Source organism: Streptosporangium nondiastaticum (genome assembly GCF_003011965.1).
Lineage (GTDB): Bacteria > Actinomycetota > Actinomycetes > Streptomycetales > Streptomycetaceae > Streptomyces > Streptomyces nondiastaticus.
In genome coordinates this window covers 1-56,308 of sequence record NZ_PXWG01000004.1, presented here as the reverse complement: position 1 = coordinate 56,308, position 56,308 = coordinate 1, and the positions used below count along the sequence as shown (strand labels likewise).

56 protein-coding genes are annotated in these 56,308 nt (G+C 73.1%); 30 read left to right on the top strand and 26 right to left on the bottom strand.

Annotated elements, in window-relative coordinates; all coding sequences use genetic code 11:
• Positions 1-62: 62 nt before the first annotated feature.
• Positions 63-782: a GNAT family N-acetyltransferase gene (locus B7P34_RS03630; protein WP_106674302.1), complete on the bottom strand. Its 720-nt coding sequence runs from the start codon at positions 780-782 to the stop codon at positions 63-65.
• A complete protein-coding gene (locus B7P34_RS03625; protein ID WP_106674301.1) occupies positions 779-1,528 on the bottom strand; it encodes a gamma-glutamyl-gamma-aminobutyrate hydrolase family protein in 750 nt (249 codons plus the stop codon). The genes B7P34_RS03630 and B7P34_RS03625 overlap by 4 nt, the downstream gene beginning before the upstream one ends.
• 477 nt (positions 1,529-2,005) lie before the next feature.
• On the opposite strand from B7P34_RS03625, the gene B7P34_RS03620 reads away from it, so the two are divergent.
• The 6 genes from B7P34_RS03620 (at position 2,006) to B7P34_RS03600 (ending at position 10,396) form a co-directional block, all read left to right on the top strand.
• A complete protein-coding gene (locus B7P34_RS03620) occupies positions 2,006-3,088 on the top strand; it encodes a lysine-2,3-aminomutase-like protein (protein ID WP_106674300.1) in 1,083 nt (360 codons plus the stop codon).
• A complete protein-coding gene (locus B7P34_RS37195) occupies positions 3,085-4,335 on the top strand; it encodes a peptide ligase PGM1-related protein (RefSeq protein WP_189382414.1) in 1,251 nt (416 codons plus the stop codon). Before B7P34_RS03620 ends, B7P34_RS37195 begins: the two co-directional genes overlap by 4 nt.
• Before the next feature lie 163 nt (positions 4,336-4,498).
• Entirely contained in the window at positions 4,499-5,392 is an 894-nt protein-coding gene (locus tag B7P34_RS03615; protein ID WP_189382412.1) for a DMT family transporter, read from the top strand.
• A 162-nt stretch (positions 5,393-5,554) separates the two neighbouring features.
• Positions 5,555-6,685: an ABC transporter substrate-binding protein gene (locus B7P34_RS03610; protein ID WP_106674298.1), complete on the top strand. Its 1,131-nt coding sequence runs from the start codon at positions 5,555-5,557 to the stop codon at positions 6,683-6,685.
• 197 nt (positions 6,686-6,882) lie between these two features.
• Positions 6,883-7,812 (top strand): hypothetical protein, encoded by a 930-nt coding sequence (locus B7P34_RS03605; protein WP_106674297.1) that lies wholly within the window; start codon positions 6,883-6,885, stop codon positions 7,810-7,812.
• A 187-nt stretch (positions 7,813-7,999) separates the two neighbouring features.
• The gene (locus tag B7P34_RS03600) at positions 8,000-10,396 is read left to right on the top strand and encodes an excinuclease ABC subunit UvrA (protein WP_106674296.1); all 2,397 of its coding nucleotides are present in this window, start codon (positions 8,000-8,002) and stop codon (positions 10,394-10,396) included.
• Positions 10,397-10,457: 61 nt separating this feature from the next.
• On the opposite strand, the gene B7P34_RS03595 is transcribed toward B7P34_RS03600, so the two are convergent.
• On the bottom strand, positions 10,458-11,036 hold the full coding sequence (locus tag B7P34_RS03595; RefSeq protein ID WP_106674295.1) for a TetR/AcrR family transcriptional regulator: 579 nt from the start codon (positions 11,034-11,036) through the stop codon (positions 10,458-10,460).
• Positions 11,037-11,360: 324 nt separating this feature from the next.
• Here B7P34_RS03595 and B7P34_RS03590 point away from each other — a divergent pair, with 324 nt between their 5' ends.
• The 4 genes from B7P34_RS03590 to B7P34_RS03575 are packed head-to-tail and all read left to right on the top strand — an operon-like array spanning position 11,361 to position 16,267.
• Positions 11,361-11,951 (top strand): 2Fe-2S iron-sulfur cluster-binding protein, encoded by a 591-nt coding sequence (locus B7P34_RS03590; protein WP_106674294.1) that lies wholly within the window; start codon positions 11,361-11,363, stop codon positions 11,949-11,951.
• Positions 11,948-12,940, top strand: a complete 993-nt coding sequence (locus tag B7P34_RS03585) for an FAD binding domain-containing protein (protein WP_106674293.1) — start codon at positions 11,948-11,950, stop codon at positions 12,938-12,940. Before B7P34_RS03590 ends, B7P34_RS03585 begins: the two co-directional genes overlap by 4 nt.
• Positions 12,937-15,114, top strand: a complete 2,178-nt coding sequence (locus B7P34_RS03580) for a xanthine dehydrogenase family protein molybdopterin-binding subunit (RefSeq protein ID WP_106674292.1) — start codon at positions 12,937-12,939, stop codon at positions 15,112-15,114. Before B7P34_RS03585 ends, B7P34_RS03580 begins: the two co-directional genes overlap by 4 nt.
• On the top strand, positions 15,065-16,267 hold the full coding sequence (locus tag B7P34_RS03575) for an XdhC family protein (protein WP_223267473.1): 1,203 nt from the start codon (positions 15,065-15,067) through the stop codon (positions 16,265-16,267). The genes B7P34_RS03580 and B7P34_RS03575 overlap by 50 nt, the downstream gene beginning before the upstream one ends.
• 716 nt (positions 16,268-16,983) lie before the next feature.
• On the opposite strand, the gene B7P34_RS37190 is transcribed toward B7P34_RS03575, so the two are convergent.
• On the bottom strand, positions 16,984-17,127 hold the full coding sequence (locus B7P34_RS37190; protein ID WP_189382410.1) for a hypothetical protein: 144 nt from the start codon (positions 17,125-17,127) through the stop codon (positions 16,984-16,986).
• A 113-nt stretch (positions 17,128-17,240) separates the two neighbouring features.
• On the opposite strand from B7P34_RS37190, the gene B7P34_RS03565 reads away from it, so the two are divergent.
• From B7P34_RS03565 to B7P34_RS03535, 7 genes are all read left to right on the top strand, one after another.
• Positions 17,241-17,504: a lasso peptide biosynthesis PqqD family chaperone gene (locus B7P34_RS03565; protein ID WP_106674291.1), complete on the top strand. Its 264-nt coding sequence runs from the start codon at positions 17,241-17,243 to the stop codon at positions 17,502-17,504.
• Entirely contained in the window at positions 17,501-17,932 is a 432-nt protein-coding gene (locus B7P34_RS03560; protein WP_106674290.1) for a lasso peptide biosynthesis B2 protein, read from the top strand. Before B7P34_RS03565 ends, B7P34_RS03560 begins: the two co-directional genes overlap by 4 nt.
• A gap of 11 nt (positions 17,933-17,943) precedes the next feature.
• Positions 17,944-18,078: a lasso RiPP family leader peptide-containing protein gene (locus tag B7P34_RS03555; RefSeq protein WP_106674289.1), complete on the top strand. Its 135-nt coding sequence runs from the start codon at positions 17,944-17,946 to the stop codon at positions 18,076-18,078.
• A gap of 176 nt (positions 18,079-18,254) precedes the next feature.
• Positions 18,255-18,521, top strand: coding sequence for a hypothetical protein (locus B7P34_RS03550; RefSeq protein ID WP_106674288.1), 267 nt, complete (start codon positions 18,255-18,257; stop codon positions 18,519-18,521).
• 56 nt (positions 18,522-18,577) lie between these two features.
• Positions 18,578-19,045 carry a hypothetical protein gene (locus B7P34_RS03545; protein WP_286157443.1) on the top strand — a complete coding sequence of 156 codons (468 nt, stop codon included), beginning with the start codon at positions 18,578-18,580 and terminating at the stop codon, positions 19,043-19,045.
• A 239-nt stretch (positions 19,046-19,284) separates the two neighbouring features.
• Positions 19,285-19,758, top strand: coding sequence for an NUDIX hydrolase (locus tag B7P34_RS03540; protein ID WP_106674286.1), 474 nt, complete (start codon positions 19,285-19,287; stop codon positions 19,756-19,758).
• A 229-nt stretch (positions 19,759-19,987) separates the two neighbouring features.
• Positions 19,988-21,649 (top strand): FAD-dependent monooxygenase, encoded by a 1,662-nt coding sequence (locus B7P34_RS03535; protein WP_106674285.1) that lies wholly within the window; start codon positions 19,988-19,990, stop codon positions 21,647-21,649.
• Positions 21,650-21,681: 32 nt separating this feature from the next.
• Here the strand turns inward: B7P34_RS03535 and B7P34_RS03530 are convergent, their stop codons facing one another.
• The 8 genes from B7P34_RS03530 to gvpO are packed head-to-tail and all read right to left on the bottom strand — an operon-like array spanning position 21,682 to position 25,184.
• Entirely contained in the window at positions 21,682-21,948 is a 267-nt protein-coding gene (locus B7P34_RS03530; RefSeq protein WP_223267461.1) for a gas vesicle protein K, read from the bottom strand.
• On the bottom strand, positions 21,945-22,145 hold the full coding sequence (locus B7P34_RS03525) for a gas vesicle protein (protein WP_106674284.1): 201 nt from the start codon (positions 22,143-22,145) through the stop codon (positions 21,945-21,947). The genes B7P34_RS03530 and B7P34_RS03525 overlap by 4 nt, the downstream gene beginning before the upstream one ends.
• Positions 22,142-23,071, bottom strand: a complete 930-nt coding sequence (locus tag B7P34_RS03520; protein WP_106674283.1) for a GvpL/GvpF family gas vesicle protein — start codon at positions 23,069-23,071, stop codon at positions 22,142-22,144. The genes B7P34_RS03525 and B7P34_RS03520 overlap by 4 nt, the downstream gene beginning before the upstream one ends.
• Complete coding sequence (locus tag B7P34_RS03515) at positions 23,068-23,412, bottom strand: gas vesicle protein (RefSeq protein WP_223267460.1); 345 nt, start codon at positions 23,410-23,412, stop codon at positions 23,068-23,070. The genes B7P34_RS03520 and B7P34_RS03515 overlap by 4 nt, the downstream gene beginning before the upstream one ends.
• Positions 23,409-23,627: a gas vesicle protein GvpG gene (locus B7P34_RS03510; RefSeq protein ID WP_106674281.1), complete on the bottom strand. Its 219-nt coding sequence runs from the start codon at positions 23,625-23,627 to the stop codon at positions 23,409-23,411. Before B7P34_RS03510 ends, B7P34_RS03515 begins: the two co-directional genes overlap by 4 nt.
• The gene (locus B7P34_RS03505; protein WP_106674280.1) at positions 23,624-24,346 is read right to left on the bottom strand and encodes a GvpL/GvpF family gas vesicle protein; all 723 of its coding nucleotides are present in this window, start codon (positions 24,344-24,346) and stop codon (positions 23,624-23,626) included. Before B7P34_RS03505 ends, B7P34_RS03510 begins: the two co-directional genes overlap by 4 nt.
• A complete protein-coding gene (locus B7P34_RS03500) occupies positions 24,343-24,756 on the bottom strand; it encodes a gas vesicle structural protein GvpA (protein WP_106674279.1) in 414 nt (137 codons plus the stop codon). The genes B7P34_RS03505 and B7P34_RS03500 overlap by 4 nt, the downstream gene beginning before the upstream one ends.
• A gap of 41 nt (positions 24,757-24,797) precedes the next feature.
• Complete coding sequence (gene gvpO, locus B7P34_RS03495; RefSeq protein ID WP_106674278.1) at positions 24,798-25,184, bottom strand: gas vesicle protein GvpO; 387 nt, start codon at positions 25,182-25,184, stop codon at positions 24,798-24,800.
• Positions 25,185-25,319: 135 nt separating this feature from the next.
• Here gvpO and B7P34_RS03490 point away from each other — a divergent pair, with 135 nt between their 5' ends.
• Positions 25,320-25,889: a hypothetical protein gene (locus B7P34_RS03490; RefSeq protein ID WP_223267459.1), complete on the top strand. Its 570-nt coding sequence runs from the start codon at positions 25,320-25,322 to the stop codon at positions 25,887-25,889.
• Positions 25,890-26,016: 127 nt separating this feature from the next.
• Complete coding sequence (locus B7P34_RS03485; RefSeq protein WP_106674277.1) at positions 26,017-26,880, top strand: alpha/beta fold hydrolase; 864 nt, start codon at positions 26,017-26,019, stop codon at positions 26,878-26,880.
• Between the two features lie 129 nt (positions 26,881-27,009).
• Here B7P34_RS03485 and B7P34_RS03480 read toward each other — a convergent pair whose 3' ends face one another.
• Positions 27,010-28,218, bottom strand: a complete 1,209-nt coding sequence (locus B7P34_RS03480; RefSeq protein WP_106674276.1) for a cytochrome P450 family protein — start codon at positions 28,216-28,218, stop codon at positions 27,010-27,012.
• 175 nt (positions 28,219-28,393) lie between these two features.
• Here B7P34_RS03480 and B7P34_RS03475 point away from each other — a divergent pair, with 175 nt between their 5' ends.
• Positions 28,394-29,059, top strand: a complete 666-nt coding sequence (locus tag B7P34_RS03475; protein WP_189382408.1) for a TetR/AcrR family transcriptional regulator — start codon at positions 28,394-28,396, stop codon at positions 29,057-29,059.
• A gap of 102 nt (positions 29,060-29,161) precedes the next feature.
• Positions 29,162-29,974, top strand: a complete 813-nt coding sequence (locus B7P34_RS03470; RefSeq protein ID WP_106674275.1) for an alpha/beta fold hydrolase — start codon at positions 29,162-29,164, stop codon at positions 29,972-29,974.
• 46 nt (positions 29,975-30,020) lie between these two features.
• Here B7P34_RS03470 and B7P34_RS03465 read toward each other — a convergent pair whose 3' ends face one another.
• On the bottom strand, positions 30,021-31,052 hold the full coding sequence (locus B7P34_RS03465; protein WP_223267458.1) for an alpha/beta hydrolase: 1,032 nt from the start codon (positions 31,050-31,052) through the stop codon (positions 30,021-30,023).
• Between the two features lie 438 nt (positions 31,053-31,490).
• Between B7P34_RS03465 and B7P34_RS03460 the strand changes: the two genes are divergently transcribed.
• Positions 31,491-31,838, top strand: a complete 348-nt coding sequence (locus B7P34_RS03460) for an SH3 domain-containing protein (protein WP_106674273.1) — start codon at positions 31,491-31,493, stop codon at positions 31,836-31,838.
• Positions 31,839-32,080: 242 nt separating this feature from the next.
• On the opposite strand, the gene B7P34_RS03455 is transcribed toward B7P34_RS03460, so the two are convergent.
• A complete protein-coding gene (locus B7P34_RS03455; RefSeq protein WP_106674272.1) occupies positions 32,081-32,449 on the bottom strand; it encodes an RDD family protein in 369 nt (122 codons plus the stop codon).
• A 431-nt stretch (positions 32,450-32,880) separates the two neighbouring features.
• Between B7P34_RS03455 and B7P34_RS03445 the strand changes: the two genes are divergently transcribed.
• From B7P34_RS03445 to B7P34_RS03435, 3 genes are all read left to right on the top strand, one after another.
• Positions 32,881-34,896, top strand: coding sequence for a tetratricopeptide repeat protein (locus tag B7P34_RS03445; RefSeq protein WP_146166720.1), 2,016 nt, complete (start codon positions 32,881-32,883; stop codon positions 34,894-34,896).
• A gap of 129 nt (positions 34,897-35,025) precedes the next feature.
• Positions 35,026-35,364 carry a nuclear transport factor 2 family protein gene (locus B7P34_RS03440; RefSeq protein WP_106674270.1) on the top strand — a complete coding sequence of 113 codons (339 nt, stop codon included), beginning with the start codon at positions 35,026-35,028 and terminating at the stop codon, positions 35,362-35,364.
• 638 nt (positions 35,365-36,002) lie between these two features.
• Positions 36,003-37,355 (top strand): hypothetical protein, encoded by a 1,353-nt coding sequence (locus B7P34_RS03435; RefSeq protein ID WP_223267457.1) that lies wholly within the window; start codon positions 36,003-36,005, stop codon positions 37,353-37,355.
• A 36-nt stretch (positions 37,356-37,391) separates the two neighbouring features.
• On the opposite strand, the gene B7P34_RS03430 is transcribed toward B7P34_RS03435, so the two are convergent.
• Genes B7P34_RS03430 through B7P34_RS03420 form a run of 3 tightly spaced genes read right to left on the bottom strand, consistent with a single transcriptional unit; the run spans position 37,392 to position 40,227 of the window.
• Entirely contained in the window at positions 37,392-37,703 is a 312-nt protein-coding gene (locus B7P34_RS03430) for a hypothetical protein (RefSeq protein WP_106674268.1), read from the bottom strand.
• Positions 37,700-38,173, bottom strand: a complete 474-nt coding sequence (locus B7P34_RS03425) for a hypothetical protein (protein WP_106674267.1) — start codon at positions 38,171-38,173, stop codon at positions 37,700-37,702. The genes B7P34_RS03430 and B7P34_RS03425 overlap by 4 nt, the downstream gene beginning before the upstream one ends.
• Positions 38,170-40,227: a hypothetical protein gene (locus B7P34_RS03420; protein ID WP_106674266.1), complete on the bottom strand. Its 2,058-nt coding sequence runs from the start codon at positions 40,225-40,227 to the stop codon at positions 38,170-38,172. The genes B7P34_RS03425 and B7P34_RS03420 overlap by 4 nt, the downstream gene beginning before the upstream one ends.
• A 191-nt stretch (positions 40,228-40,418) precedes the next feature.
• On the opposite strand from B7P34_RS03420, the gene B7P34_RS03415 reads away from it, so the two are divergent.
• Positions 40,419-41,195 (top strand): isocitrate lyase/PEP mutase family protein, encoded by a 777-nt coding sequence (locus tag B7P34_RS03415; protein WP_106674265.1) that lies wholly within the window; start codon positions 40,419-40,421, stop codon positions 41,193-41,195.
• 52 nt (positions 41,196-41,247) lie between these two features.
• On the opposite strand, the gene B7P34_RS03410 is transcribed toward B7P34_RS03415, so the two are convergent.
• Positions 41,248-42,786 (bottom strand): FAD-dependent monooxygenase, encoded by a 1,539-nt coding sequence (locus tag B7P34_RS03410; protein WP_223267456.1) that lies wholly within the window; start codon positions 42,784-42,786, stop codon positions 41,248-41,250.
• 178 nt (positions 42,787-42,964) lie between these two features.
• On the opposite strand from B7P34_RS03410, the gene B7P34_RS03405 reads away from it, so the two are divergent.
• A complete protein-coding gene (locus B7P34_RS03405) occupies positions 42,965-43,600 on the top strand; it encodes a hypothetical protein (RefSeq protein ID WP_106674263.1) in 636 nt (211 codons plus the stop codon).
• On the opposite strand, the gene B7P34_RS03400 is transcribed toward B7P34_RS03405, so the two are convergent.
• A complete protein-coding gene (locus B7P34_RS03400) occupies positions 43,581-44,924 on the bottom strand; it encodes a hypothetical protein (RefSeq protein ID WP_146166719.1) in 1,344 nt (447 codons plus the stop codon). The genes B7P34_RS03405 and B7P34_RS03400 overlap by 20 nt on opposite strands.
• 73 nt (positions 44,925-44,997) lie before the next feature.
• Positions 44,998-45,444 (bottom strand): nitroreductase family deazaflavin-dependent oxidoreductase, encoded by a 447-nt coding sequence (locus B7P34_RS03395; protein ID WP_106674261.1) that lies wholly within the window; start codon positions 45,442-45,444, stop codon positions 44,998-45,000.
• A gap of 135 nt (positions 45,445-45,579) precedes the next feature.
• Between B7P34_RS03395 and B7P34_RS03390 the strand changes: the two genes are divergently transcribed.
• Both B7P34_RS03390 and B7P34_RS03385 read left to right on the top strand, forming a co-directional pair.
• Positions 45,580-47,412: a hypothetical protein gene (locus tag B7P34_RS03390; RefSeq protein ID WP_106674260.1), complete on the top strand. Its 1,833-nt coding sequence runs from the start codon at positions 45,580-45,582 to the stop codon at positions 47,410-47,412.
• 83 nt (positions 47,413-47,495) lie between these two features.
• Positions 47,496-47,870 (top strand): hypothetical protein, encoded by a 375-nt coding sequence (locus B7P34_RS03385; RefSeq protein WP_106674259.1) that lies wholly within the window; start codon positions 47,496-47,498, stop codon positions 47,868-47,870.
• Here the strand turns inward: B7P34_RS03385 and B7P34_RS03380 are convergent.
• Positions 47,848-48,906 carry a magnesium and cobalt transport protein CorA gene (locus B7P34_RS03380; protein WP_106674354.1) on the bottom strand — a complete coding sequence of 353 codons (1,059 nt, stop codon included), beginning with the start codon at positions 48,904-48,906 and terminating at the stop codon, positions 47,848-47,850. The genes B7P34_RS03385 and B7P34_RS03380 overlap by 23 nt on opposite strands.
• A gap of 124 nt (positions 48,907-49,030) precedes the next feature.
• On the opposite strand from B7P34_RS03380, the gene B7P34_RS03375 reads away from it, so the two are divergent.
• Positions 49,031-49,663, top strand: a complete 633-nt coding sequence (locus B7P34_RS03375) for an ATP-binding protein (RefSeq protein ID WP_106674258.1) — start codon at positions 49,031-49,033, stop codon at positions 49,661-49,663.
• A gap of 22 nt (positions 49,664-49,685) precedes the next feature.
• Here B7P34_RS03375 and B7P34_RS03370 read toward each other — a convergent pair whose 3' ends face one another.
• The 4 genes from B7P34_RS03370 to B7P34_RS03355 form a co-directional block, all read right to left on the bottom strand.
• Entirely contained in the window at positions 49,686-50,453 is a 768-nt protein-coding gene (locus tag B7P34_RS03370) for a thioesterase II family protein (RefSeq protein WP_106674257.1), read from the bottom strand.
• A 112-nt stretch (positions 50,454-50,565) separates the two neighbouring features.
• The gene (locus B7P34_RS03365) at positions 50,566-52,209 is read right to left on the bottom strand and encodes a GMC oxidoreductase (protein ID WP_223267455.1); all 1,644 of its coding nucleotides are present in this window, start codon (positions 52,207-52,209) and stop codon (positions 50,566-50,568) included.
• A gap of 238 nt (positions 52,210-52,447) precedes the next feature.
• Positions 52,448-55,201 (bottom strand): AAA family ATPase, encoded by a 2,754-nt coding sequence (locus B7P34_RS03360; RefSeq protein ID WP_106674256.1) that lies wholly within the window; start codon positions 55,199-55,201, stop codon positions 52,448-52,450.
• A partial coding sequence (locus tag B7P34_RS03355; protein ID WP_146166718.1) for a helix-turn-helix transcriptional regulator occupies positions 55,198-56,308 on the bottom strand: 1,111 nt, incomplete at its 5' end. The genes B7P34_RS03355 and B7P34_RS03360, both read right to left, overlap by 4 nt.

Below are 56,308 nucleotides of genomic sequence, written 5' to 3'. Positions count from 1 at the left end.
CGATGCGGGGCGCGGCCGCCCGGCCGCGTCGTACGGCCGGTCGGGTGATCAGAGCAGGCCGGTCAGCCCTGGCCGGTGCTGAACGGCAGCGGCCGGCGCCGCATCCGCAGCCGGGCACGGCCCGCTCCGTCGATGTCGATGCCGGTTCCGGTCCAGCCGTCGTGGAAGGCGCGCTCCAGTGCGTCGGTGGCCGAGCACGCGACGGTCAGTTCCGGCGTCTCCCCGGTCGTGGCGGGCCATCCCGCGGGGCTGGGCCGGTACAGCAGGAACCGCAGCCGCCCCCCGAACTTCCGTACGAGGTCGACCGGTCGGAAGCCGGCGTCCAGCAAGGTGCGGACGGCGTACGGGTTGCTGGGCGCGCTGGTGGCGAACAGGTGGCGGATGTCCGTGCCGGCCATGTCGGCGAGGGCGCGGGCGTTCATCAGCCGGGCCAGCCCGTGGCCGCGCCAGCCGGGCAGGACGGCGACAGTGTCCCAGTGGCCCACCCGGTGGTACTCGGAGGGGGGCAGGGCCGTGTCCTTGGCCAGGTTGAACGCGCGGTCGCGGGGAAAGTAGACCATCCGGTAGGCGACGGTCTCACCGTCGTGCGCCACGCCGTAGCACCGTCCGCCGTCGGCGAGGCAGTACGCGATGAACTCGGGCGTGCTGGTCTGGAAGACGGACGGGTCCGCGAGGGCCGAGTGCACCCGTTCCTGGAGGGTGAGCAGGAGCCCGAGGTCCCCGGGGCCGAGCCGGCGGACCTCGAACTCCGGATCGGCCGGCCTGCCGGGCGCCGTCGTCATGACGCTCCTGCCGCGGCGACGAACGCGGCGATCAGCGGGTCCGTGCGCTCGCCCGTGCCGTCGGCGGGCCCGTCGTCCGCGGGCAGTTCGGGGTGCCACAGGACGCCGACCGCCCATGCGTCCCCCTCGCGCTCGATCGCCTCGGCGAGGGAGTCGTCGGCGCGGGCGGTGACCCGCCACCGGATGCCGCCCGGAGTCTGCTCGTCCAGTCCCTGGTGGTGGTACGAGACCACCTTCAGCGTCCGCTCCCCGTACGCCCGGGCGGCCTTGCTGCCTTCGGCGAGGGTGACGGAGTGCCGGGAGGTCTCCGTGAGGGAGGTCCGGTGCGCGACGCGACCGCCGTTGACGTCGGGGATGTGGCCGATCAGCGGATTTCCGGTGACGGTGTGGAGCACCTGTGCGCCGCGGCAGATGCCGAGCGTGGGCATTCCCGCTTCGAGCGCCGCTCCGGCCAGCCGCGTCTCGAACGCGTCCCGCCGGGGGTGGTAGGTGTATCCGGGCTGCCGGACCGTCCCGCGGCAATGCGCGGGATCCATGTCCTCGCCGCCGGTGAGCAGCAGGCCGTCGAGCACGGAGAGGTACGACGCGCACACGTCCTCGTCCGCGCCGGTGCAGGGGATGACGAGGGGCAGGCCGCCGGCGCGCAGCACCTGCTCGGTGTATCCCTCATGAATGCTGTGACTTCGGATTGCCTGACGAAAACGTGAGGTGACCCCGATGCGGGGCCTCACGGACGACGTCCTCATCACCCAACTCCCCCTGAAAAACCAAGCACACGCACATGACGGCTTAAGACGGCATACGACGAGCGATGTTTCAGTGGCCGGCAGGAGCGCGCGGCTCGCGGCTCGCGACTTGCTGTGCGGAAATAACCTGCCTGGTAAAGGACTTGCAGTGCGGCGACTACACGTTCGAACGGTCGGCACCGTAACCGAACACCGAGGGAACATGCAAGTTTCCGAGATCATTGACAAGCCGTCAAATCCGTCTGCATCATGGTCCGCGTTCAGCGATCAGGGGACTCTTAGCGATCGCACAAGCCGGCCCGGGACCACCGGATATGGCCGGCGGCTCCTCACTCACCGGTCCACCGGTTTTTCTCCGTACTCCATGGCGTGCACGCGCCCGTGCACCCGTCGTCCGGAGCAGCGATTCCCGTCCCCCGCCCACACAGGCCGAAGCATTGCACCGGCGCAATGTCCTCACGGGAGAGGCACTGAAACGTGGCCAGTCGCTCCGTCCGCACACCGAAAGACCTCGTGGCCAGCAAACTGGTCGACGAGGCCGACCTTCCGACGATCGCCGATGTCGCCCAGCGGTACGCCGTGAGCATCACGCCGGCGATGCAGGACCGCATCTTCACCGTGGACGACCCGGTGGGGCGGCAGTTCGTGCCCACCGGCCAGGAACTGCTGACCACCCCCGAGGAGAGCGACGACCCGATCGGTGACGACCCCTTCACCCCCGTGAAGGGCATCACCCACCGCTATCCCGACCGGGTGCTCCTCAAGCCCGTGCACGTGTGCCCGGTCTACTGCCGCTTCTGCTTCCGCCGCGAGGTCGTCGGGCCCGGCGACCACATGCTCCGGGGCGAGCAGCTGGAGGCCGCCCTGGACTACATCCGTGCGCACCCCGAGATCTGGGAGGTCATCTTCACCGGGGGCGACCCGCTCATCATCGCGCCGTCCAAACTGCGCCCCATGCTGGAGGCGCTGGACGCCATCGAGCACGTGAAGGTGATCCGTTTCCACACCCGGATCCCCGTGGTGGACCCCGGCCGGGTGACGCAGGACCTGGTCGAGGCGCTCCGCCTCGGCACTCCGGTGTGGGTCGTCGTCCACACCAACCACAGCCAGGAGATAGGCGACGACGCCCGCGGGGCGCTCCGCCGCCTCGTGGACGCCGGCGTTCCGCTGGTCAGCCAGACGGTGCTGCTCAGGGGGGTGAACGACACGCCCGAGGCGCTGGAGGACCTCTTCCGCACCCTCGTCGTGAACCGCGTCAAGCCCTACTACCTGCACCAGGGCGACCTCGCGAAGGGCACCGCGCACTTCCGGACCACGATCGGCGAGGGCCAGGAGCTCATGCGCGACCTGCGCGGCCGGGTCTCCGGAATGTGCCAGCCCACGTACGTCCTCGACATCCCCGGCGGGCACGGCAAGGTGCCGATAGGCCCGGTCTACCTGACGGACGGTGCCGCGCGCGTCACCGACCCGTGGGGCGAGGAGCACGCCTATCCTCCGCCTCCCCCGGCGGCTGCGACCGGCACGGAGGAGCCGGGCGAGAAGGGCCGGGCGGGCGGATGAGCCACGGGCGGCCGAGCCGGACCATCCTGTCGAACCTCAACAGCGACACCATGGCCGACGACCCCACGGACCGCTATCTGCGGGCCATGGCCGTGCCCACCGCGCGCATGCTGTGGGAGGCGGAACCGGGCGACTGCGTCGTCATGCTGGCCCCCTGCCCGCCGCGGTTCCGCGACTACGTGGCCCGCACCGTCGGCCTCGACGTCGGCGCGGTGGACATCGTGGCGCCGGCCGGCACGGCCACCGCCCACCCGCTCGACGTCGCCGCCGGGCTGGGCGCGATGAAGCTGCTGGCCGAGCGGCCCGTCCTCGATCCGTTCGCCCTGGACCGCCCCGTCCTCGACTTCGCCCGCAGCACCGGCATGCGGCTGCACCCGTACTCCGCGCACCCGGAGGACGCGGTCCTGGACGTCGTCCGGCGCGCCAACACCAAGAGCGGCATCCGCGAGACGGCGGCCGCCCTGGGGCTGCCGGTCGCCGACGGAGGGTTCGCCGCGACCCGCGGCGAGCTGGTCCGGCGGCTCGTCGCGTTCCTCGCCGACCACCCCGCCGCCATCGTCAAACCCGACCGGTCCTCCACGGGCTTCGGGAACACGGTGGTCGAGGCCGGGGCCCGGGAGTCGCGGGAGCGCCGGGTCCGCGAGGCCGTCGCCGGCGGGGCCGGGCGGGGCCGCGGCTGGGTGTACGAGGAGTTCCTGCCGCTCACGGCCTCCCCGAGCATGGAGATGATCGCCGACGACGCCGGCGTCACCCCGTACTACAGCTGCGACCAGCGGACGGTGAACAACGCCTGGACCGGCATGGTCACCCCGGCCGCCGAGGGCCCGCACTCCGCGGCGCTGCACGAGGCCGCCGCGGTCCTCGGCGGATGGCTGCACGGGCAGGGCTACCGCGGGATCTTCGACGTCGACTGCGGCACGCACGACGGCGGCTACGTGATCACCGAGGCCAATGTGCGGACCACGGGCGGCACTTACCTGGAGAAGCTGGCCCGGCGGCTGCGGCCCGGGGACGCCCCGGTGCACTGGCGCGCCGACGGCCGGTTCAGCGATGATCACCTCGACTTCCGCGAGGCCGTGCGCCGCATCGAGGCCGCGGGGCTCGCCGGCGCGTCCGCCGACGTGCGGGCCGTCCTCACGACGGACACCCACGACGTGGACGGCAAGTGGCGCTACCTCGTGGCCGGGCGGGACGCCGGAGCCGTCGCGGAGGCGGAGCGGGTGGTGGAGGAGGCGCTGGGCATCTGAGCCCGCTGCGGCCCGGGCCGTCCCGGCGGTCCCGGGCCGTCGCGCGCCTCACCGCACCCGGCAAGCCGGCCGGTCAGTCGGCCGGCCGGTCAGTCGTCATGACAGAGCGAAGGGATCACGTGCTTCACATGCTCCACGAGTTACAGAACGGTCCGGCGGCCGGATGAGCGGCGTCATCACGCGCCGGCAACGCGGGCTGCTGCCCCTGCTGATCGCCTCGATCCTCTGGGGCGTCTGGACCACCGGCGAGAAGTACTCACTGGCGGGGCTCTCCGTCGTCACCCTGCTCACCATCACCCTCGCGGCGTCCGCCGCGCTCCTGTGGGTCATCCTGCTCTGGAAGGGCCACCAGCGGCCGACCCGGAAGCAGCTGGGCCTGCTCGCCCTCCTCGGCCTGTTCGAGCCCATGCTGGGGTACGGGGCCATCGGTCTGGGACTGGCCTACATCGACGCCGCCGAGGCCGCCCTGCTCGACGGCACGGAGGCGGTCTTCATCGTCGCGCTGGCGGCGTTCGTCAACCGGCGCCTCCCGACCGGCCGGGCCGTCGCGGGCGTGGTGCTGGCGGCCGCGGGAGTCGCCCTGCTGGGCGGCCCGAGGGCCGACCTGGGGCTCTCCCTCGGCTCCCTCCTGGTGCTCGCCGGCTCGCTGGCGGCGGCCGTCGCCACCATGATCGCGGGCCGTGTCGTCCTGGACATGGACCCGCTCGTCGTGACCGCGTACCAGTTCGGCTTCGGCCTGCTGTTCATGCTGCCCCTGCTGGCCTGGCAGTGGGGCACGGACGCCGCCGCGCTCACCGCCGGCGTGCACGCCGGCCACTGGGCGGTGGCGGCGATCGTGTGCGGCGGCGGGCTCGGCGTGGCGTACCTCCTGTACAACCACTCGATCACCCGGCTGTCCGTGAGCGCGGCGGGCGTCATCCTCAACATCATCCCGGTGTTCGGCGTGGCGGCCGCGATCATCTTCCTCGGCGAGAGCGTCAACCTCTGGCAGTTCGTCGGGGCCGCCCTGATCGTGAGCGGGATCTTCCTGTTTTCGGAGGCTGACCTGGACGAATGACCGGCGGGGGGCCTGCCCGGGCCGCCGGGGGCCCGGCGGGCCCGCCGGGCCCGGGCTGACTTTATTGAAAGTTTAAGGACATTCGCTCTAGAGTGACGACGAGGAGATCCTTGAATATTCAAGAACACTCCTCTCCCCCCATGTCCCCTGTAAGGAGCCTTCGTGAAGTCCACCCGGAAGGCCTGGGCCGCAGCCGTCGCCCTGGGCGTCCTCGCCGCGAGCGGAGCCACCGTCGCCGCCGCCACCCCCTCCGCCTCCCGCGCGTCGCAGGGCGCGAGCGAGGACGAGCAGCTGCAGAAGCTGTACAAGGACGCCCTGGCCGAGGGCGGCCGCCTGGTCGTCTACGCGGGCGGCGACAAGCCCGGCCAGGCCGACTACCTCAAGAACGCGTTCCTCAAGCGGTTCCCCGAGATGAAGGTCGACACCGTCGTCGACTTCAGCAAGAACCACGACGCGCGCCTCGACAACCAGATAGCCGAGCACAAGGTCGTGGCCGACGTCGTCCACCTCCAGACCCTCGACGACTTCCCGCGCTGGAAGAAGGAAGGCGCGCTGGAGAAGTACAAGCCCGTCGGCTGGAACAAGGTCTACGACCAGATCAAGGACAAGGACGGCTACTACACCGGCCTGTTCTTCATCGCCTTCGCCAACGTCACCGCCACCACGCTCGGCGACAACGCACCCGTCGAGGCGCAGGACTTCCTCAAGCCCGAGTTCAAGAACGAGCTCGTCTTCACCTACCCGAACGACGACGACGCCGTCCTCTACTACTTCAAGCAGCTCACCGACAAGTACGGATTCGACTACCTGAAGAAGCTGCTCGCCCAGAACCCCAAGTTCGTCCGCGGCACCGCCGACGCCTCCGCCACGGTCGGCAAGGACGGCTACGTGGCGAACTTCGGCAGCTCGGGCAGCTCCAGCGGCCTGTCGAAGACGAGCACCCCGCAGAAGTCGCCCTGGGTCGCATGGCCGCAGACCGGCGCCATCCTCAAGGACGCCCCGCACAAGGCCGCCGCCAAGTTGTACCTGAGCTGGCTCCTTTCGCAGCAGGGGCAGGAAGGCCGGTGGAGCGCCCGTACCGACGTCGCCACCCCGGCCGGGCGCAAGAACGTTTTCGACTACGACAACATGAACCCGCTCGGTCTCGGAAAGTTCATGAGCGACCGCGCCGCCCTCGACCGCTTCAAGGCGCGCATCAACCTCTACGTCGGCGACGTGAAGGGCGCGAACCCCGCCGATCCCGAGGGCAAGCTGGGCCTGTACCCCGTCGACCAGAACGGCACGCAGGGCTGAAGCGCAGCACCGGGAAACGGAACTGATCGGTAAACCTGACCTGACTGCCGGCGGACCCCGCCGGCAGTCAGCTGTTGTCTCCACCCCCTCATCACCCGTTCGGACCATTGCGCCACATGAAATGACATGGCCAGTATGTGGAGTCCACATCGGTCCGAGTCGCTCTTCGCGCTCGACGGATCCGAAGGAGCAGTGTGATGCTGCGAGTGGAAGTCGAGATCTTCTCCGGGCGCCCCAATCCCGCCTGGATCATCACTGACGAAAGCGCGGTCCGTGCGCTCCTCTCGGAAGTGGCCGATACCGCCGAGGAGGTTGCGGGACTGCCCCGCGAAGGATTCGACGGCCTCGGCTATCGCGAGGTCGTGGTGTCCGCCGCGAGTGACGATCAGGCCTGGCCCGGCTCCGTGCCCCGCGAATTCGCCATCGGGACGACCGCCGCCCGCAATGTCGCCCGTTCCGTGGACCTGGCCCGTCGCGTGGTCTCCGACATGCCCCGTCACGCCGGCCGGGCGCTGCACGAGCACCTGATCACGCCCGTCGACGAGCCCATGCGGGACCTCGTCCTGCACGAGCTCGACCGCTTCGCCGAGGCCCCTCCGCCATTCTTCCGGAATCCGCGTCTCCCGTCGTACCCCGCGGTCGGCACAACCGCTCCGGAAGAATCCGGCCCCGCCGCCTCCTGCCTCGTCGAACTGGGCAATTACAACCCCGCCTTCTGGAACCGCCCGGAGGTGCAGCCCTACAACAACTGCTACAACTACGCGGCCGACAAGCACACCGACAGCATCGCCCAGCCGGGCCGCGCTCACGGCACCGACATCCGGGCCTACGCCTGCTCCGACGTCATCAGCGCCATGTTCGTCGACGGCGTGGTGGGAAGCGCCCAGTGCCTCCCCGACAGCGAGAGACCGCGGTGGTACATCGCCCTCGTCATCTGGCCGGGCACGGACTTCCACTTCTACCGCAAGCACCAGGAGCTGTTCTGGGGCCACAAGCCGGGGCGTGACACCGCCCGCAACTACGACAACAGCGGTGTCCCCATCAACAATCCGGAAACCGCCAACCGCGGGAACTACCGAGATTTCTGCGGGTACTTCTACCTGGGCCGCTCCGTCGTCATCCGGTAGTCCCGTCCCGGACTTCCCTCCGCTCGCCCGCCCGCCCGGACCGGCCCGGCAGGAGCGGGCGCGCCACGCGGACGCGCCCCGGCGTCTTCCCTGGCCGGGCCGCGCGGGAGCCGGACGTACGCTCGAAGCCGGTGGGACCGGGCCGGACGGCCGCGAGGGCGGGCCCGGCGCAACGGATGGAGCGACGATGAGCAAGGTCACGGGGACGGAGGCGCGGCAGCCCGCGCCGCACGCCGCCGACAGCCACGATCTGATCCGCGTGCACGGCGCGCGCGAGAACAATCTCAAGGACGTCAGCATCGAGATCCCGAAGCGCCGTCTGACGGTGTTCACCGGCGTGTCCGGCTCGGGCAAGAGCTCCCTGGTGTTCGACACGATCGCCGCGGAGTCGCAGCGGCTGATCAACGAGACCTACAGCGCCTTCGTGCAGGGCTTCATGCCGGCCCTGGCGCGGCCCGAGGTCGACGTGCTCGACGGGCTGACGACCGTGATCAGCGTGGACCAGCAGCGGATGGGCGCCGACCCCCGCTCCACGGTCGGCACCGCCACCGACGCCCACGCGATGCTGCGCATCCTCTTCAGCCGGCTCGGGAAGCCGCACGCCGGCCCGCCCAGCGCGTACTCCTTCAACACCGCCTCGGTCCGGGCGAGCGGTGCGATCACGGTCGAGCGCGGCGCGCGGAAGGCGGTGAAGGCGACCTATTCGCGCACCGGCGGCATGTGCCCGCGCTGCGAGGGCCGGGGCACGGTCTCCGACATCGACCTCACCCAGCTCTACGACGAGTCCAAGTCGCTGAACGAGGGCGCGCTCACGATCCCCGGCTACAGCATGGACGGCTGGTACGGCCGCATCTTCACCGGCTGCGGCCTCTTCGACCCCGACAAGCCGATCCGGAAGTACACCAAGAGGGAGCTGCACGACCTCCTCCACAAGGAGCCGACCAAGATCAAGGTCGAGGGCATCAACCTGACGTACGAGGGCCTGATCCCCAGGATCCGGAAGTCGATGCTGTCCAAGGACATCGACGCGCTGCAGCCGCACGTCCGCGCGTTCGTGGAGCGGACGACGACGTTCGCCACCTGCCCGGAGTGCGACGGCACGCGGCTCAGCGAGGGCGCCCGGTCGTCGAAGATCAGGAAGATCAGCATCGCCGACGCCTGCGCGATGGAGATCAGGGACCTGGCCGAGTGGGTCCGCCGTCTCAAGGAGCCCTCGGTGGCGCCGCTGCTCACGGCGCTGCAGCACACCCTCGACTCGTTCGTGGAGATCGGCCTCGGCTACCTCGCGCTCGACCGGCCGGCGGGCACGCTGTCGGGCGGCGAGGCGCAGCGCGTCAAGATGGTCCGGCACCTGGGCTCGTCGCTCACCGACGTCACGTACGTCTTCGACGAGCCGACCACGGGCCTGCACCCGCATGACATCAGCCGGATGAACGACCTGCTGCTACGGCTGCGGGACAAGGGCAACACGGTGCTCGTCGTGGAGCACAAGCCGCAGACGATCGCGATCGCCGACCACGTCGTGGACCTCGGCCCCGGCGCCGGGACGACGGGCGGCGAGGTCTGCTTCGAGGGCACCGTCGAGGGCCTGCGGGCCGCCGGCACCGTCACCGGCCGGCACCTCGACGACCGGCCCGCCCTCAAGGAGGCGGTGCGGAAGCCGGCCGGCGCGCTCGCGGTCCGCGGTGCGACGACGCACAACCTGCAGGGCGTGGACGTCGACATCCCGCTCGGGGTGCTGTGCGTGGTCACGGGCGTGGCGGGGTCCGGCAAGAGCTCGCTCGTCCACGGGTCGATCCCCTCCGGGGAAGGCGTGGTGGCGGTGGGCCAGGGCCCGATCAAGGGCTCGCGGCGGAGCAACCCGGCGACGTACACCGGCCTCCTCGACCCGATCCGCAAGGCGTTCGCCAAGGCCAACGGCGTGAAGCCGGCCCTGTTCAGCGCCAACTCCGAGGGCGCCTGCCCCACCTGCAACGGCGCGGGCGTGGTCTACACCGACCTGGCGATGATGGCGGGCGTCGCCGTCACCTGCGAGGAGTGCGAGGGCAGGCGGTTCCAGGCGGCGGTGCTGGAGCACCGCCTCGGGGGCCGCGACATCAGCGAGGTGCTCGCGATGCCGGTGTCCGAGGCCGAGGAGTTCTTCGGCGCCGGCGAGGCGCGCACTCCGGCCGCGCACCGCATCCTCGGCCGGCTGGCGGACGTCGGGCTCGGCTACCTCACCCTCGGGCAGCCGCTCACCACGCTGTCCGGAGGCGAGCGGCAGCGGCTCAAGCTGGCCACGCACATGGCGGAGAAGGGCGGCGGCCGGTCCGTCTTCGTACTCGACGAGCCGACCGCCGGCCTGCACCTCGCGGACGTCGAGCAGCTGCTCGCCCTGCTCGACCGGCTCGTGGACTCCGGCAAGTCGGTCATCGTCGTCGAACACCACCCGGCGGTCATGGCGCACGCCGACTGGATCATCGACCTCGGCCCCGGGGCCGGCCACGACGGCGGCCGGATCGTCTTCGAGGGCACGCCCGCCGACCTCGTCGCCGACCGCTCCACCCCGACCGGCGAGCACCTCGCGGCGTACGCCGGCGGCTGAGCGGAGCCTGCGCGGACGCCGGCGGGGGGCCGGGCGGTCTGCCGCCGTGGCCGGCCCGGGCTCAGCGCCCGGGCGCTCCCGCGCGCAGTCCGTCCATGACGAGGTCCATCAGCCGGGTGACGCGCGGCTGCCAGTCCGAGCGGGGGTCGATGTGCCAGAGGCCGGCGATGGCGAGGAGGAAGTCGTCCGCGGAGACGCCCGGGCGGATGGTGCCGGCCTCCTCGTTGGCGCGCAGCAGGAGTTCGGCCGCCGAGGTCACCGGGGCGTGGCCCGGCTTCTGCGGTCCCCCGGGCCCGGCGGTGGCCATGCGGATGGCGTCCGCCAGGCCGGCCTTGGTCATGGCGAACCGGGCGAGGCGGTCCATCCACTCGCGCAGGGCCCGGGACGGTTCCCGCGTGCCGAGCAACTGGGCCGCGGCCTCGGCCACCTGCTGCATTTCGTAGCGGTATATCTCCAGGACGAGCGACTCGCGGTTGGGGAAGTTGCGGTAGAACGTGCCCTGTCCGACGCCCGCCTTCCTGGCGATCGCGCTGAGCGGGGCGTCCGGGCAGCGCGTCAGTTCTGCCACGGCGGCGTCCAGGATGCGCTCGCGGTTGCGCCTCGCGTCCGACCGCTGAGCGGTGTCCTTCTTCTCCTGCACTCGTCCTCCCGGTGACGCGTGCCCGAATCCCGCCCTTGTTAACCGGACAGTTGTCCACTAAGCTCCATAGGAGCGGACAGTTGTCCGCTTGTGCTCACCATAGCGGCACGCGCGACCGACCGTTGCCCGTCCCGGCACCGGCGTCGTGATCTTCGCCGCCCGCAGTGTTCCCGACACCCGAACCGCCACGCACAGCACCGCCTCGCGGTCTCCCCGGCACGCCCCCGGAGACCTTCCTGATCCATCGTTCGTTCCGCCTGCCGGTTCGTCTCCCCGCGACGCGCTCCGGGCACGAGGCTCCGGATACGCGAAAGAAGGCTGATCATGGCCCCACCCCCCTCGTCCGCGCACGACAGCTCCATCACCCTGGACGTCAACGGCGACAAGCACACGCTGACCGTGGACCACCGCACCACCCTGCTCGACGCGCTGCGCGAGCGGCTCGACCTGACCGGCACCAAAAAGGGCTGCGACCAGGGGCAGTGCGGGGCCTGCACGGTCCTGCTCGACGGGCGCAGAACCGTGGCCTGCCTGCAGCTCGCGGTGGCCGCCGAGGGGCGTGCGGTCACGACCGTCGAAGGCCTCGCCGAGGGCGGTCAACTGCACCCGGTCCAGCAGGCGTTCCTCGATCTGGACGGCTATCAGTGCGGCTACTGCACGCCGGGGCAGATCTGCTCGGCGGTCGCGGTGATCGAGGAGCACGCGGCGGGCTGGCCGAGCGCCGTCACCGACGACGTACGGCCCGAAGCCGGCCCGCCCCCGCTGACCGACGACGAGATACGGGAGCGGATGAGCGGCAACCTGTGCCGCTGCAGCGCCTACGTGTCGATCGTGCAGGCGGTCTCCCGTGCGGCCGCCGCGGCCCGGGCGGAGTCCGCGGGGACGACGGCGGCCGGCGCCGGGGAGGCGGCGTGAAGGAGTTCGGCTACCAGCGCGCGTCCGACGTCTCCGGCGCGCTCGCGCTGCTCGGCGCCGATGCCGGCGCCCGCTTCCTCGGCGGCGGCACCAACCTCGTCGACCTGATGAAGGCCGGCGTCGAGCGCCCCTCCCGGCTCGTCGACGTGCGCGGACTTCCCCTGGACCGCATCGAGCCGACAGCGGACGGAGGGCTGCGCATCGGCGCCACCGTCACCAACAGCGACCTCGCCGCGCACCCCGGCGTCCGCAGCCGCTACCCGGCACTGGCCCAGGCCGTGCTGGCCGGCGCCTCCGGGCAGCTGCGCAACATGGCCACGGTCGGCGGCAACCTGCTCCAGCGCACCCGCTGCGGCTACTTCACCGACGTGAGCAGGCCCTGCAACAAGCGCGTCCCCGGCAGCGGCTGCCCGGCCGTCGAGGGCGAACACCGCAACCACGCGATCCTGGGCGCCTCCGCCCACTGCGTGGCGGTCCACCCCTCGGACATGGCCGTCGCACTGACCGCCTTCGACGCCGTCGTCTCGTACCGCACGGGCGACGGGCCGGGCGAACTGCCGCTCGCAGACCTCTACCTGCCCGTGGACGGCACACCGCACCGGGAAACCGCCCTGCCGCAGGGCGCGCTGATCACCGCTGTCACCCTGCCGCCCGCCCCCGTCGCCGCGCTCTCCCGCTACCGGAAGGTCCGCGAACGCGCCTCGTACGCCTTCGCGATCGGCTCGGTCGCCGCGGCCCTCGACGTCCGCGACGGCGTGATCCGCGAAGCGCGCCTGGCCTTCGGAGCGGTGGCGTCCCGCCCGTGGCGGGCCCGCGCCGCCGAACGGACGCTGACCGGAGCACCCGCCGGCGGCGAGACGTTCGCCGCCGCCGCGGACGCCGAACTGGCGGCCGCCCGACCGCTGCCGCACAACGCGTACAAGGTCACCTTGATGCGCAATCTCGTCGTGGCGGTCCTGACCGGACTCACCGAGGAGGCCGCCCGATGACCACCGCCCCCGCGGCGCGCGAGAGCGCCGTCGGCACCGCCCGCACCCGGGTGGAAGGCCGCGACAAGGTCACCGGCGCCGCCCGCTACGCCGCCGAGATCCCCTTCGCCGGACTCGCCCACGGCTGGCTGGTGCTGTCCACCGTCGCGCGCGGCCGCATCACCTCCCTGGAGACCGCCGGGGTGCTCGCGATGCCGGGAGTGCTCACCGTCCTCCACCACGGGAACGCCCCGCGGCTCAACGCCGACTACATCGGCCTCCTGGGGGTTCCGCCGGACCCGACCTGTGTCGTCTTCCAGCACGACCGGGTGCCGTTCATGGGATGGCCGGTGGCCCTGGTCGTCGCCGAGACCCCCGAACAGGCCAGGGAGGCCGCCGAAGCGCTCGTCGTGCGCTACGAGGAGGAACCGCACGACACGGCCTTCACCCGCGACCGCCCGGACGCGTACCCCGTCGGCGGCCGCATGCCGGCCGAGACCCGCAAGGGCGACATGGAGGCCGCGCTCGCCGCGTCCGCGGTCGTCGTGGACGCGGAGTACACCACCCCGGAGGAGTACCACCACCCGATGGAGCCCCACGCGGCGACGGCCCGCTGGGACGGCGGCCGGCTCGACGTCGTGGACTCCAACCAGGGCGCCACCTGGATCGTGGGCGAGCTCGCGAACCTGTTCTCGCTCGACCCCGCCTCGGTGCGGGTGCGGTCCGAACACGTCGGCGGCGGCTTCGGCAGCAAGGGGATCCGGGCCCACCAGGTGGCCGCCGTGATGGCCGCGACGCACCTCCGGCGGCCGGTGCGCGTCGTGCTGACGCGTCGCCAGATGTTCCCCCTCGCCGGCCACCGCAGCGCCACGATCCAGCGGATCAGGCTCGGCGCCGACACCGGCGGACGGCTGCGCGCGCTGGAGCACCGCTCCCTGAGCCACACCTCCACCGTGCACGAGTTCGTCGAGCCGAGCACCGGCGCGACGCGGGTGATGTACGACGCCGACGCCCACCACACGGCCAACCTGGTGGTGCGCCTCGACCTGCCGACCCCGACGTGGATGCGCGCACCCGGCGAGGCACCGGGGTCGTTCGCGCTGGAGACGGCGCTGGACGAGCTCGCCGAGAAGTGCGGGATCGACCCGATCGAGCTGCGCGTGCGCAACGAGCCCGAGCGGGGGCCCGTGTCCGGCCTGCCCTTCAGCAGCCGCAACCTGATCGCCTGCTTCCAAGAGGGCGCCCGCAGGTTCGGCTGGGCGGACCGGGACCCCCGTCCCGGACTGCGCCGCGAAGGCCGCTGGCTGCTCGGCACCGGCACGGCCGCGGCAAGCTTCCCGGTGATGGCCCTGCCGTCCACGGCGGCCGTCACGGCGGAGGCCGACGGCACCTTCACCGTACGGATCGCCGCGGCGGACATCGGCACCGGGGCGCGGACCGCGCTCACCCAGGTGGCCGCCGACGCGCTGGAGGTCGCGCCGGACCGCGTCCGGATGCGGATCGGGGACAGCGACTTCGGACCGGCGATGATCGCCGGAGGCTCGATGGGCACGCGCTCCTGGTCATGGGCGATCACCACGGCGGCCGGCGAGCTGCGCGAGCGGCTCGTCCCGGGCGCCGGCATCCCGCCCGAGGGCATCACAGTGCGCTCGGACACCACCGAGGCCGTCGGCGCCCTCGCACAGATGGAACGGCACTCCTTCGGAGCGCAGTTCGCCGAGGTCGCCGTGGACGTCACCACCGGCGAGGTGCGCGTACGGCGCATGCTCGGCGTCTTCGCGGCGGGCCGGATCATCAACCCCCTCACCGCCCGCGGCCAGTTCACCGGCGGAATGATCTGGGGCATCTCCATGGCCCTGCACGAAGAAGCGGTACGGGACAGCGTCTCCGGCGGCCACTACGGCGCCGACCTCGCGGGCTACCACGTCGCCACGCACGCCGACGTCCCGCACGTCGAGGCGCACTGGATCGACGATCCGGATCCGCACGACCCGGTCGGGATCAAGGGCATCGGCGAGATCGGCATCGTGGGTGCCGCGGCGGCCGTCGCCAACGCGGTCCGGCACGCGACGGGCGTACGGCACCGGAGCCTGCCCATCCGGCCGGACCGCGTCATCCTGGCCGGTACAGCCGGTGCCGGTGCTGATGCTGGTGCTGGTGCTGGTGCTCGTGCTGCGGGGGAAGCACATGCTTGAGATCGCCGGGGAACTGCACCGCTGGGCCGAGCAGGGCCGGGACTTCGCCGTCGCCACCGTGGTGGCCGTCGGCGGCAGCGCCCCGCGCGGCCCCGGCGCCGCCCTCGCCGTCGACCGCGAGGGCACCGTCATCGGCTCGGTGTCCGGCGGCTGCGTCGAAGGGGCGGTGTACGAGCTGTGCCGGCAGGCGCTGGCGGACGGCGAGACCGTGGTCGAGCGGTTCGGCTACAGCGACGACGACGCCTTCGCGGTCGGGCTCACCTGCGGCGGGGTCATCGACATCATGGTCACGCCGGTGGCCGCGGGCGCGCCGTGGCGGGCGGTGCTCCGGTCGGCGGTGTCGGCGGCCGCCCGGGGCGAGCCGGTGGCGGTCGCCCGGGTGGTCCGGGGCCCGGACGAACTCCTTTGCAGGGCACTGCTCGTACGCCCCGAGGGGTCGCACGAGGGCTCCCTCTCGTACGAAGGCTCCCTCGGCGGCCGCGCGGAACTGGACCGGACGGCGGCGGCCGAGGCGCGGGCCGTGCTGGACACCGGCCGCACCGGAACGGTCGGCCTCTCGGAAGACGGGTCGCACTGCCCCGGCGGGCTCACGCTGCTCGTCGAAGCGAGCGTGCCGCCGCCCCGCATGATCGTCTTCGGTGCGATCGACTTCGCCGCGGCGCTCGTACGGGCGGGCAAGTTCCTCGGCTACGACGTGACCGTGTGCGACGCCCGCCCCGTCTTCGCCACGCGGGCCCGCTTCCCCGAGGCCGACGACGTCGTGGTCGACTGGCCCCACCGCTACCTGCGGCGCACCGCCGTCGACGGGCGCACGGTCCTCTGCGTGCTCACCCATGACGCCAAGTTCGACGTGCCCCTGCTGAAGGAGGCGCTGCGGATGCCGGTCGCGTTCGTCGGCGCGATGGGCTCGCGCCGCACCCACGCGGACCGCGGCCGGAGGCTGCGCGAAGCGGGCGTGACCGAAGGGGAACTGGCCCGGCTGCGGTCGCCGATCGGCCTCGACCTCGGCGCCCGTACGCCCGAGGAGACCGCCTTGTCGATCGCGGCGGAGATCGTGGCGGCCCGGCGGGGAGGCACGGGGGTGCCCCTGACGGGCTCGGACGCGCCGATCCACCGTGAGGAGAGGGAGCGGGGCGGTGCCGTGGCCGCCTGACGGTTCGCGGGGGCGGCGTTGCGCGCTCACCTTACGCCGAGCGCGTCCGTCACAGCCGGCACACCCACGACTGCTTTCTGGTGCTTCATCCGCTTCGTCCTCGTGCTCCTCAAGTGCTCACTGCGCTCACGAGGCTCACGAGGACGAGCCGCAGCCGCCCGAGCCGCCGTCCCCGCTGTGCCCCCCGCCGCACGAGTGATGCCCTCCCCCTGAATGGCCTCCACCGGAGTGGTGACCCGACCCTCCGCCGTCTCCCCCGGAGTCCCCCGACGTGTCCACGTATCCCCCGCTCCTGCTGCTCCCGCTGCTTCCGCCACGACTGCGGCTTCCGCCGGTGCCCCGGAGCGCCTGCGCCAGCTTCTTCAGAATCCCCATGACCGCCCCCTCCCCCGTCAGGCGTACCCACCGCACGGCCCGCACGCACGCTTCCGCCTCGGCGCACCGGAGCACTCCCCGCGCATTCAGGAAGCGGACGGGGAGCGCATCCGGGGAGACACGGGGCTGACATGGCGCTTTGCGGCCCTATTGTCCGTCCATCACGTGATATCCCTTTCCACCCTTGCGGGTTGTGTCTCTCGCCGGTGCGCGTGCCGCGTTGACATCGGTGTCGCCGGCATGGCCGCGCCCGCGGAGGAACCCGGCCCCTGGGTCCGCGACGCCGGACGGCTCGCGGCCATGACCCGGCTGATGACCGGCCGCGGTTCCCGGCTGCACGACTACATCCGCAGCAACCCGCCGATTTCCACACTGGCCTGCGCGTCAACCGCGCCGCCATCCTGGGCCTGTTCGAGGACTCGCTGCTCGCCCGTACCGGCCTGATCGACGCCGCCGCACTCCGCGCGAGGCTCCTCGGCGTCCACCCGGACCCCAACGCGCTGCGCGGCCTGGACGCCACCCTCGCCTGCGAGGTCTGGCTCCGGTCCCGCGCGGGGCGCGCCCCCTCCCCCGTCTCCGCCGCCACCGGAGGACCGCCATGACCTTCGCCCTGCGCCGCCACGTCTCGGCGACCGACACCGATCACGGCATGGTGCTGCTCGACGAGGCCGGCGGCCGCTACTGGCAGCTCAACAGCACCGGTGCGCTCATCCTGCGCTCCCTGCTCGACGGCGCGACACCCCAGCAGACGGCGCAGCGGCTGGGCGAGCGCTATCCGGCCCTCCCCGCCGAACGCACCGCGGGCGACGTGGCGTCCTTCATCCGCACCCTCACCGAGGCCCGGCTGGTGGTGTCCGCATGAGCACGCCCATGGTCCCCGCCGTCCGCCGCACCGTCCCGCCGCACCACCGCGCCGCCGCCCTGCTCGCGGTGGCCGCCGCACGGCCGCTGGCCGAGCTCAGGCCCCGCCGCATGCGCTCGGTGCTGTCGGCCACCCGGCGCGGTGCCCGGCCCGCCACGGCGGAGCAGGCCCTGGCCGCCCGCCGCGCGGTGGTCGCGGTCAGCGCCCGGTGCGCGGGTGAGGGTTGCCTGCAGCGGTCCATCGCCACCGCGCTGCTGTGCCGGTTGCGCGGCACCTGGCCGGACTGGTGCACCGGAGTGCGCACCGAGCCCTTCCGCGCTCACGCCTGGGTGCAGGTGGAGGGCCGCCCGGTCGGCGAACCGCACCCGGACGGCTACTACCGCCCGTTGATGATCGTGCCCGCGCCACGGGGCGCGGACCGCGGATGAAGGAGAGAGCCATGGAAGAGCGCGAGCTGTACGAGCCCCCCGCGCTGGTGGAAGCCGGCGACTTCACCGAGCTGACGCACGGCTGCACCTACGGGTACAACCTGGAGGACGCCGGCTCCCCCTGGTACTGCTACAGCGCCGGCTGACGCCCGGCACCGCACCGGGACCGGCAGTGCTCCGGCCGGACGCCCGGCGCCGGGCCCGTCGAAGGGCTGGTGACACATGAAGCGGTGACGCCCGGTTCAGGGCCCCTCCGGTACGGCAGGCCCCCGGCCCGGGTCTCACCGCCCGGCATTCCGGGCGGAGCGATGCCGCGGCGGCCGTGCGCGGGCGCGCGCCCGTCACCGTCCTCGCCCGGGGCCTGCGCAAGGCGTACCCCGGCGTGGAGGCCGTCCATCCACGACTCGGACGGCGGACGATGACGACCGTCACGGGGACCGTGCCGGCGGGCGTCCTGACCATGACCGTGCAGATGCCCGCGATCGGCGCGGGGGCGTCCATCGTCCGGGACCGCGAAGGCGCGCACGTCCCCTACGACCCGGCCCTGCTCGCGGTCCTCACGGGCGAACTCGCCCTCAGCGCGCGCTGACCGCCCTCGGTGCCGTCGCCGCCGTCTGCATCTCCCGCATCGAGACGTTCCAGGCGGTGCCCGGCTTCGCCATGACACCGCTGCTGTTCCTCGCCGGGGCGATGTTCCCGCTGTCCGGCCTGCCGCACCGGCTGATGGTGATCTGCCTGGCCGACCCGCTGACCTACGCGCTCGATCCACTGCGCCGCGCGGTGGCGGCCCACGCGCCCGCCGCCGCGGCCCCCGCCTCCGCCTCCGGCCGGCAGCTCCCCGTCGCGGCGGAACTCGGCATCACCGCCGCGCTCGCCGCGACGGCCCTCGCCGTCGCCGCGCACCGCTTCGCGCGGCCGGGCCAGGGAGCGCTCCGATGGCCCGCGGGGGACGGGCGTCACCCGGCCTGCTGCAAAGGAGCCGCGCCCGCCGGCCCGCGAACACGGGCGGTGGGCCGCGGCCCGCCGTTCCCGGGAGCAACGCAACCCCCGGAACGGGTGAGGAGCCACGGCCGGGTGAATCGCACAAGGCCCCTTCCGGCTCCCGCCCCGTAGCCACGGCCTTCTTGACCCCGGCTCGAACTTACGCGCTATGAAGCGTCCGCCGGAGTCCGTGACGGACCCGATCGGGGGTCGTTTTTCCGATCACTCGTCCGATCCACGCGTCAACGAGGAGGCGTAGTGCGTCACCGTCCCGTCCGCCGTACGAGCAACACGAGGGTGCCCTTGCTGTTCGAACACCGGCCGCTCCCGGGCCCTGCCGCCCCCGCCCGGACCGCCGCGGGGAGGCTCGCATGAGCCGGCGGATCCGCTACCGCAGCGTGGTCGACGTCATGGTCCTGCTGCACCGCACCGACGGGCGCGTCCTGCTGCTGCGCCGGGCCGGAGACGTCTACGCCAGCGGCCTCCTCGCTCCGCCCGGCGGGCACCTGGAGGACGGCGAGACCGTCGTCGAAGGAGCCCTGCGGGAAGCCGGCGAAGAGGTCGGCGTCGGCATCGCGCCGACCGACCTGGAGTTCTGCCACCTCATCCACCACCGCTCCCCCGAAGGCCAGGCACGGCTGGGGGTGGTCTTCACGACCCAGCGGTGGTCCGGGGAACCCCGCAACCGCGAGCCGGGCAAGTGCTCCGCCCTGGTGTGGGCCGACCCCGGCCGGCCACCGGCGGACTGCGTGCCCTACACCGCCGCCGTCCTGGACCGGTTCTGCGCCGGCGCCCTGTTCTCCGCCCACGGCTGGCCCACGACAGCAGGGGGAGGCACGGCGTGAAGCTCAGAGCCGGCAAGGCGGCTGCTGCCGTGCCCGGAGGACCACGAAGGGCCGAGGGCGTTCGCGAGTGCGTTCGATTGGACGCCGGCGCGGGCACATTGCGGGCGACCCCCGAGTGCGGAAGATTGATGCGGGTCCCATCGCCGTAGGCCGGGCCGGTTGCCCGGGGCCGCACGGCCGGCAGTCGCCGAGTGCCCGGCAGCGCCGGGGCGAGCAGGAGGAGCCCGACATGCCCGTAACAGACGCCGAGGCGGACGTGCTGATCGTCGGCGGCGGGCCGGTCGGGCTCACCGCCCGTGCGCTGCTGGAGCGCTGGGGCGTACGGACCCTGCTCGTCGAGAAGCACGGCGAGTTGTCGCCCTTCCCCCGGGCCCGGCTGGTCAACGTCCGGTCGATGGAGATCTACCGCGGCCTCGGGCTCGCCGACGGCATCACGGCGGCCGCGTTCGCACCCGAGTACGGCCGCATCCGCTTCCGCGACACCCTGCACGACCGCGACTTCGCCACGGCGGCCATGGTCGGGGTCAACGCGCCGGTGCCCGAAAGCCCCGTGACCGGCGTGGTTACCTCGCAGGACCGGCTGGAACCCGGCCTGCTCGCCGCCGCGAACGGTCAGATCCGGTTCGGGGCCGAGCTCGTCGGCCTTGCCGAAGAAGGCGGAGAAGACGAAGGCACAGGAAACGCAGGAAGCACAGGAAGCACAGGAAGCGAAGCGGCCGGAAAGGGCGGGAGCGTCCTGGCCACGGTCCTCGACCACCGGAGCGGCCGGGAGGTTCGCGTCCGCGCCCGCTACGTACTCGCCGCCGACGGCGCGAACTCCTCCGTCCGGCAGCGGCTGGGGATCGGTACGACCGGCCCCGGAGCGCTGGCGGACTTCACGACCGTCGTGTTCGACGCCGATCTCGCCCGCTGGTGCGCCGACCGGCCCGCCGGGGTCTACTTCACCCCGCACGGGCTGTTCGCCCCGCTCTACCCCGAGGGAGGCTGGGCCTGGTTCGCACCCACCCCCGACGACGCGGCGCACGCCGACTGGGCCGCGCTCGTCTCGCGCGCCCTCGGCCCGGACTCCGGCGTTCCCGTCAACGTGGCGCGAGTGCAGCACTGGACGATGAACGCCTTCGTCGCCGAACACTTCCGTCACGGCCGGATCCTGCTGGCCGGCGACGCCGCGCACGCGATCCCCATCGTCGGCGGCCTGGGCATGAACACCGGCATCGCCGGCGTGCACAACCTGTGCTGGAAACTGGCGGGCGTCCTCCACGGGTGGGCCGGACCGGGCCTGCTGGACACCTACGCGACGGAACGGCAACCCGTCGCCCACCGGACCCTCCGCCAAGCGGTCACCAACACCCAACTCATGCTCGACGTGCAGAACCGGCGCCGCGAACAGCTCCAAGCCGGTGCAGCACCGTCGGAGCGGATCGAGCTTCCCTGGTCACAGCGGTACTTCGCCCAACTCGGCCTCGTGCTCGGCGTCTCGTACGAATCCGACGCCGTCCTCGGCGACGACAGCGCCGCCCCCGTCCCGCCAGGCACGGATGCGGATGCAGGCACGGAGTACGTCCCCACCGCCGGGCCGGGCCACCGCATGCCCCACCTCCCGCTCGCACAAGGCCGCTCCACACTCGAGGCGTTCGGTGAATGGTTCACCCTGCTCACGCCGGATCCGGCTTGCTGGGAGCAGCAGAACGCCACCGCTCCGTGGCCGCTGCGCATCGAGCCCCTCCCCCACGAGCACCTCGACGCCTGCGGTCTCGGCCCGCACGGAGCACTGCTCATCCGGCCCGACGGCCACGTCGGCGCCCGCCGGCACGACCGCCCGGCCGGCGGCGCCGCCCTCCGCCACGCCCTCGCCGCCCTCACGTGCGCGACGTCCCGCGAACTCTCCTGAAGTCCGCCGGGCCTTTCCTCACCGGCGCCGGGTCACAGCAGAGGCCCGAGCGGCCCGAGGTCGAGGTTGAGTTCCTCCGGCTCCAGGCCGTGGTGGTGGCACAGTTCCTCGACGCGCTCCGCGAGCAGCATGAGCGTCAGACCGATCCGTTCCTCCTGCTCGTCGGTGAGGTCGCCGCGCTCCACCCGGCGCAGCGCCTGACGTTCCATCAGCTGACGCAGCAGTTCGACGACGGTCAGTACGAGCCGGGCCAGGTCGCGTTCGACGGTGGCCTCGTCCAGCTCCACGCGGCGGGTCACGCCCCCGCCTCCTCCCAGGGTGCGGGCACCCGGTCGTCGATGCTGCTGATGAGGGCGTGCAGGTCGATACGGACGAGGTCGACGTCGGCAATGCGCAGGGTGAGGTCGCCGGCGACGACCACTCCGCCCGCGAGGAGCCGGTCGAGCAGGTCGACCAGGGAGAGCCTGCGCTGGGCGATGAGGCCGTCGCCGGTCACGGGACGTCCTCCCCCGGCGCGGGGCGCCCGAGGGTGGGCTGCGCACGTGTGGGCTGCCCGGTCGCGGTCTGTCCGGTCGCGGTTTGCCCGCTCGTGGCCTGATCGGTCCCGGTCTGCCCGCTCGTGGCCTGTCCGGCGAAGGAGTACGGGGCCCAGGGCCCGGTCAGTTCCAGCCGTACCCCGTCCTCCGGCACCAGGTCGGCGAAGCCGGCGACGGCCGAGGTGAAGCGGTCGCCGCCCTCGCGCCGCACGAGGTAGGCGGCGTTGAGGATGTTGCGTCCGGAGGGCCCCGCGAGGGGGCCGTGCTGCGGTGGGTAGAGCCGGGTCTGCTCCGCCAGGGCGGTGAGCACCGCGTGGATGCCGCGCGCGGCCTCGTCCTCCCGCCGCGCCTCCTCCTCGTGCGCGTGGCGAGCCGCCGCGCGGCGGCGGAGGTAGTCGCGGCCTGACACGGCGGCGCGCGGCGCTCGGGGACCGGCGCCGGTGGCGGCCGGGGCCTGTGCGGCGCTGCCGGACGCGTGGACCTTCACTCCCCATTCGACGCAGCCGTCGAGCCGGTCGAGGGCCGCGCCCAGCTGCGCGTGCCGGTTCGCCAGCATCCGGCGCACTCCCGCCTCGTCGTGGTAGACGGTCGCCAGTCTCATCGGCAGGACGCACGCGCCGGTGGCGGTCACCGCGTCGATCACCCTCTGATGGGCGCGGGCGGCCTTCTCCAGACAGGCGATGTCCTCCAGGGAAGCGTGCAGGGCCGCTTCACCGAAGCCGGCGGCCGGCACCGGGCCCACCAGCGTGGCGAGCCCCAAGTGCCGGACGGCGCGGACGGGTTCGCCGGCGACGCCGGTCAGCGTCTCCAGGTCGTCCGCGCCGGGGGCGCCGGCGTCCCGGGTGACGGCGTAGGCGTAGAGCAGTTCCTCGTGGTTCGCGTTCACCGGGTCTCCTCCTGCCGCTGTTCCAGTTCGGCGACGCGCGCCCGGAGCCGCGCGTTCTCGGCGCCCAGTTCGCCGCGGCGGGAGTTGGAGGACAGCGCGGGGTCGCTCTCCCACCAGTCGATGCCCATTTCCTTCGCCTTGTCGACCGAGGCGACCACCAACCGCAGCTTGACGGTGAGGAGTTCGATGTCGAGCAGGTTGACGCGGATGTCTCCGGCGATCACCACGCCCTTGTCGAGCACCCGCTCCAGGATGTCGGCGAGGTCGGCACCGCCGGATCCGGGGCCCGTGACCATGCCGCTGCCGGGCCTCGTCAGTGGTGCCGTGCTTTCGGGATTCATGCCGTGCGCTCCTGTCCTCCTGCGCGTCGCCGGGTCTCCGCCAGCCGGTCCAGGAGCTCGTCCTCGCGGCGGTCGAACTCCTCCTCGCCGATCAGGCCCGCGGCGAGCTGCTCCTCCAGCGCCTTCAGTTCACCGAGGACGACGGCCGGGTCGTAGTACAGCCGCTCGGCCTCGGCGACGACGCGGCGCAGCACCCAGCCCACGAAGCCGATCACTCGACGAAGCTGTACGGGGGCAGCGGGCCGTGGACCTTCACGTCCAGGTGGGGGTGCTCCTCCTCGATCCGGCCCGCCTCGGCGAGCAGCCGGCTCCCGGCTTCCCCGGGGACCAGGAAGGAGACGTTCAGGAACCAGCCGGTGCTCTCGGGTCCGGGCCGTTCGCCTTCCGCCAGCGGTGCCAGCGCCCGGCGCACCAGGGCGGCGTCGCGGGCTTCCCGCTCGCGCACGGCCCGGGCGACCAGCTCGCCGAAGTGCAGCCGCTGTTCGTACGAGCCTCCGCCGTCGGCCCGGTTGGCCTCGGCGAGGGTGCGCAGTTCGGTGTTCTCGGCGAGCACCAGGTGCAGGACGGCGTCCTCGCGGTGCACGGCCTTGACGTTGTACTCCACGCGGCCGTCGAGCCGGTCCAGCTGTTCCTCGTAGCGGCCGGAGTGCTCCGTGAGCACGACGCGCACCTCCTCGTCGCTGCCCGAGACGCTGCCGAAGCGCATCGGCAGCACGGTGGTGCGGCGGCCGGCCTCGGTGAGCACCCGCTGGTGGGCCAGCAGGTCGCGGCGCTTGGGCCGCAGCTCGCCCTCCGCCGGGCAGTCGCTGACCACGGCGGACAGGCCCGCGCCGGTCACGACGCGCACGGGCAGCGGCGGATCGCCGATGCCGGTGAGTCCTTCGGGCAGTTCGGCGCGGTCGCCGCGGGCGATGCCGTAGACGTAGGTGGTCACTCGCTCTCCTCCTTCTTGCGGGAGCGGGAGCCGCTGCTGCTCCGTTCGCCACCGCGGTCGCGGAGCTGCTGCGCGGCGTCCACGACGCTCTGCGCGGCGCCGGAGAGCGCGCCCTTGGCCTTGCCGCGGGCGCCGTCTTCGGTCAGCGAGCCGACGAGGTCGGGCAGGCCGGGGCTGCGGTGCGGGCCGGCTTCCAGGTCGAGGCGGTTGCAGGCCTCGGCGAAGCGCAGGTACGTGTCGACGCTCGCGACCACGACCCGTACGTCGATCTTCAGGATCTCGATGCCGACCAGGGAGACGCGCACGAACGCGTCGATCACCAGTCCGCGGTCGAGCACCAGCTCCAGGACGTCGTACAGGCCGCTGGTGCCGCCTGCACCCCCGCCCTGGGCTGCGGGGACTACGCTCATCGGACAACTTCCTCTCTTCGCCGCCGACCGCGACCCGGGCCTCAGCGGGAGTCGGTCCGGCCCGTCCTGCCCCGTTCGTAGCGCCGCACGCGGCGGTAGCCGGTGAGCAGGCCGTCGGTGTCCAGGCTCAGCTCGTAGAGCGCCATGACGCTCATCGTTTCGGGGATGCGGGCGAGCTCCACCACTTCGGCCTCCAGCTCCCAGCCCCCGCCCTCGCTCCTCTCGAAGCGGCTGATGCCTTCGGGGAGCAGGCCGGTGAGCTCGGCGAACTGCTCGTGCGCCGCGCGCAGCACCTGCGCCGCCGTGGCGCCGGCGGGCGTGCTGCCGGCCTTGTCGCCGGGCTCTTCGGGTGTGCCGGATGTCTCGGCTGTGTCGGCTGTCTTTGCCGTCTCTGCTGTCTCTGCTGTCTTCTTCTTCGACTGAGTCATCGGGGCCCCTCTGACGTCCGTCCGATGTCCCTCGTGGGCCTTGTCAACGCGCATACCGTGCCTGCGCAGGTCCAAACATGTACAAGTACGACCGTCCTTGTGATCAACTTGCGGGACAGGGACGGGGGAAGCCCCGTGAACGAGAGGGGGCGGCTGGTGCGACCGGCGCTGTTGATCGATGTGGACGGGCCGCTCAACCCGTACGCCGCGAAGCCGCACCGGCGGCCCGAGGGCTACGGGACGCACCGGCTCCTGACGCCCCGCTGGGAGGCCTCCGAGCGGCGCCGCCTGGCCGAGTGGGGTCTGCCGGGCAGACCGGTGAAGCCGTTGCGGGTCTGGCTCAACCCGGACCACGGGCCGGCGCTGGCCGCGCTTCCCTACGACCTGGTCTGGGCGACGACATGGGAAGAGGAGGCCAACGCGTTCGTCGCGCCGGTTCTGGGGCTCCCCGTCCTGCCGTTCGTTCCGTGGCCCTCGCCGCGGCCGGAGCCCGGGGGCGGGGTGTTCTGGAAGACGCCGGAAATAGTGGCGTGGGCGAAGGGCCGCGCCTTCGCGTGGGTCGATGACGAGATCACCGATGCGGACCGCGCCTGGGTGAAGGCCCACCACGACGGCCCCGCCCTGCTGCACCGGATCGACCCCCGCCGCGGTCTCGCAGGCGACGACTTCACCGTGCTGGCGGACTGGGCGGCCGGCCCGGCCTGAGCCGTCACGCACGCCCGCCGCCTCCTCGGCCGGACCGGCAAGCACCCGCCGAGCAACCGCCGAGCACCCGCCGAGCACCCGCATCAAATCGCTTGCCGTCATCGCCGACCGGTGACGAGGATGCCTCATGCCCACACTCACCGCCGCCGACGGGACAGAACTCGCCTACCACGTCATGGGGGAAGGCGAGCCGCTGCTGTGCCTGCCCGGTGGACCGATGCGCGCCTCCGCCTACCTCGGAGACCTCGGCGGGCTGTCGCGGCACCGCCGGCTGGTCATGCTCGACGCGCGTGGCACCGGCGGCTCCGGCATCCCCGACGACCCGGCCACGTACCGGTGTGACCGGCAGGTCGACGACGTCGAGGCCCTCCGCGCTCACTTCGGGTGGGAGCACGTCGATGTCCTCGCCCACTCGGCGGGCGGCGATCTCGCCATCCTCTACGCCGCCCGGTACCCGCACCGCATTCGTACGCTCAGCCTGATCACGGCTCGTGCCCGCGCCCTCGGTGTCGACTTCACCGACGAGCACCGCCGGGAGGTCATCGCCTTGCGCACGGCCGAGCCGTGGTTCGAGGCGGCCCGCGGCGCCTACGAAGCCATCTGGTCCGGATCCGCCACCGACGCCGACTTCGACGCCGCCACCCCCTTCTTCTACGGCCGTTGGGACGCCGCCGCCCGGGCGCACGCCGCGGTCGAGGTCGAGCAGACCAACGAGTCCGCAGCCGGCGGCTACGCCTCCTCCGGCGCCTTCGACCCCGCCGCGGCCCGTGCCGCCGTCGCGGGCCTGGACGCGCCGGTGCTGCTCCTCGCGGGCGAGCTGGACAGCGGCCCTCGCCCGCATGTCGCCGCCGGCATCGCGAAGTTATTCACGCGCGCCGAACTGACCGTGCAGCCGGGCGCCGGCCACTACCCATGGCTCGACGACCCCGGCCGCTTCACACGGACGGTGGCCGCGTTCCTCGCCCGAGGGCACGGCCCTTCGGCCGGCTAGCGGCCGAGCTGCCGCGCACCCAGGAGTTCCGCCGCCCGGCCCGGACTCGCACCCCCGTGGCGCGCCCGGGCCGGGCCGTGTGAAGGGGCGCGTGTCCTCACCCCTGCCGCGGCCGTCCACCCGTCCCGTTCACCACACCGGGGTGTAGCGCACCGGCAAGCGGGTCAGGCCACGGATCAGGCCGGGGCGCCAGGCGGCTTCGGCCGGGTCCGTGTCCAGGGCGAGGCCGGGCAGGCGGTCGAGGAGGGCGGGGAGGGCCACGGCCGCCTCCAGGCGCGCCAGCGGAGCGCCCAGGCAGTGGTGGATGCCGTGGCCGAAGGCCAGGTGCCCGCCGCCGGGGGTGCGGGGGCGGCGGATGTCGAAGACGTCGGGCTCGGCGAAGCGGCCGGGGTCGCGGGAGCCCGAGCCCAGCAGGATCAGGACGGACTCGCCCGCGGGGATGGTGTGTCCCGCGATCTCGACGGCCTCCGTCGTCCAGCGGTACGCGGCGGACGTGACCGGCCCCTCGTAGCGCAGCATCTCCTCGATCGCGCCGTCCAGCAGGGCGGGTTCGGCCTGCAGGGCCTTGAGTTGCTCGGGGTGGGTGAGCAGGGCGTACGTGCCGTTGGCCAGCAGGTTGACGGTGGTCTCGTGGCCGGCGACGAGGAGGAGGAAGGCCATGCCGATGAGCTCGTCCGTGGGCAGGCGCCGCCCGTCGGCGTCCTCGGCCCGCACCAGCGCGCTCAGCAGGTCGTCTTCGGGGTGCTCTTCCTTGGTGCGGAGCAGTTCGGTGAGGAAGACCGCCATGGCGGCGGCCGCCTCGGCGCCGGCCGGGGAGGCGGGTTCGAAGACCATGCGGTGCGACCATTCGTGGAAGTAGTCGCGGTCCTCTTCGGGTACGCCCAGGAGTTCGCATATGACGGCGATGGGCAGGGGAAGCGCGAAGGACGCGACGAGGTCGGCGGTGCCCAGCGGGGCGATCCGGTCGAGCAGCTGGTCGGTGATCTGCTGGATGCGCGGCCGGAGGGCTTCGATCCGGCGGGCCGTGAACTCGCCGGCGACCAGCGCCCGCAGGCGGGTGTGCTCGGGCGGGTCGGTCTGGAGCATGTTGCGGCCGACGGCCTGGCCGCCGTCGCTGGTCCAGCGGGCGGAGTGGCGCACGTCGGTGCTGATTCCGGGGTGCGTGAGGGCGGCCCGCGCCGCGTCGTACCCGAGGATCACCCATACGTCGCCGGCTCCTTCCGTGGGGACGCGGTGGACGGGGCCCTGCCCGCGCAGGTGGGCGTAGAGGAGGTAGGGGTCGGCCACGAAGTCCGTGCCGGCCGGGGCCAGCGCCTGGAAGTCGGGAAGCGTGCTCATGGATCGTCAGCCCTTCGTCGCCGGTACGGCAACCGGCAGCCGGTAACGGGAATCCAGCAAAGTGGGGAGATCTCCCCACTACGTGCCGCGACCTTAACAGCGAAACGGGGACCAGTCCACGTTTCGCTGTTAGAGTGCTGTCATCACACAGCCGCACCACCACCCAGGAGGGGCCATGAGCAGCAACACCCGCGCGGACGGCCCCTTGCGCAAGGACGCGCAGCGCAACCGCGACCTGCTCGTCGCCGCCGCCCGCGAGATCTACGCCGAGCGGGGCGTCGACGCCCCGCTGGACGACATCGCCCGCCGCGCCGGCGTCGGCAACGCCACCCTCTATCGGCGCTTCCCCACCCGCGGCGCGCTCATCGAGGCGGTCTTCGGCGAGGGGCTGACCCACACCCTGCGCCGGGGCGAAGAGGCCCGCGACGCCGGCGACGCCTGGGCGGGCCTGGCCAGCTATCTGGAGTACATCTTCGAGGGCCTGGCCGCCGACAGGGGCGCCAACGACCTCATGACCACCAGCATCCCCGACGTCCCCTCCCTCGACGCCCTCAAGACCCACCACCACGAGACGGTCTGCCTGCTCATCCGGCGCGCCCAGGAACAGGGCTCCATGCGCGACGACGTGGTCGCCGAGGACCTGCTGTTCGCGCTGGCCGCCCTCGGCCGCGTCGTCCCCGCCTCCGTGACCGTCGCGCCGCGGGCCTGGCGGCGCCACCTGCACCTCCTCCTGGACGGGCTACGGGCCCCCGCCGCCACCGCTCTCCCCGCTCCACCCCTCACTCCTGACGAGCTGACGGGCGCGCTGCGCGCGCTGGCCGGCCGGGACGCCGAGGGCTGACCCGGCCCCGCGCCTTCCCCTTCTCCTCCTCTTCCCCTCCCTTCTCCCTCCTCCCTGAGTGCCATTGCCCGGAGCCCCGCCACCGGTGCACCCTGATGTCCCATGAAGACCGGTACGCTGGCCACGCCCGATGCCGAGATCTACTACGAGGTCCGCGGCTCGGGCCCGCCCCTTCTGCTCGTCAACGGCGGAGACGGCGATGCCGCGATGTACGGCCCCCTGGCGGGCCATCTCGCGGAAGACTTCACCGTCATCACGTACGACCTGCGAGGCAACTCCCGCAGCCGCCTGACGAGCCCGCCCCGGGAGCAGCGGATCGAGGAGCACGGCCAGGACGCCCTCCTGCTGCTGGACACGGTCGCCGCCGGCGAGCCGGCGTACGTCTTCGGCACGAGCTACGGCGGCATGATCGGCATGGCTCTGCTGGCACGGCAGCCCGGCCGGGTACGGGCCCTGGTGGCGCACGAGCCGTTCGTGATCGACCTGCTGCCGGACGCCGACCGCTGGCACGCCCTGTTCCAGGAGGTGTACGAGCTCTACGAGCGCGAGGGCCTCGACGCGGCGATGGGGCGGTTCTGCGGGGCGATCGGCATGGAAGCGCCTCCGGAACCGACCGGGAGCCTGCCGGCACCGCTGCAGGAGATGCTGGCTCGCATCCGCGTCAACATGGGGACGTGCCTGGCCTACGAGTTGCGCTCGTTCGTCCGCTTCCGGCCGGATGCCGACGCCCTGCGTGCGGCGCGGTTCACCGTGGTGCTCGGCGGCGAGGGACCGGAGACGCTCGTGCTCCGCACGACACGGGCCCTGGCGGAGCATGTCGGCACCGGGGTCGGGGAGTTCCCGGGCGGGCACGTGGGGTATCTGACGCACCCGGCCCCGTTCGCCGAGGCACTGCGCGAGGCCGTCAAGGACTGAGCCCCGCCGCGACGTGGTCGGGCGGGGCTCGGAAGGGGACTCGGCGTCAGGACGCCGGGATCGGGTCCGACAGCTGTTCGCTGATGAACTGGATCGGGCCCTGGCCCATGCTCGGGACGTACGTGTAGGCGTCGTGCTTCCCGCCCGGGATCTCCTTGACCGAGGTGTGCACCGGGCCCTGCCCGTACTCCTTCACGAAGTTCTTGACCCCGTTGATGGTGATGGGATCCTCCTTCGTGCCGTACTGGAAGGCGAGGTAGACGTCGGGGCCCTTGCGGGCGATCAGGTCCTTGGCCAGCAGCTTGGGGTCGTTCTCGTCCCGCTCCTTGGTGTGGCCCTTCCACAGCGGGGAGTCGGGGAAGAAGTCCGGGCCGGAGGCGATCGCGGCCTTGAACTTGTCCGGGTGCTTGAGCACGGCCTTCATGCCGGCGAAGCCGCCGGAGGAGGAGCCCATGAACGCCCAGCCGTCGCGCGACTTGATGGTGCGGAAGTTGGCTTTCATCAGGTCCGGGACGTCCTCGGTCAGCCACGTGCCCATCTTCGGCTGGCCCGGGATGTCACTGCCGTCCCAGTACGTGCCGTTGTTCTTGGGGTTGAGGACCGGCATGGCCAGGAGGAACGGCTTGCTCTTGCCCTCGGCGTACCACTTGGAGATCGACGACTGGAGCTTGAGGTTAGTGCCCATCCAGTAGTTGTCCGGGAAGCCGGGGCCGCCCGGGAGCGCGATCAGGACCGGGAAGCCGTGGTCCTTGAACTTCGGGTCCTTGTACGCCTTCGGCGCCCAGACCCACACCTTGCCCGTGAAACCGGACTTCTTGCCCTCCAGCGTGGTGACCGCGATCTGCGTGCCGTCGCCGAGGGTGTCGGTGTTCTTGAACTCGGCGGCGGGGCCGGTCGGCATGAGGACCTTGGAGTCCGGGGCCGTCTGGGCCCCGTTGGCCCCGCCGGCCTGGCCGCCGCTCCCGGCCGCCTGGTCCTGGCCGAAGTTCACCGGTGCCCCCTTGTCGGAGAAGGGGCCTATCTTGAAGTGGTTGAGCACGCCGGCGGTTATCAGCCCGAGCACGGCTATGGATGCCACCACCATGGTCCACCGCTTGGCACGGCGTGCGCGATGGTATCCCTGGGACTGATAGGTCCCCCCGCTCACTTGCGTCATCACGTCGCTCCGGACACTCCTGCTGCTGCCCCGAAGGACATGATCGTCTGTTTCCGCCATTGTGGAGGGCCGAAGCCCGTCCCCGGTTCCACGCTCCGGCTATGATCTGCGCCGCTCGGGCGGCGCGGCCTTCGCGGCGGACCTCACGGCCACATTACGTGCGCCGCCTCACCGGTCACGCACCCGGGCCACCCGTACCGGACTTCCGAGCAGCCGCGACCGGGCGCCCGCTGCGTGAGCGGCCGGGCCGGCGACGCGGCTGTGACAGGGACGTGACAAGATCGCCGCCGGACGGGCCGGGCAGAGCCCCTAGGGTGATCGCGCGGCACCTGCCGCACCACACGAACAACCGGAGGATCCGTGCGACGCATATCCCTCGCGCTCACCACCGCCGCCCTCATCGGCACCACCGCCGCCCTGGCCGCCCCGGCCCAGGCCGCCCCCGCCACCACCGCTACCGCCGTGTCCGCGAAGGCGTGCCACGAGGACAACGCCATGATCTACACCGACGGCACCCGGCTGCGCACCAAGGCCGGTTCCGGTGCGGTCGTGGGCCAGCTGTACTTCGGCGACCCCATCCGCATCCTGCGCTCGTCGGGCGGCTGGGACAACGTCCAGCTCAAGTCCAAGAGCAAGGGCGGGCTGGCCAAGGGCACGCGCGGCTGGGTGGCCCACAAGAACATCATCCCGCCGTTCTGCGGCAAGTGACGGCCCGCGGCCCGTACCGCTTCTGCGCGAGGGGCCCGAACCGGTAGCGGAAGCCGCCGGTTGAACCGGGCCCGTGCGTGATTTCGGTCCTCAAGACCCGGTGGCGGTCTTGGGGACCGACGTGTTTCCCGGGCCTGCCCTCACCTGCCCTCACCCGGTCACCGCGGATCCGTCATGGCAGGTTCGTCACCGCGGATCCGTCATGGCAGGTTCGTCACCGCGGATCCGTCACCGCAGGTTCGTCACCGCAGGTCCTTGCTCCGTACGTAGCGCAGACCGCAGCCGTCCTCGTACGGACCGTCCTCGCCGAGCAGGTTCCACACCGGCAGCATCGGCAGCCAGGTCAGGCCCAGGAGCCAGCGCCGCACGGCCCGCCAGAAGCGCGGCCGCCCGCTGTCCTCCGCCCGCACCACGCGGGTGAAGAGCAGGAACTTGCCCACGGTCGTCCGGAACAGCACCGCCCCCAGGACGTGGTGGACGAAGGACACCCCGAGCACGCCCCCGGCGGCGACGGCCCAGAACACACCGAAGCTCTTGTCGTCCGCGATCCGCAGCGCGAGGGCGAGACCGGCCACGACCGCGATGGTTCCGTCGATCCCGGCGGAGAGCATGCGCCGTTCGTCACCGACCGCCTCGGGGACGGCGGGGCGCTGCGGGTACGGATGCGGATGCGGATGCGGCTGGGGCTGCGCGTACGGATGGGGATGAGGATGCGGATGCGGGTACGGATTCGCATGCGCATACGGCTGCTGATGGGGCTGCGGACCCTGGTAAGGAGGCTGGGGAGGGTACGGCTGCTGAGGCTGTGGAGCGTACGGCTGGTTCACCGGCTGCTGACGCTGGTAGTCGATCACGGGGGCTCATCCTGCCCTACGACCGTCACAGCTCATTCTCAGATTGATCGCCGAGCGGCATCGAACGGGCTGTCGGTCGAGACGCCCGGCGGTGCGGGCCCGCCCCCACCCGCAGCGTTCGCCGCCGGCCGCAAGACCGTTCCGGCACAGGCCTCGACCGCGACGAGCCGGCATGCCACCCTGACCGCGTGACGGTGAGCCCCCAGGCGAGCTATCAGTCGGTCGCCCTGCGGATTCTCGGGGCGGAGCGGTCCGCGTGGACGCTGCGGGACAGTGAGACCTGGTGCATGGTGACGCCGGTGGGGTACCGGCCCCGGCGGCAGGGGTGGAAGCTGCACCTGTCGGCGACCGTCGGCTCCGCCCACCAGGTCCTGCGGGGAGCCGCGGGCGTCCTGGTGGCGCACGGGTGCGCGTTCAAGTTCGCGGTGTCGCCCCGCGTCACCGCCGACCTCACGTCGGTCCGGGCTCCGCGCGAGCACTCCGGCAAGTTCCTCACCGCGTACCCCGCCGACGACGACCAGTTGCGCACGCTCGCGGAGGAGCTGCACCGGGCCACGCTCGGGCTGCCCGGGCCGGCGATTCTGTCGGACCGCCGGTACCGGCCGGACAGCCTCGTGCACTACCGCTTCGGCTGCTTCTCGCCGCCGCGCGAACTCGACGACGAGGGCTTCTACCGGGGCCGCCTCCAGGCACCGGACGGGACCCTGACCGCCGACGAACGCAACGCGTGGTTCTCACCGCCCGCCTGGGCGCGGCCGCCCTTCGACCCGCCCGTACGCACGCGCGGGCGCCGGGACAGAGGCGGCCCGGTGCTCATCGCCGGGCGCTATCTCGTCCGGGAGGCCGTCCGCCACTCCAACCGCGGCGGCGTCTACCGCGCCCGGGACGAACACACCGGCGAGGACGTCCTGCTGAAGGAGGCACGCGCGCACGTCGGCGCGCAGCCCGGCGGTACGGACGCCCGGGACTGGCTGCGCTACGAGGCCGGCGTGCTGACCCGCCTGGCGCCGCAAGGCATTGCACCCGCTCCGCGCGAGGTCTTCGAGGCCGGCGGGCACGTCTTCCTCGCCGAGGACCTGATCGACGGTGAGAACCTGCACCGCTGGTCGGCGGAGGAAGCGTCGCGCAACGGAGGCCTGCTGCCGGTCCCGGCGGCGTGGCGGCTCGCGCGCGAACTCACCCGCCTGGTCGGTGACGTGCACGCGGCCGGCTTCGTCCTGCGCGACCTCAAGCCGACCAACGTCGTGATGAGGCCCGACGGCACTCCCGTCCTCGTCGATCTGGAGTGCGCGGTGCGCACGGGCACCACGGTCCACGTGGCGGGGACCCAGGGCTTCACCGCACCGGAGCACCTCTCCGGCGCCGGCACCGGACCCGCGCCCGGTCCCGAGGCGGACTGCTTCAGCCTGGGCGCCACGCTGCTCCACGCCACCGCCGGCATCAACCCGCTGCTCGCCCCGGACGCCCCGCCCGCACGGTCCGCCGGCGACCGCCTCGCCGTGATGGTGGAGGCGGCCGCGGGAGACTGTCCCGCGCTGGCCGCCCTCGCGCCCCTCGTCCTCGGCGAGCAGCTTGGCAACCTCCACAGCCAGGCCTGGGGCCTCATCGGCCTGGGCTACCTGCGCACCCAACTGGGCGAGCACACGGCCGCCGAGAAGGACCTGCGCCGGGCGATCGGCCTCGCCCTGCAGATCAGCGACCGGCACAGCCGGGCCTGGGCCGGCACCGGTCTCGGCTGCGCCCTGGAGGGACTCGGCCGGTTCGAGGAGGCCGAGGAGGCCGAACCCCACCTCCGCAGAGCGCTCGCCCTCGCCGAGGCCTCCGGTCACCACCTCAGCCGGACCTGGGCTCTGGCGGGTCTGGCGGCCGGCTGCCGGGCACGCGGCCAGTACGCCCGGAGCAGGTCCCGCTACCTGCAGGTCCTCGACGCCTCCCGCCGGAGCGGCGACCCCCACCACCAGGCCGTGGCCGTCCAGGGCCTCGGGGACGTGTGCGCCGGCACGGGACGGCACGGCGACGCCGAAGACTGCTACCGCCGCGCGCTCGGCACGTGGCGCCGGATCGGCCACCGGGCCGGCGAGGCCGACACCCTGCGAAGCCTGACCGGCCTCCTCCTCCGCCGCCACGCCACCGAGGCGGCACGTCCCTTCCTGGACCGGCTCAGCGAACTCTCCCGGCAGGAGCCGCCTCCGGTGTGCCCCTGACCTTCCGCCAACCGGCCCCCAGCCCCCCGGCCCCCGGATCCCCGCCGATATGATCTTCCCGACCCGTGCGACCAACCATAGGTACGCCCGCCGGACCCGTAACCCGGCCGGGCCGGAAGGGAAGGCCCCATGTCCCCGGAGGAGATCGTCGACGGCCAGCTCGCGGCGTACAACGCGCGCGACCTCGAGGGCTTCCTCGCGTACTACGCCGAGGACGTGCCCGTCCACGCCTTCCCGTCCGGCGACGTCCTCGCCGACCGTTCGGGGCCCGCCTTCCGCGAGCGCTACGCGACCCTCTTCGCCGCCAGCCCCGGCCTGCACGCCGAACTGGTCTCGCGCGTGACGCACGGCCGCTTCGTCATCGACCAGGAGCGCGTGACCGGCTTCATGGGCCACGAGACCCGGACCGCCATGGCCGTCTACGAGGTGGGGCAGGACCGCATCGAACGCGTCTGGTTCGCGGTCTGACCTGCCGCGGAATAGCCGGTACCCTTCGGCAGTCGTGGGGCGGGCGGACCTGACGAGGCCGGTCACGCTATCGGGCGTGGTGGCCCTGTTTCCTCCTCGCTACGCGGGTGTGGCGCGATAATCCCGCAGGACGGTTCGTGGGGCGGCTTACGGGGCGGTGCCTCCGGAGCCGCGCCGGAGCCGAAGCCGGGCGCTCGTGCGGTGCGGGAGGCGGGCCGGCCCGACGGACGCCCATGGCCAGAGAGGCGCCCAGGACCAAAACGACGACCGCCCAGGGTGGCAGGGCTTCGGTGAGCACCTGCGCCACGGTGGAGGACAGCGCGACCAGGCACTGAGCCGTGCGTCGTGCGCAGGTCCAGCAGTCCGACCCCATCATCTTCTTCCCATTCCCAGCTGGTCGTTTCGTCATCGGCCGCCTCACCATCCCCATCCTGCTCCCGCGGGCGCCGCGTCTCCGGCTCCTCCCACCAGAAGAACAGGGCGGGAGCACATGCACAGGGCTCACAAGGGGGGCTCACGAATCGCGGCACACGCTGACGGCGGGAGAGTCGTCGCTACGCTGGCAACATGCCGGGGGGCAGAGGGGTGATGCGACAGTGGTCGTGGCGAGGACAACCGGCCGAGAGCCCAACGTGCACTTGGAGAAGCTGATCGCCGAGTCCGGTATCAGCCACAAGAGGCTGGCGCACCGGGTGAACCAAATCTGTCTAGCCCAGGGCACGGACAGTGAGTACACGCACACCTCCGTGGTCAACTGGTCCCGGCGCGGCATGCGACCGCGATGGCCCGTCCCTCAGCACCTCTGCACCGTGCTCGCCGAGAGCCTCGGCCGTCCGGTGGGCCTGGCGGACATCGGCATGGCGGACATGCGGGAAGAGGGACACAACCGGTCGGCGGGGCTCGCCTTCTCCCGGGACCAGCAGCAGGCACTCACCGAAGCCACCTCGTATTGGAGCACCGTGAACCGACGCACCTTCCTGGCGGCGACGCCGTTCGCCGTCTCCGCGTTCTCCGAACCGGTGACCCGATGGCTGATCAGTCCCACGGAGCCCATGCGACCCTCGTCCGGTACCGGAGTGCTGGGCCGGGACCACATCGAGGAGCTCCGGGCAGTCGCCGACAACGCCCGCACCTGGGACTCCCGGTTCGGCGGAGCCGCCCTGAAGTCCCATTCGCTCACGACCTATCTCGACGAACGCATCACACCGCTCCTTCACGCCCGATACTCGGAACGGGACGGGCGTGAGCTGTTCTCCGTGACCGCGGAGATGGCCCGGCTGGCAGGGTGGACCGCCTTCGACTCAGGACAGCACCAGGCCGCTCAACGCCACTTCATCCAAGCGTTGCGGTTGGCCAAGGCCGCCGGGGATATCCACCTGGGCTCGTACGTCCTGGCGACGATGGCGATGCAGTCGCTCATGCGCGGGTTCCCTTCGCAGGCCGTCGACATGGCACAGGGGGCGTTCGAACGAGTTCCAGGCGCCGACCCCCGGGTGCTGGGGTTCGCCAAGCTGATCGAAGCCCGCGCGCACGCCAGGGAGGGGAACCCCCGGTCCGCTTGTGCCTGCCTCGCCATGGCCGAGCGTTTCCAGGAGCGTGGCGCAGCCGAAGGTGCGGGCGAGCGGCCGTGGATCGGTTTCTTCACGCGGCAGCGGATCGTCACAGACGCCGCGGAGATCTTCCGCGACCTAGGACGTCCGAAGTCCACATTCGCCTGGCACGCACTGGGGTCCATGCCCGGAGAGGCGTTCGCCCGGTCAAGGGGGATTCGCCTATCCGTCCTGGCCACGGCGCACGCGCAACGGGGCGACCTCGACGCGGGCCTGCAGCTCGGGCAGCAGTCTCTCCAGCTCTTCACCCGGCTCCGGACCGTACGCGGACTCGACTACCTCCACATCTTCACCGACGCCCTTCACCCCTGGCGGCGTGAGCCGGCCGTCGGAGCCTATGTAAAGCAGGTGAAGCGCCTGGCATCGAGCCTCGCCGGCTGACGGGGCCAGTGGCGGCGCCGGCCGCACCGAGACGCGTCAGTAGCGGAAACGCGCCTCGTCGCCCTCCACATACAGGAGGAACTCGCTCACCGGCCCCTTCGGCGACACCAGGGTCAAGGCCTCCGCGATCGGGCCGTACACGGCGTCGAACCGGTCGAGGTCATCCGCTGCGAGGAGGGCCAACTCCTCGTCGAACCACGGCCGTACCTCCTCGAAGGCGGGCTCGGCGGCGAAGCGGCCCACCAGCCACGGGAAGTCGGCGTCGTTCACCGTGATGGTGCCGACGAGCGTGTCACCACGCAGGAGCCGCCAGACGTCGTTCTCCGCGGGCGTACGTGCGGTACTCACAGTGCGATCCCCCTGTACGCCAGTGCCTCGTCGACGATCTCTTCCAAGGACGCTTCCCGGCTGCTGCCGGGGCCGACGTCGGCAGCAGCGCCGGCGAAGAGCAGGTCGCGGACCCGTGGGTGCGGCACATTCGCCTCCAGAAGCGTCAGGTAGTGGTCGGTGTCCGGGCCCGCCGCCGTGATCCGGCGTACGATCTCGACGAGCTCGTCCCGGGTGACGTCGGCGACACGGGGCCGGGCCGGGCGGGCGGCCTCTCCGGCGAACTCCTCGCGGCTCCGGCTGCCGTGGTACGTGGCGAAGTCGAACGCCGTGCAGGCGCGCCCGGTCCGCTCGTTGAAGGCACGTACAGCCTCGGCGGCCTCGGCGGGTGACGTGGTCACCAGGTCCGCTATCCGGTCGATGTCCCGTGCCGTCTCGTCCAGCCGCCGCCGGCTGACCGGCGGCGGCAGGAGCTCAGGTCTCAGGTTCATGGCTCGCTCCTCGTCAGGGTGAGTACGTCCTCGATCGCGGCCCGGAGCCCCTCGTCCTGGAGGACGGCCAGGTAGCCGGGCCGCGCGGACAGACGCCGGTCGGTCGCCTTGATGGCGTACAGGGCGGCGCGGATCGCCGGGGTGACGGTCCCGATCCTGGCCAGGACGTCCAGCGCGTCCTCGAAGGTCAGGTATCCGTCGTCGTGGTCGTCGGCGAACTGCAGAACGTACTCCTCCAAGGCCCTGACGCTCGGCCCCGGTTCACCCGTGAGCGCCCACAGCGTGCCGGCGGCCTGCACCCGGGACCATGCATCGGCGTGGTCCATGATGCGCCGCACGCGCTCGGCGTACGGTGCTGCGGCGCGGCCGAAGTCGGCCAGGAGATGGACGGGGCCGTGGAACGGGCCCTCCTCGTTCAGCGCGTCCCCGAGGAGCCGCACCGGCGACGGGCCGTCACCGCTGATGCGCCAGGCGGCCCACGCGACCAGGCAGTGATTCGCCGGCGCGTCGAGGACCGCGCAGCGGCGCAGGGCGGGCTCTGCGGAGGCGGCGGCGCGTCCCATCGCCGCGAGTGCTTCGGCGGCATCCAGGGAGTAGCGCGTGTCGTCCAGCAGTGCCACGACGTCCGGCAGTGCCGGCAGGGACGTCTCTCCCCACGCTTTCAGGATCCGGAGGAAGGTACCTGTCAGCAGGCCGTTGCCGTCGTAGTGCGCCGCATCGTGGCGCATCGCCTCCAGCAGTGCCGGCATCAGGGCGTCCGCGTGCTCCCGCAGCGGTACGAGGACATCGTCGATGTCGGGGCGGCGCGGCGATCCGACGATCCAGCCGCCCGAGTACCCCTCCCGGTAGGGCTGGTAGAGCCGCTCGACCAGGCCCGGGAGTGCGCGAGCGTCACCGATGCGGGCCAGTGCCCAGCGGGCGTACTCCCCGACGGTGCCGTCGATGTACTCGTCCTCGCCCGGATCGTCGAGGAGTGCGGCGAGCCGGTCGGCGTGGGGCGCTGCACGCGGCCCGAGCACCGCAAGGATGTGCGCCGCTCCGAGCCGCACGGCGCCGTCCGGGTGCGCCAGCAGTTCTCCTGCCAACGGCAGCAGCGCGGGCCCGGTGGAGGGCCGGTGCACCAGCAGGCGCCACGCGACGTCGAGCGCGGCACGGCACAGCGCGGTGTCCTCCGTGCGGCGTGCCTCGTCCACCAGCCCGGCCACGAACGACGTCCCCGCCTGCGGGGCGTCGTCGAAGAGGCCGGCCGTCCCGGCGACGACGTGTTCACGCAGCCATGGCTCGTCCCCGCGCGGGGTGTACCAGGCTTCCTCGAACGCCGCCGGCGCGGTGGCGCCGGAGAACGCCTCCACCAGCGGGCCGGCGTGCCGGACCGGTGAAAGCGGGTCCAGCAGAGCACAGGCGTGCACGGCGGCGACCCTGACGGCGGGGTGAGCGTCCTCCAGCGCGGCGGCCAGTACGGCCCGCGTCGCCTCGTACGCCTCGCGCTCCGTACGGGCGGACGGGGCTGCTTCAGCCGCCGGATCGGCAGCGGCGGCAGCAACGGCGTCGCCCAGCGCGAGCAAGAGCGGTACGCGCACGGCCGGTTGTGTCTCGGCCCGGCACAGCTTCGCCAGCGCGGGGACGCCGACCGCGAGCGAGATGGCCGCCCGCCGCACCGCGGGGTCCGGGTCGGCGTGCAGCGCTTGCATCGCGGGCCGGTGGCGCTGCCATGCCGCGGGCCACTCCGGGTCCACCTGGTGCGGTCCTGCCTTCGCCGCGGTGCGGTGCAGCACCACCAGCAGGTCGACGAGCTCCGTGCGCGCACCCATGCCCGGGTCGGTGGCGAGCCCCACGACGAACGGGAGTGCGGCGGCCGCGGTGCGGGACGCCCCGCCGCCGTCCGGAGCGAGGAGGTCGAACAGCGGGAAGCAGTCCTCCTCCGTCGCCTCCCCGCCCTTGCGTGCGAGGCGGCGCAGCACCCGGGCCGCTTCCCGGCCGGAGCCATCGGAGTGCCCGGAGCCCTCGGAGTGCTCGGAGCACGCGGACTCCGGGCGGTCCTGGTCCCGGGGCACCGTCCCCAGTTCCTCCGACCCCGTTCCCGCCGCATCCACCCCGGGTACCGCCACACCCACCCCACACCTGTTGACCTGCACGTTCCGGCGTTCATCCTGCCACCGGCGGTCCGGGAGCCGCCGAGTGGCCCACGAAACGGCCCGCCGAGTGGACCACTTTCCCGGCCGCTTCCGCCTCTACGGTCGGGTGTATGACAACGATCTCCGGCGATGCCGCCGCCGTCTTCCGTTCCCTGCACCACGTCCGGCCCGGGTCCGGCCCGCTCGTCCTGCCCGGCCCCTGGGACGCCGCCAGTGCGCGCGCCTTCGCGGACGCCGGTTTCCGGGCCCTGGCCACGCCCAGCGCGGGACTCTCGGCCGTCCTCGGGTACGCCGACGGCAGTGCGCCCGCGGACGAGATGTTCGCCGCGGTGGCCCGGATCGTCCGGGCCGTCGCCGCGGACGGCGTGATGGTCACCGCCGACCTGGAGGACGGCTACGGGCTGCCGCCCGCCGAGTTCGTCGAGCGGCTGCTGGAGACGGGCGCCGTCGGCTGCAATCTGGAGGACAGCGACCGCGTCACGGGGCTCCTCAAGGATCCTGCCGAGCACGCCGAACGGCTGTCGCGCATCCGGGCCGCGGCAGGCGACCGGCTCGTGATCAACGCGCGTGCGGACACCTTCCTCAGGGGCGACCGGTCGGCCCCGGACGCCGATCCCGCCATCGCCCGTTGCCGGCTCTACGCGCAGGCGGGCGCGGACTGCGTGTTCCCGATCCTCGCCCCGGCGGAGCTCCTCCCGGAGATCTCCCGCGCCGTTGCCGCCCCGGTCAACGCCATTGCTCTGCCGAACGGGCCCTCGCCCCGCGACCTGGGCGAACTGGGCGCTGCCCGGGTCACTTTCGGCGGCGGACTCCACCGGCGCGCGATGGCCGCTGTGGCGGACATGGCAGCAGCGCTGTGGGCGCAGGGGGAAGCCGGGACTGCTTGACGGGGAAAGCCGTTCGACTTGACGGGGGAAGCCGCTAGACGGACTCCACCCGTCAAGCGGCCCCGTGCGCCGAAGTCCACCGGGCCAGCGCACGGGCGCGTTCGGCGCGCAGGTCCCGGGGGCGGGTGGTGCCGGTGGCCCAGGCGACGTGGCCGTCCGGGCGCACGAGCACTTCGGTCGCGGCGGGGAGGGACGAGGGCTCCTCACCCGGCGCAGCAGGAAGGGCCCGCACGGTGCGGACATGTGCCGCACCGTACGCACGGTCGGCCGGTCCGCCGCCCCCGCCCAGGTGCAGCAGGACGAAACGGCCGTCGTGCAGGTGCTCGTAGAGCCGGGTGGTGGTCCCTCCGGCTGTGGTCAGGGGGATGTCGGGCATCCGCCGGCCGGTGAGCGGGTGGGCGCCGGAGCCGGCCGGCGGATAGGCCGTGTCGAGGGCGGAGAGGCGGCCGGCCAGGTGACGGTTGACCTCGGGGAGGCCGATGAGGGTGTCGAGGAGCTCGCACAGGAGCCCCGCGGCGGCGCCGTACGGAGCGGTCAGCGGGAGCTCGACGAGGAGCGTCTGGGCGCGGGTCAGGTCGGTGAGTTCCCGGCCGGTCCGGTGGCGTTCGTCGTGGTACGTGTCGAGGAGCCCGGCGGGTGCCCGGCCGCGGAGGGTGGCGGCGAGTTTCCAGCCGAGGTTCATGGCGTCCTGCAGGCCGGTGTTGAGGCCCTGCGCGCCGACCGGGAAGTGGACGTGCGCGGCGTCGCCGGCCAGCAGGATCCGGCCCCGCCGGTAGGTCTCGGCGAGGCGGGTGGCGTTGCCGAAGCGCGACAGCCACCGGGGCCGGCCGATGCCGCAGTCCGTACCGCACACCTGCCGCAGGGACGTGCGGAACTCCTCCAGGGTGACCGGTTCGGTGGAGGGCACGCGGATGCGCGCCGGGTCCATGACCACGAACCGGGTCAGCCCGTCCTCCAGCCGGGCGACGAGCACGCCGTGCCGCCGGGCGAGCTCGTTGTCGGCGTGATCGGCGGCCGCGAAGTCCCCGACGATCGCGGTCATCGACTCGGGGGTGCCGGGGAAGCCGATGCCGGCCGCCTCCCGGACGAAGCTGCGCCCTCCGTCGCACCCGGCCACGTAGGCCGCCCGCACGGTGACCCGCCCGCCGGGCCCGTCCACGTCCGCCTCCGCTCCCCCGGGGTCCTGCCGCAGGGCGACCGCCTCGCATCCGCGGTGGACGGGCACGCCCAGTTCCCGCGCCCGCTCCGCGAGCAGGGCTTCGGTGCGGGACTGGGCCAGCAGCAGGGCGTACGGGTGCCGCGTGTCGAGGACGGTGAAGTCGAGCGGGCGCTTGAGGCTCGCGGTGAACTGCCAGCCGGGCACCGTCCGGCCCGCGGCGAGGAACCGCCCGGCCAGGCCGCGCATGTCCATCAGCTCGATGCTGCGCGGGTGGAGGTTCAGGGCGCGCGACTCCCGGTGCGCCTGAGCGCGCTTGTCCACCACCCGCGTCCGCACCCCGGCCAGGGCCAGCTCGCAAGCCAGCAGCAGCCCGGCCGGGCCGGCGCCCACGACGAGCACCTCGGTGGTCACATCCGCGCTCAGGGACGTCACGCGTCCACCCTTGGCGCGGGCGGTCCGCCCCGTCAACCCCGGCGTACGCATGACCGCCCGTCGCCGGAGCCGCCCGCCATTGGCCGGGCGGCGCGCTTGGCAACGGCGCTCCCTCGTACTGGACTCGTACGGGAAACGCGTCCCCGGGCCTGCCGGGCGCCGTGAAGGGAGACCGTCCGTGATCCACATGACCGAGACCCTGGCCGTCCAGACCGTGGAGGGCTTCCTCACGGCCGAGGAGACCGGCAGCCTCACCAAGGTCCTGGACGAGCACCTCGCCGCGAGCGGCTGGGTCCCCGCGCGCCCGAGCGAGGGAACTACCCCGCCCCCGGAGGCGCAGGCGATCCTGAACGGCGCCCTGCGGCGCTCCCTGCCCGCCCTCCGCCGGGCTTTCCCTTCCGCCACGGATGCCGACCCGTGGCTCTACCACGACCTCAAGCCCGGCGACACCATCCGCCCGCACGTCCACGGCGTGGGCGACCCGGGTGCGCGCCCGCAGCGGATCGCCCGGATCGCGTTCAACCTGGAGGACGCCGAAGAGGGCGGGGAGTTCTACCTCGACACGTGTTCCGCGGACGCCCTCTGGAGCGATGCCGCCGTGCCTCCCGGGAGCGCTTACGGGCCGGGCACGCGGTTCGTCCACGAGATCACCGCCCGCCGCGGCCCCGTGCGCCTCGCCGACGTCCCGCACACGCGCTGGACCTGCGCCCCGCCGCCGGGAACCACCGTCGTCTACGGCACCCAGCTCGTGCACGGCGTCCTGCCCGTGGTCAGGGGCAGGGTGCGCAAGCTCATCACGAACCTTCTCGCGTGAGCCCGGCCTTGGGATCGGGTTCGGGCTCGGGATCGGGCGCCTGTCCGGACCCGAGCACGAGCGGGCCCGCCTCGCGCAAACCCCGCGCACCGCGCGCGAGCTGACCGGCCGCCTCCCGCGGGCTGTTCAGCAGCGTCCCGGGGGGCAGCCCTCTCAGCCAGGCGAGCGCGGCCTCCTCCCGGCCCTCCGGCACGGTGAGCACCGGCCGGCTGTACCCGCCCACCAGGGGGCCGGGGTTGGCCGGGGAGCCCGGGAAGAGGATGAGCCCGGTGCCCTCCGGCGCGGGCGGCAGCGGCGTGCCGGAGAGCACCGGCAGTTCGAGGGCGGTCCGGCGCGGCGGGGGCGGCCCGGCGGGGAGGCCGCCGGCCGGTGCGGCGAGCGCGGACCGGGCGTGGGCGAGGTGCGGGTCGGCTCCGGTGGCGGCCCAGCTCATGTTGGAGACGCCGCCCAGCCGCCCGTTCAGCTCGATGACCGCCAGCCGGCCCTCGTCGGTGACGGCGAAGTCCATCTGCCACGGGCCGTGCGGCCGGAACGCGTCGGTCATGTCCCGTACGGTGTCGGCCAGTTCCGCCTGTACGTGCGCGGGCAGCGCCGCGGGGGCGACCCTCACCCGGCGGCCCGGGGCGCACTCCGCGTCGAGCCGGCCCAGGGACGCCACCGGCCACGCCACCGTCATTGCCCCGCACGACCCGGGCGACCCGAACGACCCGGGCGACCCGTCGGACAGGAACTCGATCCCGTACTCCTCCCCCGCCAGCGCCTCCTGGACCAGCACGGGATAGGCGACCTCGGCGCACGCACGGCCGAGCTCTCCGTCATCGCGCACGTAGTGGCGCCCGGCGTGGAACTCGCTGCGGGCCTCCTTGACCATGACGGGCAGCCCGAGCTCCCGCGCCGCGGCCCGGACGGCCGGTGCCGCGCCGCACACCACGCCCCTGGGCACGGGCCAGCCTCGCTCCTCCGCGGTCCGGTGGAGCGCCACCTTGTCGCTGGCCAGTTCCGCGAACCCCTCCGGGTGGACGGGCATGCGCCGCTCGGCGATCCGCCACTGGTGGGCGGCGCGAGCGTAGAGCGGCAGGAATTGCTCCTGGCCGGGGCAGCCCGTGTTGGGGACGGCGACGTCCGCTCGCCAGTGGGCGAGCAGACGCGGCACGTCCTGCTCGCCCAGGGCGGCGGGCAGTTCACCGCAGAGCACGTCCGCCCCGAGCGAGGCCGCCAGGAACGGGGCGAGGCGCGGCGCGAACCCCAGCACCACGGCCTCGGCTCCCGGGCGCAGGAGCGGCGGCAGCAGCCGGTCCGCACGGAACTCACCCAGGACGAGCACGCGCATCATCCACACCGCCCTCGCGAGGCCATGGCCGGCGCCGGCATCCGCCGCCGCGCGCCCGCCACAGGGCTCAGTGCCCGCCGGGGACCCGTTCCAGGACGAAGACCGGGATCACGCGGTCCGTCTTCTCCTGGTAGTCGGCGTAGTCGGGAAACGCCTGGACCGCTCGCTCCCACCAGGCCGCCTTCTCCTCCCCCGTGACCTCCCGGGCCCTCATGTCCCAGACCTCCGTCCCGTCACGGAGTTCCACGCGCGGATCGGCGACGACGTTGTTGTACCAGACCGGGTTCTTGGGGGCGCCGCCCAGCGAGGCGACCACGGCGTACGCGCCCTCGTGCTCCACCCGCATGACCGGGGACTTGCGGAGCTTCCCGCTCTTCACGCCGCGGCTGGTGAGGATGACGACGGGCATCCCGCGCAACGTCGTCCCCTCGGTGCCGCCGGAACCCTCGTACTTCTCCACCTGTTCCCGCACCCACGCCGTGGGGCTCGGCTCGTACTCGCCGTCAAGAGGCATGACGTCTCTCCCGTCGTCAGGAACAACCCGGTCTCCCGGTTGCAACACCATGTCCCCCGGAATCATGCCCGGGTCAGGACGGTCCCGTGGGCGACCGCCGGACCGGTTGTCAGTGGTGTCGGCCATCATCGGGGCATGCACAAGACCGACGGGAACGGCGACTGGATCGCCCGGGAGTGGAAGTCCTTCACCATCACGGCCGCCCTGCAGGGCTTCGTCGGCGGCTGGGGCGTCTGGTACGACGACGCGCTCGTCTCCATCGAGCGCACAGGCCGGTTCATCGCCGGGACGTGGGCGCCCGAGGCCGGGGAGGACGGTCCGCGGCCGGGCGGGGACGGCACGTGGACGCGGTTCATCGGGCGCATCGGGGCGGTGGCCCTGCGCGCGGCCGCGCCGTCCACCCGCCCGGCCCGCCGCGAAGTGCTGCTGAACTTCCTGGAGTCCTGGGCGGAGAGCCCGTTCGCGGACCCCTCCTACCGCTTCCGGATCGGCCGGCTCGCCGCCGAGGGCCCGTTCGGCGTCCGCGGGGCGGGCGGCAGCACGCACGGTGCCGCCGTCGCCACGTACTGGCCCGTCAAGGGGAAGCGAAGGCTGCTGGAAGCACGGACCGGCGACGACGCCCCGGGTCTCCCGGGCGAGCTGCTGTACGCCGAGGACGCCCACCGCGGCTGGGGCGGCCCCGAGCAGCTGCGGCGCCTGGTGGCGCTGGTCCGCGAGCGCGGCCCGATGCCCTGGGACCCGGCCGCGGTCGTGGAGCTGAGCGACGCCTGCGGCATCAGCCGGCCCGCGGCCGCCCTCACCCTGTCCGGCAACCCCGGGACCGGCGGCTACTACACGCCGTTCCTGGACAAGGACGAGCGGGCCGCCCTCGGGCTCAAGACCGCCGAGGCGGAGAGCGGGCGCGCCGAGCTGGGCCGGCTCCGGGACGCGGACCGCGTCGCCCTGCTCGCCGACGTCCTGCCCGAGGACCCGGCCGACCTGTGGGAGCCCGGCGGGCTGCGCCGGGTCGCGGCGCGCACCGCCGAAGCCTGGCGCGAGCAGCAGGGCGTGCGGCCCCGGCCGCCGGAGCAGACCTGGCAGGCCGCGCTGGCGCTGGAGACCCCGATACCGGCGACCGACCTGTGCCACCTGTTCCTCGATCCCGCGCGGGCGCCGCTGCCGCCCGGCTTCTACCTGCGCGCCTGGCCGTGCCCGCCGGAGCACCGGGCCCTGCGGACGGTGTGGGACGTCATGGGCTTCCCGGATGCGAACGCAGTGGTGGACGCCGTGTTCACGGGTCTGCCCTGGGCCTACGCCGACCTGCCCGCCGGCGACCCCGTCCGCGACGGCGCGCCGGAAGTCGTCCGGGTCATGCGCGAGGTGCTGGCGCGCAAGGACTCCCCGGCCAAGGTGCTGTACGCGGGCGTCGTCGGCGGAAGCGGCGGCTCCGCGCGCTGGGACTGGCTGACCGGCGGCGCGTGCGACCGGATGATGGACCGGATCACCGCCGGTGACCTGCCTCCCGGGCGGTACGAGTCGGATCCGCGGGCCTGCGCGCCCGCCCTGGTGGCCGAGGTGGCGGACCGGCTGGGGCCTGCCGAGGACGCGGCGGCGCTCTACCTCCAGCTTCTGACGCTCCCCGTGCCGTCCGACCGGAACGTCCGCCGGTGGAACGGCTGGACCCCGGCACGGCACCGGGCGGCCGTCGGCGAGCTCGTCGGGCGCGGCCTGGTGGTGGAGGACAAGCGGGCGCGCGCCGGGCGGAGCGTCTTCCTTCCCGGCCCGTGGGCGCACGCCGCGAAGCCGCTGCCGCCGATGGAGCTCTGGAAGACGTCGCTGCTGGGAGCCGTGCTGACCGGCGGTGACGGCGTGCGGACGCCGGCGCAGGTGAGGGCTGTGCCGCCGCTGCCGGGCACCCTGCCGGAGCTGTTCGCCGCCGCCTGGCAGCGGGTCCGCAACGGCGAAGGCCCGTCAGCGTCGGCGGCCTGATGGGGTCCGGAACCGGGGATCAGAGGTGATTATGCGCAAGATAGGGTGAATCGGTGCCTTTTCCTGACCCCCCACACCTCTCCTTGACCACATGGTGGCTCGTCGCGTATGCGGCGACCGCCGTGTGCCTCGCCGTCTGCGTGCCGATCATGCCCACGCCCCACGCCAAGAAGTACATGGCCCTCACACCCCTGGCGGCGGCGTTCATCGCCGTCGCCACGGGAACGAAGGGACACCACGATGCGGCGGCCATGCTCTGCATCTACTCCAGCACGATCCTCATCGCCCCGCTCGGCATGGCCGGGCGGCGCAAGGAAGTGCACAAGATGGCGAGGGACGCGAGGCTCTTCGGCGCGAAGGACGAGCTCGCGCCGATGCGGCTGCACGTGCAGATGTGCACCGCGTTCGCCGTGATGATGGCCGTGTGGATCTGGTTCATCTGGGCCGGGCGGGCCTGACCGCGTGCGGGGCGGCGTTGCTCACCTCCGGTACCGACGGCGTGAGCCGGTGGCGCCGCCTCCGCAGCCACACGTACAGCAGCAGGCACGGCAGCAGCAGCCCGCAGACGCTGATGGCGAGGAACGCCGCGAAGCTGCTGATGTGCCTGACCAGCCAGTCGAAGTTCTGCCCGAAGAACCCGACCACGAAGGACATGGGCAGGAACACGGACGCGAGGATCGTGAGCTGCTCCATCGTGGCGCTCTGCCGAAGGTTGATCTTGTTCTGTTCGACGGAGATCACCGCGATGTTCGCCTCCAGGACGGTGGCCAGGAGGTCGCGCTGGGCGGCGACCTCCTCGTTGACCAGCAGCAGGTGGTCGTGCACGTCCCGGAAGTACGGCCGGAGCTCGGCCGGCGCCTTGCCGGGCTGCAGCCGCCGGGTGAGCACGGCGAGCAGCGGGTGCACGGCGCGGTAGAAGTCCGTGGCCTCGCGGCGCAGGGAGTAGATCCGCTCGGTCGGGGCGACCGCCCCGGAGAACACCGTGGCCTCGATCTGCTCGATGTCGTGTTCGAGTTCCGCGACGACCGGGGCGTAGCTGTCGACGACCTGGTCGAGGATGGCCCACAGCGTCGAGGAGCTGCCGGCCCGCAGGAGCTCGGGGCGGCGTTCGAGCCGGCTGCGGGCGCCGTGCAGTTCGCTGGCGATGCCCTGGCGGACGGTGATCACGAAGTGTTCGGCGAGGAAGACGCTGATCTCGCCGGTGTCGACCTCCTCGCGCTCGTCGTCGTAGCGCGCGGTGCGGAGGATGATCAGCTCGGTGCCGTCCTCGTACTGCTCGGCCTTCGGCCGCAGGTGGAAGGCGCGGGCGTCCTCGACGGCGAGTTCGTGCAGCCCGAAGCACTCGCGCACCCTGGCCAGCTCCTCGGGGGCCGGTTCGAACATGCCCAGCCAGACGAAGCCGCCCTGCCGGCAGCGCTCGGCGGCCTGCTCCAGCGGCATCGCGCCCTCGTGCTGCCGGCGCCCGTCGCGGTAGTGCGCGCAGTCGACGATCACGGCCATCCTCCTCGGGTCCGCCGCCGCCTCCTCCTTACAGCATCGATACTCCCCTTTTCGTCCCCGAATGTCCCCGCGACGGGCCAGGAGCCGCGCGCCTCCGGGCGGTCCGCATACTTGCACGATGGACACACCAAGATCTTCCTGGCGCAACACGACGCACGACTGGGCGAGCACCGTGGATCCCGGCCACCTTGCAGCCGTCCGCGAGGACGCCGGCACGTTCGCTCCCGGCGGTGTGCGGCACCTGGTCCTCGAAGTGGTCGCCTACGCGGCCGACGAAGCGGAGTGGAACGGCCGGGTCGAGGGCCGCTGCGTCGTCACGCTGCACCCGGACGGGTCGGTCTCCGTGGCGGATGACGGGCGGGGCACCGACACCCGCCTCGATGACCGCGGTCGCGTCGTGAAGAAGCCCGTCATGGCGACGAAGGACCTCCGCTTCTTCGACCACCCCGCCGCGCAGCTCCTGCCCGACGGTCACCCGCGCCGGGGCATGTCGGTCGTCGCGGCGCTCAGCGAGTGGCTCGTCCACACGAACCGGCGGCACAACGGCTCGTGGACCCAGCGGTACGAGCACGGGGTGCCCGTGACCGGTCTGACGCCGGTCGCCGACGACGGGTCGAGCGGAACGGTCGTCCGCTTCCGCCCGGACGAGGCTCTGGGCGCCACGGGCGATCTGACGCCCGGCGAGCTCATACGGCTCGTCGCACCGTGGCAGCGCCTGTCGGTGACGGTCGAAGACCGCCGCCCCGCCTGACCGCCGGCGCGTCGAGCGTTCCTCACGCCCTCGCCGGTGCCTCCAGCTGCCCGGCCATGAGACGGACGATTTCCGTCTGGTGCTGGGCCAGGAAGAAGTGGCCGCCGGGGAAGACCTTCTGGGTGAAGGGGCCGTCGGTGTGGGTGGACCAGGCGGCGGCCTCTTCGATGGTGACCTTCGGGTCGTCGTCGCCGACGAAGGTGGTCACGGGGCAGCGCAGGGGCGGGCCGGGGTTCCACCGGTACGTTTCGGCGGCGCGGTAGTCGGCGCGGATGGCGGGGAGGATCATGCGCAGGACTTCCTCGTCGCCCAGCAGCTGCGGGTTGGTGCCGCTGAGGCCGCGCATCTCGGCGACGAGGCCGTCGTCGTCGCGCAGGTGGACGGTCTCGTCGCGGTGCGCGGAGGGTGCGCGGCGGCCGGAGGCGAAGAGGGCGGCGGGCACGATGTCCCGCTCCTGCTCCAGGCGGCGGGCGATCTCGTAGCCGAGGGAGGCGCCCATGCTGTGGCCGAAGAGGGCGATCGGCCGGTCGGTCCAGGGCAGGAGGGCCTCGTAGACCTTGTCGGCGAGTGCCGGCACGGAGTCCAGGAGCGGTTCGGTGCGGCGGTCCTGGCGGCCGGGGTACTGCACGCACAGCACCTCGACGCTCGCGGGCATGGCCCGGGAGACGGGGAAGTAGAAGCTGGCGGAGCCGCCCGCGTGGGGCAGGCAGACCAGCCGGACGCAGCTGTCGGGGCGCGGGTGGAACCTGCGGATCCAGAGGCCGTTGTCGTCGGGGAGCGGGGTGTTCACGGAAAGCGTTCCTTTGCGGTCTCGTGCGGTCCCGCTCGCCGGGCGGCGGCCCGCGGATGGGGCGGGTGCGGGCGTGGGCGGGGGCCCGGCAGCGGCCCCCGCCCACGGTCCGTCAGGACTTCGCGACGTCCTCCTTGATGACGCGCTCGACGTTGCGCTCCGCCAGCGCGGTGATGGTGACGAAGGGGTTGACGCCGATGCTGCCGGGGATGAGCGAGCCGTCCGTCACGTAGAGGTTCTTGTAGCCGGCGACGCGGCCGTAGTTGTCGGTGGCCTTGCCGAGCACGCAGCCGCCGAGCGGGTGGTAGCAGAAGTCGTCGGCGAAGGCCTTGAGCTGCTTGCCGAAGAGGTCGTACCGGTAGATCGTGGTGTTGGCCTTGTTGATGCGGTCGAACAGCGACTTCGCGGCGGCGACGGCGGGCGCGTTCTGCTCGCGGGTCCAGCGCAGGTCGGCCCGGTCCTTGGCCGCGTCGTAGACGAAGGTGCCGCGCTCGGGGTTCTTGGTGATGGCCAGGTAGAGGCTGACCCAGGTCTCGACGCCCGCCGGCATGGGGGCGATCTCGGCGAAGACGGGGGCGTCCTTGTTGTCCCAGTCGTCGATGCCGAGGGCGGGGATGGAGGACTGTTTGGTGCCCGTGGGGTTCCACATGTGGTTGGCGCGGGCGGTCATGATGTTGCCGTTGGGGCCCCAGCCGCCGCCGATCTCGGAGCTGAGGTTCGGCAGGGTGCCGGTGTCCCGGGCCCGCAGCAGCAGCTCGGTGGAGCCGAGGCTGCCGGCGCCGAGGAAGAGGTGGCGGCAGGAGATCTCCTTGGTCGCGAGCAGCTTCCCGTCGGCGTTCTTCTGCTCGACGGTCAGCAGGTACGTGCCGTCCTTCTGCTGACGGATCGTCTTGACCTGGTGGAGGGTCTCGATGGTGACCTTGCCGGTGCCGAGGGCGGCCGCGAGGTAGCTCTTGTCGAGGGAGACCTTGCCGTGGTTGTTGCCGTAGATGACCTCGGCGGCCAGCGCGGACTTGGGCACGGTGCCGTCCGCCTCGCGCCGCATGTAGTCCCAGTCGTAGACGTTGGGCACGAAGGTGGTGCTCAGGCCGGCGTTCGAGGCCTGCTCGCGCGAGACGCGGGCGAACTTGTACCAGTCGGTCTGCTCGAACCAGCCCTTGTCGATGTTGTTGACGCGGAGGGTTGCGTTGGCCCGCGGGAAGTACTTCGCGTACATCTCGGCGGCGTCGACCTGCGGCAGCACCTCCTCGAAGTACGAGCGCCGGGGCGTGACCGCCATGCCGCCGTTGACGAGCGAGCCGCCGCCGACGCCGCGGCCCACGTACACGGACATCTGGTCGAAGTTCACGCGGTCCAGGACGCCCGCGTAGGGGTCGATGTCCCGGTTGGCGAGGTCGAGCCACAAGAAGGAGCCGAGGGGTGCCTCGGTGCGGGTCTTGAACCAGCTGGAGCGCTTGTCGGGCTTGAGCATGCCGCTGAAGACGTTGCCGTCGGGGCCGGGCTGGTTCCACAGCTGGCCCATCTCCAGCATCAGCGTGGGGACCCCTGCCTCGCCCAGGCGCAGCGCGGAGACGGCCGCGCCGTAGCCGGTGCCGACCACGACGGCGGGGACGAACGTGCTGCCGGAGCCGCCGGCCGCGGTGGCGGCGGCCGCCCGCGGGGCGGCGGTGATCGTGGTCTGGCCGGCGAGTGCGGCGGCGCCCAAGGCCGCCAGGCCGAGCATGCGGCGGCGCGACAGGGGCTGGTGTGCTACCACGCTGTTTTCTCCTGAGCTTCGGGGAGAGGAAGGTGAACCGGAAGGCCGGCCGGACAGAGCGGCACGGCCCGGGCGGAATGGACGGTATGGAGACCGCGCGGAGGCTGTCAACGAATTGCGGACCGGGGGGACTAACCCTGTGGACGCCGGGCCCGGAGGTTCGGTTACCCGGGGTACGGAGGGGGGGCGTTACGGTACGGTCCGTCCCCCGGGTGCGGGCACCGCCCGCGCGGTGCGCTCAGGCGTCCGCCGGGCCGGGCAGCAGGGTGGAGAACGCGGCCAGTTCGGCCCGTCCGGCGACCTGGAGCTTGCGGTAGGCGCTGGTGAGGTGCTTCTCCACGGCGCGCGAACTGACCTCCAGCCGCTCGGCGATGTGCTTGTTGGGCACGCCGTGGGCGGCGAGCCCGGCGACCCTGCGTTCGGCCCGGGTGAGCGCGGAGACGGCCACCGGCTGCCGGGAGGCGGCCGGGTCGGCGAGCTCCCGGCACGCCCGGTCGGCGATCCACGGCACGCCGCAGGCGAGGGCCTGGTCGCGGGCGCGGCCCAGCCGCTCCTCGGCCTCGGCGCAGCGGCCGGCGGCCAGCAGCCGCCGGCCGAGGAGCAGTTCGGTCCGTGCCGCTTCCATGGTGTTCACCGACCGCTGCAGCAGTCCGGCGGACTCGCGCAGCAGCTCGATGCCCTGCTCCCCCTCCGTTATGGCGCCCCGGACGCGCTGGGCGCGGCCGATGGTGACGGGGGTGCCCCAGGCAACGGCCCGCTCGTACTCCTCGTCGGCGAGGTCGTGGGCCCGCCGGGTCTGGCCGAGGCGGTGGTGCAGTCCGGCCGCCCAGGTGCGCCAGGGGACGAGGGCGGGGTTGCGCCACTCGGCGCGTTCGGCCGAGCGGCCCCAGTCGAGGACGTATTCCAGGGCCGTGGCCGGGTCTCCGCCGCTCACGGCGACGGAGCCCCGCAGGAGCTGCAGCGGCGAGGGCCGGTAGTCGTGGTCGGCGGCTTCGAGGCGGTGGCCGAGCAGGCGCCGGGCCAGCTTGGTGTCGCGGCTCTGGACGGCGACCATGACGAGCGCGGTCATGGCGGACAGCGTGGCCCACTCCATGATGCCGTGGGCGAGGGCCTCTTCGGCGTGGGCCCGGGCCTCCTGGAGCCGTCCCCGGGCCAGCAGGACGTGGGCGAGTTCGGCGGCGATGACGGCCCGGGGCACGGGGGCTCCGTCGCGGCGCGCGCGTTCCCGGGCGATCGTCAGCCAGGGGCCGATGGCGTCCAGCGACTCGGCGGCGGCCAGGACGCCGCACAGGTGCGGCAGCGCGGTGTGGACGTGGCCGGGGGCCGCGGGTTCGTGCTGGAGGACGCGGTCGGCCTGGTGCGCGACTTCCGCGGCGGTCATGCGCTGGGTGACGGTGGCGCCGTGCAGCAGTACGGTGACGAGTTCGCGTTCGGCGGCGGTGCCCATCGGGGGCGTGTCGCCCAGGGCGCGCAGGCGCGCCGCGCACTCCCCCATCTCCCCCGGTCCGGCGACGGCGACGTGCCGCAGCCGGGCCTCCAGCCGCAGGGCGGCCTGGCGTTCGGCGCCGGTGAGGGCGTCCGGGTCGCCCAGGTCGGCGGCCACCTTCGCGACGGTGTCGATGACGGGCGGCGGGCAGCTGCCGAGCAGGAAGGGCGGGGTGCGGGCGGCGGCGAGGGCGCGTCCCGTGGTGGTGGGGAGCAGCAGGAAGGCCTGGCAGAGGTGGCGCAGGGCGGCCTGGGGGTCGGTGTCGCGCTCCGACGCGGCCAGGTCGAGGAGCAGGGCGGCCCGGTCCGTGCCGGACGGGGAGCTGCCGAGCAGGGCGTGGCGCAGGTAGCGGGACGATTCCCGGCGGGCTCCGCGCCGGCGTGCGGCGGTCGCGGCGGACTGCAGCACGTCGACGGTCCAGCTGTCGTGGCAGGTGGTGACGGCGAGGAGCTGGGCGGCCGCCTGCTCGGCGGGGTGGCCGCCGTCGTGCAGCAGCCGGGCGGCGCGCAGGTGGACGTCCTCGTGTTCCGCGGGTGTCATCGACTCCTCGGCGGCCTCGCGCACGGCGGGGTGGGTGAAGCGCGGCGCGTGGCCGTCGGTGAGCAGGCCGAGGCGGCGCAAGGAGCGTACGGCCTCCTGGCTGCCGGCGGTGTCGAGCTCCGCGAGCCGGCCCACGAGTTCGAGGTCGGTCTCCGGGCCGGGTTCCTGGTCGAGGACGGCGAGGGCCCTGGCGAGCCGGCGCACCGGTGCCGGCTGGGAGCGGAGGGCGACGGTGAGGCGTTCGTGCAGGGCGACGGGCCGGGGTCCGGGCGCGGCGGGGGCGTGGCCGGCCGCCGGGTCGTCCGGGGTGAGGCCGGCCAGGGCCGCGGTGAGGAACAGGGGGTTGCCGCCCGAGGCCTCGTGGCAGGCGGTGACCTGCCCGGGCTCGCCGGGGTGTCCGAGGTGGTCGGCGACGAGGTCCGCGATGGTCTCGGCGGGCAGCGGGGGCAGGTGGACGAGGCGGGTGGCGCGTTCCGCGCACGCCTGAACCGCCGGTGCGTCCGCGCCCGGTTCGCCCTCGCGCACACTGACGACCACGGTGACGCGCCGGCCCGGCAGGCGCTTGGCGAGCTCGCCGAGCCAGTGCAGGGAGGCGGGGTCGGCCCACTGGAGGTCGTCCACGAGGAGCAGGAGGGGCTGGTCCGCGCTGTGCCCGGTGACGAAGGAGAGCAGCTCCTCGGACCGTTCGGGGCCGGGGACGAGGTCGAGGGGCCCGCAGCCGGGGAAGGGGGCGAGGAGCTGGCTGACGACGCCGAAGGGGAAGTCCTGTTCCTGGGGTGCGCAGCCGGCGGTCAGGGCGCGCAGGCCGCGGCGTTCGGCGAGTGCGGGCAGTCTTCGCAGCAGGGCGGTCTTGCCGCTGCCGAGGCCACCGGTCACGGCGAGCAGGCGTCCGTCGCCGCGGTGGGCGGACTCCATCGCCGCGGTGATCAGGTCGAGTTCGCGTTCCCGGCCGCGAAAGGGTGTCATGGTGTCGCCTTCGGTCGGTGCTCCAGAGCGGCGGCCAGTTCGGCCCGGCCCCGGATGCCCAGCTTGCGGTAGGTCTTGGTCAGGTGCAGTTCGACGGTGCGCGGGGTGACCGACAGCCGGTCCGCGATGGCCCGGTTGGGCAGGCCGTCGGCGGCCAGTCCGGCCACCCGCAGTTCGGCGCCGGTCAGTTGCTGCCGGGGCAGCGGGTCGGTGCTGCTGTACCCGGGCTCGCCCGCTCGGCCGGCAGCCGGGCGGGGCGGGGGCCGCCGGTCCTCCGGCCGGGCGGCGGACGGCCCATCGCCGGGCGCGGTGCGCCGCGCGGAGGGGGCGGTGGCCCGCGGGGAGGTGTCCGGTGCGCGCCGGCCGGCGGGTTCCGCCGGCGGTCGCGGTCCGTCCGCCGCGGTTTCCGCCGGCGTGGCGGGGGCGCCCCAGGCGTGTGTGAGGCGCTGTTCCTCGGCAAGGAGGGCGGCAGGCACGGCGGCGTCCGCCGCCGGGTCGCAGGCGGAGGCGGCGATGCGGCGCCAGGGCAGGAAGGCGGGGTTGGTCACCTGCCGGGCGAGCAGTCTGCGGCCGCACTCCAGCAGGTCGGTCAGGGCCTGTTCACGGTGGCCGCGGGCCAGGTGGGTGCGGCCCCGGGCGTAGAGCAGGAGGGCGCCGGAGAGTCCGGCCGCGGTGCCGTAGGGGTGGGCCGGGGCGAGGAGCCGCTCGGCCGCGTCCGGTTCGCCCTGTTCGAGCCGTACGAGGGCGGCGAGGGCGATCAGCCCGGGGGTGAGGAACGGGGTCCGGCCGCGGCCGGGCATGATCCGCCGGGCCCGGTCGAGGGCGTCCGCCGCGGCGCCGGGCCGTCCCCGGGAGAGTTCGGCGAGGCCGGTGACGAGCAGGGCCGGCCCGGCCACCGGGGGCACGTCGGCGTGCCGGGCGCGCAGCAGGACGGTGTCGAGGGCGGTGCGGGCCTCGTCGTGGTCGCCGCTGAGCACCAGGGCGTGGCAGGCGGCGACTTGGAGGAGGAGCGGCACGGTGCGGCGGGCGGCCGGGGCGAGGGCGGTGCGGGCCAGGTCGCGGGCGAGGCCGATGTCGTGGCCGCGCAGGGCGGTGCGCCAGGCCGCG

Coding starts and splice junctions, on each gene's coding strand:
- B7P34_RS03605 (WP_106674297.1), top strand. CDS start 6,883: ATGCTGCGAGTGGAAGTCGAGATCTTCTCCGGGCGCCCCAATCCCGCC.
- B7P34_RS03600 (WP_106674296.1), top strand. CDS start 8,000: ATGAGCAAGGTCACGGGGACGGAGGCGCGGCAGCCCGCGCCGCACGCC.
- B7P34_RS03575 (WP_223267473.1), top strand. CDS start 15,065: ATGCTGGTGCTGGTGCTGGTGCTCGTGCTGCGGGGGAAGCACATGCTT.
- B7P34_RS03470 (WP_106674275.1), top strand. CDS start 29,162: ATGAAGACCGGTACGCTGGCCACGCCCGATGCCGAGATCTACTACGAG.
- B7P34_RS03480 (WP_106674276.1), bottom strand. CDS start 28,218: ATGAGCACGCTTCCCGACTTCCAGGCGCTGGCCCCGGCCGGCACGGAC.
- B7P34_RS03440 (WP_106674270.1), top strand. CDS start 35,026: ATGTCCCCGGAGGAGATCGTCGACGGCCAGCTCGCGGCGTACAACGCG.
- B7P34_RS03615 (WP_189382412.1), top strand. CDS start 4,499: ATGAGCGGCGTCATCACGCGCCGGCAACGCGGGCTGCTGCCCCTGCTG.
- B7P34_RS03485 (WP_106674277.1), top strand. CDS start 26,017: ATGCCCACACTCACCGCCGCCGACGGGACAGAACTCGCCTACCACGTC.
- gvpO (WP_106674278.1), bottom strand. CDS start 25,184: ATGACTCAGTCGAAGAAGAAGACAGCAGAGACAGCAGAGACGGCAAAG.
- B7P34_RS03415 (WP_106674265.1), top strand. CDS start 40,419: ATGACAACGATCTCCGGCGATGCCGCCGCCGTCTTCCGTTCCCTGCAC.
- B7P34_RS03455 (WP_106674272.1), bottom strand. CDS start 32,449: ATGCTCTCCGCCGGGATCGACGGAACCATCGCGGTCGTGGCCGGTCTC.
- B7P34_RS03580 (WP_106674292.1), top strand. CDS start 12,937: ATGACCACCGCCCCCGCGGCGCGCGAGAGCGCCGTCGGCACCGCCCGC.
- B7P34_RS03625 (WP_106674301.1), bottom strand. CDS start 1,528: ATGAGGACGTCGTCCGTGAGGCCCCGCATCGGGGTCACCTCACGTTTT.
- B7P34_RS03535 (WP_106674285.1), top strand. CDS start 19,988: ATGCCCGTAACAGACGCCGAGGCGGACGTGCTGATCGTCGGCGGCGGG.
- B7P34_RS03375 (WP_106674258.1), top strand. CDS start 49,031: ATGGACACACCAAGATCTTCCTGGCGCAACACGACGCACGACTGGGCG.
- B7P34_RS03515 (WP_223267460.1), bottom strand. CDS start 23,412: ATGAATCCCGAAAGCACGGCACCACTGACGAGGCCCGGCAGCGGCATG.
- B7P34_RS03540 (WP_106674286.1), top strand. CDS start 19,285: ATGAGCCGGCGGATCCGCTACCGCAGCGTGGTCGACGTCATGGTCCTG.
- B7P34_RS03560 (WP_106674290.1), top strand. CDS start 17,501: ATGAGCACGCCCATGGTCCCCGCCGTCCGCCGCACCGTCCCGCCGCAC.
- B7P34_RS03565 (WP_106674291.1), top strand. CDS start 17,241: ATGACCTTCGCCCTGCGCCGCCACGTCTCGGCGACCGACACCGATCAC.
- B7P34_RS03360 (WP_106674256.1), bottom strand. CDS start 55,201: ATGACACCCTTTCGCGGCCGGGAACGCGAACTCGACCTGATCACCGCG.
- B7P34_RS03555 (WP_106674289.1), top strand. CDS start 17,944: ATGGAAGAGCGCGAGCTGTACGAGCCCCCCGCGCTGGTGGAAGCCGGC.
- B7P34_RS03395 (WP_106674261.1), bottom strand. CDS start 45,444: ATGCCTCTTGACGGCGAGTACGAGCCGAGCCCCACGGCGTGGGTGCGG.
- B7P34_RS03425 (WP_106674267.1), bottom strand. CDS start 38,173: ATGAACCTGAGACCTGAGCTCCTGCCGCCGCCGGTCAGCCGGCGGCGG.
- B7P34_RS03475 (WP_189382408.1), top strand. CDS start 28,394: ATGAGCAGCAACACCCGCGCGGACGGCCCCTTGCGCAAGGACGCGCAG.
- B7P34_RS03590 (WP_106674294.1), top strand. CDS start 11,361: ATGGCCCCACCCCCCTCGTCCGCGCACGACAGCTCCATCACCCTGGAC.
- B7P34_RS03500 (WP_106674279.1), bottom strand. CDS start 24,756: ATGAGCGTAGTCCCCGCAGCCCAGGGCGGGGGTGCAGGCGGCACCAGC.
- B7P34_RS03390 (WP_106674260.1), top strand. CDS start 45,580: ATGCACAAGACCGACGGGAACGGCGACTGGATCGCCCGGGAGTGGAAG.
- B7P34_RS37195 (WP_189382414.1), top strand. CDS start 3,085: ATGAGCCACGGGCGGCCGAGCCGGACCATCCTGTCGAACCTCAACAGC.
- B7P34_RS03630 (WP_106674302.1), bottom strand. CDS start 782: ATGACGACGGCGCCCGGCAGGCCGGCCGATCCGGAGTTCGAGGTCCGC.